The sequence below is a fragment of the Bifidobacterium sp. WK012_4_13 genome, from assembly GCF_041080835.1.
Classification (GTDB): Bacteria; Actinomycetota; Actinomycetes; order Actinomycetales; family Bifidobacteriaceae; genus Bombiscardovia; species Bombiscardovia fermentum.
Map to the genome: position 1 here is coordinate 1,268,771 of NZ_CP129683.1, position 57,671 is coordinate 1,326,441.

Here is a 57,671-nt window from a genome sequence, read left to right on the forward strand (position 1 = left end):
CTTCGCCGGCTTGGTATAGCGGTCGCGAATCTCAGACTCGACCTGAGAGGCGATCTCCTCGATGATCTTATGTTCCTGAGGCCCGACGGTGTCATCGACGTCCTTGAATGCCGATGCGACTGCATTGACTATATTGACCGCATCAAAATCAACGATTCTGCCATCGCGCTTCTCTACCTGAAGCGTGCCCTCCAAGCCATCGGCGGCAACCTTCAGCCCGGCATCCGCCTGATCATCCAGCAGCTGTGTTTCCATAACCTTCACCCCAAAACTACATCAGTGTTATTTATTCTTCCATGGCAACCTTACCATCAGAATCACTATATAGATGGTCTTTTTGCAAAGTAATCACTAGATATAGTGTTGACCGCTACTCTCAAAACCCTTCAGCGGAGTGTCGCGACATGTCACCGAGACAAGCCCCATCCCGGCCATAGTCCAAGGCCGTGCCTGGCACTATACTGTAGAAAGTTCGCGCGGTTGGTGGCAGCAGCCGTGCCATAGAGTGCAGATATAGATGATAGCCATAGGCGTCGCCCGGCAGACCGGTCCGATGCATGGCTCGTCATGTATGCATGTGAATCGTCGCGCGGGCTCCTCACCTTCCCACGTCACGTCTCATATGTCAGAAGAGTGCGCGCAAAGGCGCAGGAAGCAAGGTGTACCGATGAGGGGAATTTCAACTAGGGCGTTGCGAAGGGCTCTGGCCTGCATGATCGCCGTGCCGGCGGTTGCGGCGCTGACAGCCTGCGGAGCGGCGTCAGGCGATTCTTCAACCGGCTCAGAGGGCGATGCCGACATCTCGTTCATGCTCGACTGGACGCCGAACACCAACCATATAGGGCTGTATGTCGCACAGCAGCTGGGATACTACAGCGCCGAGCACGTGAGCGTCGACATCCTCCCGACCGCCCAGGCCGGAGCTGAGACCTCGGTTGAAAATGGCGTGGCCGACATAGGGTTCACCACATTGAGCAATGTCGCCGCATTCAATGCCCAGGGCAGCTCCCTGAAGTTCGTGTTCGACCTGACGCAGAAGCCGGTCGCGCGTTGGTGCTCGCTTGCCTCTCGAACCGACATCAAGACTCCCAAGGACCTCGACGGCAAGACCTTCGTAAGCTTCGGCTCTGCAGAACAGACAGCCGTGGTCAGGCAGATGATCAAGTCAGCCGGAGGCACAGGCAAGTTCCAGACCGCCACTGCCGGCACCAACACCTTCGACACGCTCACAAGTGGGAAAGGAGACTTCGGAGGCTTCTATGTCACTTGGGAGAACGTCGAAAGCGAGCTGAATGGCCCTGCCCTCAACTGCTTCGTGGCTTCGGATTGGGGGGTTCCAGGAAATCCCGACCAGCTCGGCTTCGCCGTCAAACGAAGCTGGCTTGCGAAGAAGGGCAACGCCAAGGCCCTGCAGCGCTTCCTCGATGCCACGATGAAAGGCTACGACTATGCACTCAAGCACCCCGACAAGGCTGCGGACATGCTCGTAAGTGGCGCGAAGGAGGCCAATCTCAGTTCAAAGCTGGTGCATCGTTCAATGGAGAAGATCGCATCTCAGGGGTATTGGACGACCTCGAAGGGGTCGACCACCCTTCCCGGAACCACCAACATGGCACAGGCGCAGGAATATCTCGAGTTCCAATACAAGGCCGGAACATACAAGGATTCTCAAGGCAAGATCGGCCGCACAGCACCGAAGGCGACCAAGCTGGCCAGCAACGAATATGCGAAGGCGGCGGCGAAAGTCGCCGAGCAATAGGCATCGGCATGACAGTGCACTCGGATCGGCACGGATCGAACGCCAGTAACCATCCACGCAGATGGCAGGCCCACACCTGGCGCACGCGCGCTTCTCACGGCAGGTCATCGACCGTCCGTGCAGCCCTTACTGCGAGCGCGACCGTCGCCCTGCTGCTCGGCCTATGGCAGCTTTGGGTGTCAGGCGGTTCCATATCGCCACGGGTGCTGTCGTCACCGAGCCAGATTGCCGATGCGACCGTGGAATCGTGGTCGACCCTGCTGCCGGCTACGATGCTGACGGCGTATGAAGGATTTCTTGGATTCATCATCGCCGTGGCGATCGGCATGGTTCTTGGCATCGCAATGTTCTTCTGGCGGAGCGTCCACGATGCAGCATATCCGTTGCTAGCCATCGCACAGACGATTCCGCTGATAACCATCGCGCCGCTGTTCATCATCTGGTTTGGCTTTGAACCGACGGGGAAGGTGATCATCACAGCCGCGTTCGCCCTGTTTCCGATCACAGTGCAGACCTATCGCGGACTCATGGCCGTGCCACGTTTCTATGAGGACGTGGCGCTGACATGCGGAGCAACGCCATGGTGGACGCTGTGGCATGTGACGCTGCGTGTGGCTGCACGGCAGATCTTCAGCGGTCTGCGCATCAGCGCCGCATACGTATTCTCAACCGCGGCAACGGCGGAATATCTCGGCGCGCGCAATGGCCTTGGGATATGGCTGCAGGCTGCGTTCAACTCCTTCCGTACGCCGCTGATCTTTGCCGCGACCTTTGTCATCGCCCTGCTCACCGCTCTGCTTCTCGGCCTGATCAGCATGACAGAGCGTCTGTGCATCGGTTCGAGCGACGAATGACGACTGACAGCGTCATCCTGACACTCCGCCTTGCTGTACTTAGCCGTGCGAAGCTGGGAGAATGGGTGCGTAGGGACAAGCTGGGCATATCGAACATAATGTGAGGAGAACATATGAGCAACCCGTATGACAATCTGGATTCCGATGGTGGTTCCTCACCGCAGGAACGTCCCGGACATCAGGAATCGACACCGGATCAGACCGGTGCATCTCAACCGGCAGAAGGCGCTCAGCAGACGCCAGGCCAGCCAGCGCATGGTCTTCCCCCTGAGGGCGGCTACCGATACGGTCAGCCACAGAACCCGCAGAACGGTCAGCCACAGTACGGCGCATCTCAGCAAGGCCAGCAGCCGCAGTATGGAGAACAACCACAGTACGGGGAACAGCCACAGTACGGTCAGGCCTCGCCGAACTATGCAAATGTCAACTACGACAATCCCGGATTCCAGAACAACGGCTATGAAGGCAGCAATCAGTGGGCTCCGAATCCGCAGTTCCCGCAGACTCCCCCACAATTCGATGCGCAGGGGAACAGGCTTGGCTTCAATCCACCGCTCGACCGCCCTTGGTATGGCATCAGCCTAAAGGATGCCATCGTAAGATTCTTCAAGAAATATGCCACTTTCACAGGCAGGGCGTCGCGCAGCGAATATTGGTGGGCCTACCTCTTCACCGTTCTGGTGTCGTTCGCAATCTCGTTGATATTCGCGGCGGCAGGAGACCGCCTTTCCACTGGCTTGAATCTTGTCTGGTCACTTGCCACCCTCGTGCCGTCGATCTCCATAGTGGTGCGGAGGCTCCATGATGCGAATCTGAACGGCTGGTGGTTCTTCCTGCCATTCGCCCTATCCGTCATAGGTGGGATCATCATGTTCGTTGCGATCATCGGTGGCGTGATGTCATTGGGAAGCATGTCCGAGGCTTCGATGGGGTCCGAGATGATTGGCCGCGTTCTTGCCGGAGTCGCTCTTCCCGTCCTGGTGAGTCTGCTTATACTTCTTGCCGCAACCGTCAGTGGCATCGTTCTGATGTGTCTTCCAAGCAAGCCCCAGGGCGCACGCTTCGACCCCATGCAGAATCGGGACATTCCTTTCTCGTCTGATCAGCAGTACCCTCAGGACGGCCAATACCCTGCATATCCTCAATATCCCCAGGCTTCACAGCCTCAGCAGGGTCAGCAGTCCGCACAGTATCCACAGAACACACAGAACTGGCAGAACTGAATGAGTCCAGTCTCTGGACGCGTCTGATTCAGGTCGCATGCCTTGCGACACCAGATTCCGCGTCGATTCCGAAGCATCCTCGAATGGAATCGACGCATTCCCATGGGCTGGTGCGGCATATCAGCGAGAATGGGTCACCGGATGCTTCACATGCCTCACATACTTCACATGTCTCATATGCCTAGCGACTGCGGCGAACTTGTGTTGCCACAGCGCTATAGCTCGGGCGCTATAGCTCGACGGATTCCTTGCCCTCGTCATCCTTGACATGGGCGAATTTTGCGGCCAGTGCCTCCCTGTTCTTCCGCTCATCCTCTGCCTTGGCATCTTTCTTCGCCTGATCGGGGTCCCAAAGCACCTTGTCGCGATGACGCTCCCATTCACCTGCGATGAGAGGGGCAAGATACTGTGCGGCGTCGACGGCCTTCTGCTTTGAATTCCCAAGCACATCAAGGAACTCGTGCAATTGCTCTCCGCTCAGGAAGATCTGTGGCAGTCCGAGGCGCTCATCGAGCTCATTCAGGAACAGGACGCATGGCAGAACCTTTGTGCATTGCCTTTCGTCCGAAATGTCGAGCAGCTGGACCATTGCGCTGAAAGCCACAAGGGAACTTGCCAGCCGTTGGGATACAGCCTCGACGCTTGCGACCGCATCCAATGCATTTCCATCCGGCGTCAGATATGCGCCGATGACCTCGATGGCCTCGGCGATCTTCCTGATCTCGTCCTGAGACCACTCGACGCCCAGCTCTCCCGCAGAAGCCATGACCAACTGTGTGTCTGCGGTCGAGGAATACTCAGACATCCTTTCGTATGCCTCGTTCGCCGCCAGAGTCGCGTCAACGATCGACTGCGGTCTGCCGGGAATGCTCGTCGCGCCTTCATAGACGAATTCCGCATCGGCAATCGTCACATCCTCACCGGTGAGCACGCGGGCGACCTCGCGGGTGATCCGCACCTGCAGATCCTCGGTGTATTTGGCATCGTTCTCCAACGGCAGCGCTGTCTGCAATGGCCAGAGTTCCAACAGACCAGCCCCCTGGGCAGCCACGTCGCGAATCGATCCAAGCAACGCAACCCTCGCGATATCGGTATCTTTAATAACGAATGTCATTTTCGCTCCCTTGCCCAGCAACCTGACGGTCATATGCCTTCAAGAGTATCGCTACATCAGGGCCATGGACAATAACGCCATGCACTTTATTGAGGTCGAAAGGATTTACCGAATCATCCCCGCCGCGGGACTCGCATACGAAACATCGATCAAAGCGCATGTGTCGCTGTCGAATCTGAGCGAAGTGATCGAAGCGAGATCCGTTTTGCGACGCAGCATATTATGCTCTGGATGACCGGTTTCCATCAAGTGCCGGAAGGTCCAGATTGGCGACTCATGGCTGACCACGATAATTTCCTGGCCCGGATGCTCACGAACCTTCTCGAAGGTGAAATCCTTGACACGCGATGCAATCTGCTGATATGTCTCTCCCCAGCTTGGCTTTCTGAGGTTGCGAAGCAGGACGATGTTCTTTCGCCGCCACAACGCTCCCTTCCCATAGCCGATGCGTGTGCCACGGAACTCGTTTCCCGCCTCGATCAAGCGTGGATCAAAGGTGATCTGAAAATCATGCATGCCCAATGACTCACGCACGGGGTCGACGGTCGCCTCGATGATTTCCGCGGTCTCGCGTGTGCGATCAAGCGGCGAAGCATAGAGCGCGGCTGCAGCGCGCATGCCTTCATCATGGGCGATGAACGTTGCGCTGGCCTGCACCATCTCCTTGCCACGATCTGAGAGATGGAAGCCTGGAAGCCTCTCATAGAGCACATGCCGGGGGTTGAAGACCTCGCCATGTCGGACGAAATTCACGGTTGTGGTTGGCACCGTTGACCTCCAATGAATATGTTCCAACTGCCTTGCTGCATGCCCTCACCACTTCCGCGGCATGCCTGGATGCCACTCGAAACGCATCATCTGCAACCTCGGAACTTCAACACGCCCAGTGGGGTCGGCGAGAGCGAACATGGTCTAAGCGTACGCGGAACATAGTATCAGACAACGAAACGGGATTCGAGACAGGAATCCCGCGGCATGCATTTCTTATAATCCATGGTTCCAGGAAGGGGCATGTAGCACCATGAGCAACAACATGAGCGCTGCGATACGAGATATCAATCATCGACTGTTCGGTGGATACGCAGAGCTGCTTCGCAAACCTCATACGGCACGGTTTGCTGTCGGTTCGGTCATAGCGTCGATGCCTTTCCCAATGGTTGGGATGACGATCACGATTTCCGTCCAACATTATTATGGAAGCTATTTCCTGGCAGGCATGCTCACGGCGATACAGGCCATCGCCCTTTCGATCGCGAGTCCACTCCTCGGAAAGCTCGTCGACAAGTTCGGACAGCGGCAGATCGCGATACCGACCGTGGTCGTCTGGGTCATCGCTGCGATGCTGCTGATCACCTCGATCACGTCGCGAGCTCCAATCTGGGTGCTCTATGCGATCACTCCCTTCCTTGCGGCGATACCGCCGTGGGGTGCCATGAGCCGCGGCCGTTGGACATATATCCTTAAGGGAAACCGCGAACAGACCGACCGTGCGCTCTCGCTTTCCGGCGTATTCGACGAATGCATGTGGGTCATCGGAAATCCCCTTGCATCCATCCTGGCCGTCGCCTCAGGAATTCTCGCCTTCTCCTTCACTGGCATGTGCGTGGTCATCGGAGCCATCATGGTGCTTTCCGAAATGACCACCGAACCGCCCTCGCAGACGCAGCACGCTCACGAGAGTGGCATATCGCGCAAGGAATACCGCGATCTGGAGGCCACCAAGGCGGCCCTGCTCCAAGGTGGCAAGAAGCAGAAGTCCATCTGGGGTCCCGGCATGATCGCCATATGCGTCACCTGGTTTGGCCTTGGTGCATTCCAGAGCGCCGCTGCCATTTCGATCATCGCGTTCACACGCGAACACAACGCAGAGCAGATGACTGGCTTCGTCTTCGCATGCTTCTCGCTGAGCTCGCTGCTGGGCGCTTTGGTCTATGGTGCGAAGAACTGGCTCATTCCATTGTGGAAGCGCTTCTACGTCTGTCTGATCGTCGTCAATCTTGGCATCGGCTGCTTCCTCTTTGCCAAGCATATCTGGGTCATCATGATCATCTATCTGCTTATCGGCGTATGCCAGGCTCCCACGTGGATCAATGGCAATCAGCTGATTCTGCACCTGGTCTCCCCCGCTCGCTTCACCGAAGGCGTGTCTTGGATGGGAGCCATGAATTCGATCGGTGCATCCGTCGGTTCGGCAATCGCTGGACAATTCATCGACATGAGCGGATCGCATGGCGGCTTCATCGTCGTGACTGTGCTCGCGCTCACCTCATTGCTGCTCGCTTTCACAGGATTCAGGCAGATCAAGGAAGGTACCGAGAAACCGGTGCTGACCCAGATATCCATCTGACGCCAGTGAAGGACTGACCAGGATAGGAATGCCATGCGCGCGTCGCACACGATGCCGTGGATTCACTATGCGACATGTTTCAATGCCTAGGCATTGAAAGTGTGAGGATTCCCCATCGCAGGCATGCTCTGGGGCATTTTGTGTTTGAATTGGGACTCGTGAAACATCTGATAGCCCAAATAACAAAGTTCGGCATCGTTGGCGTGCTTGCAGCGATCATCGACTTTGGCATATTGCTTGCCCTTGTAAGATACGCGCATATGAATAATGTCGTCGCAGGAACGATCTCGTTCCTGGTCGCCCTGGCGTTCAACTACGTGCTGAGCATGAAGATGGTATTCACCCATAGGGATGACATGGCCAAATGGATGGAAGTGAGCATCTTTGCGGTTTCTGCATTTGTGGGGCTGCTGATGAATGACGTCATTATCTGGCTCGCAACATCCGGGTTACCCGCTGGTGCCGTGCACACGATGCACGAAAAATATGCGCTATATACCAGCATCGGAAAGATCATCGCAACGATAGTCGTCGCGATATGGAACTTCATCATCCGCAAGGTGTTCCTGGACGCGCCGAGTTCGACCAAGTCCGCCGGACGTCAGCAACGCAGCATTTCGCACCGGATAGGCATGTGGTCACTGAACCATGATCCATTCAGCCCTCATGAGTGACGATCATGAGTGAACGCTTATGATTGTCTCCGCGATCGGAGGAAGGCATCCGCTCATTCATTCGATTGTGCCTCGCTCACGGTAAATTGGTCATTATCACAAGCATTACCTTTGAATCGAGGATGTCATGCCAGTTATCCACACCCATGTCAGCACTGCCCTGTCACAGGAGCAGCGGGAACATCTCAAGACGGCCTATGGCAAGGCGATCACCGCAGTGCCAGGCAAGTCGGAAGGTTGGCTGATGTGTCCCTTCGAGGACAACATGCCCATCTATTTCGGTGGAGACGATTCCACGCCCGCTGCCTATGTCGAGGTGAATGTCTTCGGAAGAACAGTTCCCAAGAGCTCTTGGGAACAACTCACGGTTGCAATCATGGAGGCGCTCAGCACAGAGCTCGGAATATCGAAGAACAGGACATACATTCGCTACACGGCGACCACGGACTGGGGCTGGAACGGTTCGAACTTCTAATCCAATGCTTTTCCCGACCGAGATCTTGAGTTTTGCGGCAAACTCAAAGTAGCATCGCCAATAATCGTTGAAATTTGACCGCCATGAAGCCAATTTCGGCACCGTATACTTTGGAATTGCCGCAAAACTCAAGATCTCGATAATGACAATGCCCATCCCGATGAATAATCACGGAATGGGCATTGTCATATGCTCAAATCAGGCAGCTATTTCAGTCAGCGACAACCTTGACGGTGAAGTTGGCGGAAATCTCTGGATGAAGCGCGACCTTGGCCGCGAATTCACCAGTTGTCTTGATCGGATCGATCTGAATGGCCTTCGCGTTGACCGCCGCCTTGGCTGCAAGGGCCTGGGCGATGCGATCATTGCCGATTCCACCGAAGAGCTTGCCAGATTCTGAAACCTTGGCGCTGATCTCGACGGTGGTTCCTTCAATCGCGTTCTTCGCTGCAACGGCATCCTCGCGGGTGGCGAGTGCCTTTGCACGACGCGCACGCTGCATGGATTCGATCTGCGCCGCGGCTCCCTTGCTCCACAGGAATGCCTGACCTTGAGGAATCAGGTAATTGCGGGCAAAACCGGACTTGACTGTTACGACATCACCGGAATGACCGAGACTGGTAACGGTTGTTGTGAGAATTACTTTGGTTTCTTTACCCATGATAGGCTCTCCCCTCAGCGACCGGTCGTTGCATAAGGCAACAGGGCCATTTCGCGGGCATTCTTGATTGCCTTTGAAAGCTCACGCTGCTCTTGGACGGACACGCCTGTGATGCGACGTGAACGAATCTTGCCACGATCAGAGATGAACTTGCGAAGCAAGGCAACATCCTTGTAATCGATGGTCGTGATTTTTGCTGCCTTCAATGGGTTTGGCTTCTTCTTGAAGGGCTTGACCGGTGGTTGCGGCCTCTTGCGTGACATATTATTACTCCTCTGAATCGAAATCTAACTGTTCCGTACGTCCATGTTCTTGATAATTCTTACAACGCCTATCTTGAATCCTCTATATTCCTTAGAACTCCGGCTCATCGCCGGAACCTCCGCCGAAATCATCCGACGAACCAAAGGAACCATAGGAATTGCCAGAGCCTTCACTGGCACTCCAAGGATCGACTCCCTGCTGTGCCGGAGCAGCACTCGCTCCACCCTGGTACCCGGCTCCTCCGCGATAGACCGCGTTGGCGTTGGCATTGCCGCCGCCATTGGAGTTGCCGCTGTTGCCAGCGAATCCTCCACGGCCGCCATCATTTGAGGTTCCGGCGCTCTTGCTGACCTGCGCGGTGTTTCGTGTCAGGCCTGGGCCGATCTCATCAACCCTCAGCTCCACAACCGTGCGGTTGTTACCCTCACGGTCCTGATATGAGCGTTGAACGAGCCTGCCCTGGGCGATGACGCGCATGCCCTTCGCAAGACTTGCCTGAATGTTGGAAGCCATCGGATTGTAATTGGAATCCCATGCGGAGCAGCGCATGAAGAGGGCATCGCCGTCTTCCCACTGCTGGGTATTGCGGTTGTATTGGCGCGGTGTGGATGCGATGGTGAAATTAGCCACCGTACCGCCGTTCGCAGTCGTGCGTATTTCCGGATCTGCGGTGAGATTGCCCACCACAGTGATAACGGTATCTCCTGCTGCCATAAGAAAGCCTTTCCAATTCACGAAAGCGCATCTCGAATGCACATTGCTGCGAGATGCTTTCTGACGAATGTAAGAATGAGCTTCGACAAGAATCGAAGATCATGAGACGTGGCGGTTTACTCGGCGTCCTTGCGAAGAATCTTCGTACGGATGATTGACTCGTTCAAGTTCAACACACGGTCGAGCTCTTTGCTGGTCGCTGGATCGGCAGTGTAGTTCACGACGGCATAGTTGCCTTCGTTCTTACCTTCGATTTCGTAAGCGAGCTTGCGACGACCCCAGAAATCGGTCTTATCGACTGAGCCGCCTTCCTTGGTGACAAGCTCGAGATACTGATCGGCCAACTTCTTCAGACCGCGTTCGTCAAGCTCAGGATCGGCAATGAACATCAATTCATATTTATGCGCAGACATCACCCACCTCCTTCGGACTTATCGGCCGCGGACTTTCCACGGCAGGAGGGTGTAGCGCGTGATTTCACAGACCTCTCCCCACCTTAGGGAGAGTCGTGAAAGCAACTTCATAAGAATACACCGAGTTCGGGACTCATGGGTCCGCATGGTCAGGCACCGGTGGGCGGCACCCTGTCCGAACTCGATTTCAGCGTGACCCTTGGAGACTCTCTGACGCACCACACGAACTACCGCACGCCGGTTCTGATCCAATAATTCCCGGAAGTCCTTGACAGGTTGGGATTATAGTAAGGGTCGTTCCTGATCAGTTCGGGATATCGCCTCCGAAGCTTCTCGCCTTCGGCATCCATCCTGGACTTCTTCTGCTTGCTCTTGGTGTCATAGCCCCTGGTCACGGATTCAAAGTGATAGAGCAGCACCTCATGCGCCCATACGTTGTTGCGTCCAAGCTGCTCTATGCGCAGGCACAAATCGACATCGTTATATGCGACTGCGAGATTCTCGTCGAACCCGCCGACCTTGGCAAAGTCACTTGCCTTGACCATGCAGCATGCGGCCGTCACCGCCGAATAGTCTACGTTCTCTATCAAACGACCGAAGTATCCCAGATCGTCTCGTTGAGCTCCGACCTGGATATGCCCGGCAACGCCGCCCAGACCGAGGACGATGCCTGCGTGCTGGATGGTTTCCGTCGGATAGATGAGCTTCGCCCCTACCACTCCGACACGATCAATCTGGCAGAACGACACCATCTTGCTCATCCAGTTCGGGCCGATCACTTCCGTGTCGTCGTTGAGGAACAAGAGAAAACGCCCGTGCACCCTGCTCGCTGCGATGTTGTTTATCCTTGAGAAGTTAAACGGTATGTCGATATGCTCAACCCTGAATCGTTCGCCCAACTGAGCGGCAAAGGTGTCGTACAGCTCGGTCATATGGGGATTCCTGCTGCCGTTGTCCACGATGACTATCTCGTAGTTCTTGTACGTCGTCTTCGCAATGATCGACTGCACGCAGCGATCGACGTTGTCATATCCGTCCTTGGTGGGAATGATCACACTTACCAGGTCCTGGTTCGAAATGGCATAGTCGATGTCGTATATGCCATTCGGCCCAGCGGATTTGACCGTGGCAGCGAGCTCTCTGCGGGCGATCATGGATTCAAGAGCATGAAGGCCTGCATCGGAAGTGTAGCTTTTGGCACTGCCAGCAGATGCCGTTGACGTGGCAAGGGTTCTCCAATGATACAGAACCTTCGGAATGTGGCAGATTCTTGCCGGAGAGGTGAGCTCGATGAAACGCAGGACGAGATCGTAATCCTGAGAGCCTTCGTAGCCGACCCGGAATCCTCCGATCTTGTCTACGATGCTCTTCCGATACACACCAAGATGACTGATGTAATTGGTGCTGAGCAATAGATCGGGAGAGAAGTCCGGCTTGAAATGCGGCTGTGACCGAGATCCCTTCTCATCGATCTTGTCTTCGTCGGAATAGATCATATCGATGTCTGGATTTGCGTTGATCCTCTTTACGACCTCGTAGAGAGCCTGTGGCGCTAACATATCATCGTTGTCCAGAAGTGCGACATAGGATCCGGTCGCTAACTCCAAAGCCGAATTCGTCGCCCGGGAGATATGCCCGTTCTCTTTTCTGAACGTGACCTTGATACGCCTGTCACTCTGCGCGAGCTGTCTGAGCAATGGAGCGACCCGTGAATCGGTCGAACAATCATCTGCAAGGCACAGTTGCCAATTTGGATAATACTGCCGTTGCACGGACTGGACGCAGAGTCGAAGCCAATGCGGATCTACGTTATATACCGGGACGACAATCGAAATCTGAGGTTTCAGCGAGAATTGGGAGATTCGCCGCTGCACCTGTCTGAGGTTATAGCGCTCGGTGCGAGCGATGAGTCGTCGGTAGTCATTCCTCTGCTTCCAAGGAGAGACATATCGAATGAGTAAGGTCTTCACCGTGCCACGCGGATGGCGGAGCAACTTTGCACGTCGAAGGAACGTGCTCATTGCGCGGGCCGGTGCCGACGTCGAAAATGATATGTTCCTATGCTGCCTGTCTGATGTCGTGACGAACTCGATACCGAAATTCACCTTCGATGTCTGTAGTTTGCCTTCATCCAGCTTCAGTATGATCTCAAAGCCAAGGGGAGATTCAGGAACGACAGGGTATTCATATGCAACGTCGGGCCGCGCAAAGCGCTTCAGACTCTTGAGCGTCATCGCCTCGGTGATCTCGACCGAAACCGTCACATCCTCGTTGTCATGCAAGTCTGCGGCCCAGCCCATGATCCGTACGGTGCCATTGCTGCGTTTCCAATCGACGCTATCGATCGCATACTTGATTCCCGCCTGCTCTTTTTCCGCATCTGGAAGGAACGCAGTCGCAAAAGGATCGGTGACATTGGCATGCAGCTTGAGATAGTTCAGAATGTCTCTGGAATCGATGGTCATATGGGATGGCTTGACGTCTGTGAAGACCGAATAGGGTTCCCAGACAGTGGTTTCCCCAGCCTGACGAGAGAGGCGAAGGCATGCGTCGATTCCTTGAAGTCCCGGAACCAGGGTTTTGTTGAATCCGCCGATGTCATTGAATTCGTGCGTTCGCACAAGCATGCATTCCTCGGTTACCGCGAAGATATCCCGGGGCAGCAGATCGCGGAAGTAGTAGCCGATGCCCTCATCCCAACTTCCGCGCATCTCAAAGGGCTGTCCGCTCTTCAATGCGCGCAGGGTCACACCCACATTGAGCACACGCCGCTGTGCATCGAAGACCTTGCCCCCGACGACGGCGACGCTCTCCTCCAAGGAATAATTCACCATCTCACGCAGCCACAGAGACTTCTCGGGCATCACACCATCAAGGAACACGGTGTAGTCAGATGTGATGGAGGAAGCATCGAATCCTGCGGAAGGAGCGCACACGAATGACACGGCATCATATTTGGTATTTCCCTTGACCGAAGCAATCTGCTCCTTCGAGTAACCAGACAGAACCACGGTAACAGAGGGCTCGACGAACTCGTAGTCGACCTTGTACGTTCCAAGATTCTCGAGCATCGTGACACGGGCCTTCCTGCCACGTCGTTGCAGAGCGCTTTCAATCGCTCTCTGACCCGCCTCATATGCGTACATCTTGCTGCGGGGATCTCCGGCCACGGAACTTGCCAACGTTCTCCAGTGATACAGCATCTGTGGAATGTGATGGACCTTGGTTGCCTGCTCGGTGGCGCGAAGAACATAATCATAGTCCTGGCTTCCATCGAATTCACTGCGAAGGCCGCCCACCCGCTCACGCAACTTCTGACTCATCACGACAAAATGAGTGATGTAATTATGGCCCAGCAACAGGTGCGGAGAATAGTCTGGCTTGAAGAAGGGATCGAAACGCCTTCCTTCCTCGGTTATCTTGTCTTCATCGGAGTAGAGAAAATCTATGGAAGCGTCAGAGTCGATCGCCTTGGCGACCTCAAGAAGGGCATGGGGAGGCAACTCGTCATCGTTATCCATGAAACCGATGAAATCGCCTGTGGCAAGTTCGAGCGCCGAATTCGTGGCTTCGGAGATCCTGCCATTGGTGCTTCGATAGACTACCTTGATTCTTGAATCCTTCTGTGCATATTCTTCAAGAACAGGCTTTATATGCCTGGCCGACGAATTATCGTCCGCTATGCACAACTCCCAGTTCGTATACCACTGAGCGCGAACGGATTCAATGCATGCGCGAAGCCAACGCTCGTCCACATTGTATACGGGTATGACGATCGAGATCAGAGGCCGATGGCCGAGCTTTTCGATCTGCTCGACGGCATCCTCATGGACGCCTTTCTCATTGTTGCGAATCCATCGTTGATACCAATCAGACTCTCCCACTATTCGTCGTTGAACGGCGTTGAAAAGAGCCCTTGCATAGCGAGGAGAACCGATGTGCGTCACCATCTGCAGCAGGTGACGAAGCTGCGATTGCCTTCTCTGCCTGTTCAGGACCCTCATCCACGAATGCAGCGCGATGCGCTTACGCTTGCGTTGACCGTTTGATTCCAAGACAAAGGTCGCCTCTTTGGTTTCAGCCGGAATCACTATGGTGAAGCCCGCAGTATCTGCAGGGTCGAGTTCATATGCCTGCACCAGATCCGGTCTGTTGGTTCGGGAGATATCCGCATGCACATCGTCGACGCTCACTCCCATGATCCTGTTTCTGAACTTATCGACCGCCCAGCCCTGAATGACCAGCACATTCCTCCCATGCTGATTCGCTGGTGCTATGGATTCGATTTCAGCATGGTAATCACGATTATTTATTAGCGCCAGCACAGGCGTCCTTCCTCTCTCTGCAATCGTCTCTCATGCATCACATTGAATCGCCATCAATGGAGACCTTGGTATGCGGCACCATCAGGGGCATGGCCGAAACGGCGTATCCTCTCATATGGAACTGGTAGGCGGCGGCCTTGATGACAAAACGCTTCGTTCCATTGTCGAATACGATATCTATGTGGAAATCGCCGAAGGCAAGGGTGTTCTTCACGGAATACACAATCGTATGGCTGCCTGGCTGAAGCACACGCGCTTCGCTATCCCTATCGGGAAGCGAGAAGGCAAGCCAACCGCGGCCATCGACGACGTCAACGCGCAATGCCGTGCTCTCGACAGGCTCGGTGTTATGAATGGTCACCGCAATGTCAAAGTCCTCGTATTTTTCGATGTATTGCTGTTCTACCCCATTGACCGTAAGCCTGATGCCATCCAGCAGCAGCGAGGATTCCTTGGCGCCTTCAGGATGTTCATTGTCCGATCTGGTCGTGCCTAGGAAGGAATTCGAATAGGCGTCGGCAATCTTCTCCGGATCTCCTATCTGAGATATCTTGCCATCCTGAATGAACATTGCACGATTGCAGTATCGACGTACGTCACCCATTGAATGGGTCACAAGAATGATGGTCTTCTTGTTTCTCTTGGCTTCGAAGAAATAGTCCTGACATTTCTTTTGGAAGGCCTCGTCTCCCACAGCAAGGACCTCATCGAGAACAAGTATGTCGCCCTGAGATTTGATGGCCACCGAGAATGCCAGGCGTACCTGCATGCCGCTCGAGTAGTTCTTCAGCTTCTGTTCCATGAAGTCCTCGAGCTCGGCGAACTCGACGATGTCATCGTACATTGCGTCGATCTCATCGTTGGTGAAGCCCAGCATTGCACCATTGAGATAGACATTTTCCCTACCCGTGAGCTCAGGATTGAATCCGACACCGAGCTCAATGAAAGGAACCAGTTTGCCCGTTTCACTCACAGTTCCTGAGTCAGGAGCATAGATTTGCGAGATGATCTTCAACAATGTTGACTTACCGGAGCCGTTCTTACCGACAATTCCGAAGAAGTCTCCCTCATACACATCGAAGGAGATGTCATTCAGCACTTGCTGAATGCGGTATCCGGTGCGCCCATGGAGCAGGTTCAGCAGGGAAACCTTGAGACTGTTCGCCCTATCCACTGGTAGCTTGAAGCTCTTAGACACATCCCGAACGCTCAGCGCGACCTTGCCCTTGCCCGTCACCGGAGTTTCCTTCGAGTTGATCGCATCTTTGGACATACTCGTCATACTCATACCAACTCCGCAAACTTATTTGATCTAGAAGAGAAATATGCGATGCCCCAGACAAAGAAGATAACGCATATGATAACAGGAATCAATTTTATCAATGGGTTGCTGAACGAGTCCCATATGATCGGATTCTCTGGAGCGATCAGGATATGTCGGGCATCTTGAACGATCTGGGCCAGCGGATTGAGAAGGATCAACCGACTCAGCAGCGGACCGTAGTGTGGGCCAAGATTCGTCGCAACCAATGACACTGGATATATGATGGGCGTCGCATAGAATCCTGCTTGAATGACGACTTCCCAGATTGGACTCAGATCTCGGAAAGTGACATAGAGGGCGCCGAGGAAGAATCCGACTCCCAGGGAAAGAACGAAGAGCTCCACGACCAACGGGAAAATCAACAAGCCCCACCAACTGGGCTGAACTCCGTTGATCAGCGCGAAGATGATCACTACGATGAAATTGATTCCGAAGTTAATCAGAGCGCTCATACCGGCTGAGATGACCACGACGAACTTGGAGAAATTGATTTTTCTCATCAAATCGCCGTGAACCACCACCGACGACATCGCGCCGGATGTCGTTTCAACGAAGAAATTCCACATCGTGATGCCAAGAAGCAAGCCGACCGAGAAGTGGGGGACATCCGCACCGAACTTCAAGAAACGGATGAACACCAGATACATTACGCTGAACAGCAGCAAGGGCTTCAGAACCGACCAAATATAGCCAAGGAACGACTGCTGATATCGTAACTTGAAGTCTGTGGCAACCATGGCCTTAAGAAGCACACGGTTCTTTTCCGAAAATATCTCAAAAATCTGCAATACGGACTCCTTGTGAATAAACGTACTTATAGTAGCTCAACACAATGAGCCGCAAGCCATGGAACTCAGTCATCTGGTCTAGAGATGATGCGGTTTTCAGCCACTTGCTTGAGATGCTGGCCGTATGGCGACTTGCCATACTTGCACGCAGCCTCCACAAGCTGGTCGCGATCGATCCACTTGTTCTCGTATGCAACCTCTTCGACGACCGAAATCGGCAGGCCTTGGGCCTTCTGCACGGTTCGAACGAACTCCCCGGCCTCATAGAGACTGTCCATCGTGCCGGTATCGAGCCAGGCATAGCCACGGCCTAGCGTCATCACGTTCAACGAGCCATCCTTGAGATACATCTCGTTCAGGTCGGTGATTTCCAACTCGCCACGAGGCGAAGGCCTGACCTGCTTGGCCATTTCGGTCACACGCGAGTCATAGAAATAGAGACCTGTCACCGCATAGTTGGATGCCGGATGCTCCGGCTTCTCTGCTATGGAGACGACTTTTCTGTCCTTGTCGAACTCCACAACGCCATATCGCTCGGGATCGTCGACATAATAACCGAATACCGTCGCACCATGCCGTTCGGCGGCAGCCTTGCGCAGCACGTTGCCGAGACCATTGCCATAGAAGATGTTGTCTCCAAGAACCAATGCGCATGGTTCGCCAGCGATGAAGTCCTCGCCGAGAATGAACGCCTGCGCCAGCCCCTCCGGCTTTGGCTGTTCGACATAGGAGAAATGCACGCCGAACTGATCGCCCGAGCCCAGAAGACGCTTGAAATTCGGAAGGTCCTGTGGTGTTGAGATCACCAGAATGTCCTTGATCCCAGCCATCATCAGCACCGAAAGCGGGTAATAGATCATCGGCTTGTCATATACCGGCAACAGCTGCTTCGAAGTGACCGTCGTCAACGGGTACAGCCTTGTTCCCGAACCGCCGGCCAGAATAATGCCCTTCATACCGATCTCCTCAGAATATTCGTTTTGCGCCTCAGGCAAGTGTACGCACAAAAACCCGTACGCCTTCATACGACTGAGAGAATTTTACCCTTTCCCTTACAAATCTAGTCATGAGCTTTCTGCTACTCTGATGCGTATTGTTCATCTCATGAGAAGGAACGATGAAGGTATTTCGACTCACTAAGACACGGTCATGCACCGTTGCGGTTCTTTTCGCTGCAATACTCATCTATTCCGGCGGCGAGCTCTGGCAGACCTTGACATGGCCTCCGTTCTTCAGTTTCGACGAAACTCTTGAGGTCGATTATGTGTACCAGCTCACACAAGGTCATTTGCCGACCTTCTTCGGCGGAGCGCAGTTCAATCCGCTCAAGCTTGCCTACCCGTACAACGTGCAGTGGAGGTATCAGCACCCGCCCCTCTTCTACCTTCTGGAGACCCCGTTCTTTAAGCTGGGAGACACGCTGAATCATCCAATTCGCGGAATCTGGCTTATGCGAGCTTTCGTGTATCTTCTGGGCATCACGCTCATTCTGGTCTCATTCTGGGTTGCGCGTTGGGCTTTCGGCCGAAGCAGCAAGGCAACATACATCGTTCCACTACTCGTCGCATCGAATCGTTGCCTTCCTTCCGTGGTCTTCAACTACACCCTTGCAACCCTCTGGGTGGCTCTTCTCTTCGGCTGCACGTGCAAGATCATACGCACGTTCCCACGAAAGCTTTCCTCGTCCACGAGATTCTTCTGGGTGGCAGTCGTGGCACTTGCACCCTTGACGCGCCTGTCAACGATTCCGATAATGATGCTGTGCTGTGGCGCAGTAGCAATCCTGATGATAATCCGGCACTCGCAAGCCACACTGAGGGACTGGCTTCACTTGGTCATCCTTCCTGTGGTCATCGCAGTGCTGTCATCATCATGGTTCTACATTCGTCTTCACAGAATGTCGGGCAACTTCACGGGATCCCAGCCAGCCTGGTCGGCGTCTCATCTTGGCCGTACGACTGATATAAGCCTTCTCAAGGCAATCCACCACGGCCTCGTTCTATAAGAATTCCCTGGCACAATATCATAATATGAGCTCGATCAATTCGACCCGCTACGGTTGGCTTGCTGTCTTCTCTCTCACGCTCATTCCCCTTCTTCTTGGGGTCATGGCATATGTCAGAAGAATCGTCTCCAACGTCAGGCAGCACGATCAACGGAACGGATCGCTGACCGAGAACGCTCTCATCATCTTGCTGTGCACGTTTGCGTTCTTCGGGACTACGGTCCAGCAGCTGCTGTTCTACAAGCAGGGTGGCAGCGATAACTCAGTATACTTCAGCCTCATCAGCATCGTCTTCGCACTGACCATCGCTGCTGGATTCTGTCAGTTCAAGAAGCTCTACAGGCTGCTCGTCCCGGCATGGCTCATCATTCATCTTGCGTTCTTCATGCTCGAAGTGCGGATCAAATGGCCGTTCTCCACAAACCAGCCTCTCCATGGTTCAGGATTCGTCACTCATGCTCTGGTTTTCATTGGACTAGCATTGGTCGGCGTTGGCACAATCATGGCTATATTGTTAGTAGCGAAAAACGCGAACGCTGCAGATACCTTGACCGAGAACAATGACAATCCCAAAATTTCAAAGGAACAGAATGAAGCTCTTCATACAAATTCCATGCCTTAATGAGGAGCAAACGCTTCCTCTGGTATTGAAGAAGATTCCCAAGGCGATTCCAGGAGTCGATGATATCGAGCTCATGATCGTAGACGATGGCTGCTCCGACAACACCGTCGAGGTGGCTCGTCGCTTGGGTGTAAGGCATGTCGTCCACCATGCGAAGCCTATGGGACTGGCCCGGGCCTTTCGCGATGGCGTTGACTACGCATTGAAGCATGGTGCTGACATCGTCGTGAACACTGACGGCGACAACCAGTACCCCAGTGAGATGATTGGCGAGCTGGCGCAGCCCGTGATCCGTGGCGAAGCCGAAATCGTGGTCGGAGATCGTCAGACTTCGAAAATCAAGGAATTCTCAATGTTCAAGCGTCTGATGCAACGCTTCGGATCCTGGGTGGTGAACAAGGCTGCCGGCACGCATATTCCCGATGCCGCAAGCGGTTTCAGGGCCTATTCCCGCACGGCGCTCATGCAGCTGAACATCGTGACCGAATTCAGCTATTGCATGGAAACGATCATCCAGGCGGGCAACAAGCGTCTGGCAATCACCAGCTATGCGATAACCACCAACCCAAAGACCCGCGAATCGCGTCTCTTCACCAACATATTCGAGCACATGGCGAAGTCGGGCGGCGCCATCGTCCGCAGCTTCCTGATGTTCAAGGCCCATGTAATATTTCTGTGGTCGACCGTGATATTCGGCATCCTCGGTCTCTTCCCCTTCGTTCGCTATCTTGCGTATCTTGTCGAGGGTGAGAGCAGAGGTCACATCCAGTCGCTCCTTGCAGGAACCACTCTGCTGACGTGCGCCCTCATCTCACTCGCGCTGCTGATCATCTCTGAGGTGCAGCGCATCCAGCGCAAGCTTGTCGAGGACGAACTCGAACGAACCAAGGAAATCATGTACTCGAAGCCTTACCAGAAAATCTGGGAGCAGGAGAGAGCGGATTCGGCACGACCCATTGACGAACCGTCTTCGTCCACGGTCTGAATCGGAATCCACACGCTAAGGAATCACACGCATAATGACACGGATACTCGCCTTCGGCACATATAACAAGCGAAAGCACCCCAGAGTCGGCATCATTATCGATGGACTTCGGCAGCATGGGTGCGAGGTCAGGGAAATCAACCATCCTCTGACGCTTTCCACCGCAGGTCGTGTGGAACTCCTCAAAAAACCGTGGAATCTCCTCGGCTTTGCCGCAGATGTCATGGGTCTATGGATTCGATTGCGCCGTGACGCCAAGCGATGGATTCGTGACAATGGCAGGCCAGATGCCGTTCTCGTGGGATACATGGGCCATTTTGACGTATTGCTGGCGCATCATCTGTTCCATGGCATTCCCATCCTGCTGGACCACCTCATCTTTGCAGGTGACACGGCAAGGGACCGAGGTGCCTCAGGGCTGAAGGTCAAGCTGCTCAGGCATCTCGACCGCATGGCGATCGACGCATCCTCACTGGTGCTGCTCGATACGGAAGAGCATAAGGCTATGCTCCGTCCAGGAGACCATGGAATCGTCGTTCCCGTCGGGGCGAGCGAGGAATGGTACGAGGCACGTTCGAACGCCCATAAGCGCGACAAGGGCATCATATTCTATGGTCTCTATACGCCGCTGCAGGGAACTCCGGTGATTGCAGAGGCAATCCGCCTGCTTGCAAAGCGTGGCGTGACTCCTCATGTGACGCTTGTCGGTCAGGGACAGGACTATGACGCCGTGCATTCACGGCTTGAACGACTGGAAAACGTTGAATTCATCGATTGGGTCGAGCCTGAGGACCTCCCCCGCCTCGTAGCCGAATACTGCATAGCCCTTGGCATTTTTTCAACGACCCCCAAGGGCCTTCACGTGGTGCCGAACAAGGTCTATCAATCCATGGCGGCAGGCTGCGCGGTGATTACGAGCGACACGGCGCCACAGCGTCGTGAGCTGGGAGACAGCGCACTCTTCACGCAGCCAGGCAGCTCCGAAGCTCTCAGCGAGGCAATCCTGCAGCTGTTGGAGAACCCTTCGAAGCTGGAAGGATTGATGAAGGATGCCGAGCGCAGCTCACAGCGCTTCACCGCCTTTGAGATAACACGTCCGATCGTGCGATGGCTGCAAGCGAGGCATGAATTCGCGGTTATCCACACATCGCGCATCACTGACCAGCGCGAAGGTCGATAGCGACAGCAAGGGATATATGTAGCGAACCTGAAATCCGCCGAGCCTGTCGGCATTCAGCGCCTGGAGATTATTCCACGTCAGCGCGAGCGCCCCATACATCATGAAGATCGAAATGAAGCACAGAACCAGCATTCCGGCAAAGTATCGATTCTCACTCAGCCACTGCCACGGACCTCGACGATATGCCGCGACCGATTGATTCCGAGACAGAACGCAGATAAGCGAAAAGAGCCAGGCCGCCAGAAGCACGATGAACTGTGGCAGGAACCATATGGGCTGATGTACGAACATATGTGGCAGATTGGTCATGGATCGCAATATCACCATCGCCGTGTGCAAGGGATGGGCAATCATCTGATGCGTGTTGCGGGCGATGTTGCCTATGGCGAGCATGCCGCCAAAATGCATCGACCACGGCATGTAGGTCGCGGCGAAGACCGCCATGGGGACAAGCAAGATACCCGCCTTTACCTTTGCCGTCATGAGCCTGTGCGGCAGCAGCAGAAGTACGAGAACCGGAACGGCATACAGAATCTTCGAATAGAGCAGCAACAGAAACAGCAGCCCCACGATGAAGCGCCCTGATCGGGCGAGAGGCCTGTTCGTCTCGATGCATTTCAGAACGATCGCAGCGAATATCCCACACAGTGCGATGATATTGCCGTCCGACATCAGGCTTGAGGCCAGGAAGACGATCGAAGGCATGCCGCCGATCACTGCCAGGACCCATTTGCCTCGTGGAATCATACATATCGCAGTCCCCCACAGGAGCATGAACACGATCACATTCGTGATTCTGGCCATCTGCCAGCTTGAATACGGTGTCATGCCTGACCACATCGCAGTCCTCAAACCGATCGCCTGTGGCAGATACAGCAGAGGAAAATACTGGTTCGACCTGTTGGCATGGTGTCTGTCGGGTATGCTGACCTGCTGCCTTGGCTGATTGTTTGAAAGCCGCTGCTGCCATGTTCCGGGATCGCCTTTGAGAGACAGCTGAATCGCATCCATATCGAGTATGTTGCGCTTGCCTCCCAGAAACAGGAACTGGGAGTCACCGCTCAGACTCTGCCGCTTCACTGGGTTGCCGAAAGCGTCGACTTCCCTATGCACGGGTGAGAAGATCCTGCCCGTCGCCAGAGAATAGATCGTGGGGCCATGCATATCAGGATCCGGCGATGTCAATGGACCGAGCCTGGCCATGAACCATGCCGATTCGCTCAGACAGAGCATGACGAAAACAAGCACGGGAATGGCTCGCATAAGCCTGCGATGCCTGTCACGAAAGGACTGCGAACGGTCGTGGGACCGGGCTGGCTTGATTGCCAACCCTGGACCTGCCCCGGAAGGCATCGTCCGCTCGCTCCCCTGAGTATCCGCTCCCACGTCGTGTCAGTCTTCCAGAGAGTTCACATACTTCTTCAGAGCCTCTTCCCAATCCTCGGGATGGAAGCCTGTGGATTCAATCTTTGCAAGGTCAAGTGCGCTGTTGACCGGACGCGGTGAGACCGGTCCCTTCGCATTGGCCATGTACTCATCGGTGCTCACTGGCTTCGCGCGCTCGGGGTCTGCGCCCGACAGTGCGAACACGTCTTTCGCTATGTCGCACCATGTTGCGATCCTGCCTGAACCGGTGAGATCATAGGTGCCATATTCCGCGTTGCTGTCCAAGAGATGGAAGATGCCTGCTGCCATGTCCTGCGTGAAGGTCAGGCGGCCATGCTGATCGTCGACGACGGTGATCGACGAATCGTTTTCGGTAACCTTCCTGGCGAGCATGTTCATGGTCTTCACGAAGTTGTGTCCTTCGCCAATGACCCAGCTTGAACGAACGATGTAATGCCGTGGAACGTTCGCGACGGCAGTGTCTCCCGCAGCCTTTGCCTGACCATATACGCCCAGGGGCGCGAAGGGCTCTTCTTCCGTATGCTGTTCGGCGACGCCATCAAAGACGTAGTCACTGGAAATGTGCACGAGCGTGATCTTATGCTCAGCGGCGACCCTGGCAAGCAGCGCCGGCCCCTTGGCATTGGCCTTCCAAGCGGTGACGCGCCCCTCTGGGGTCTCTGCCTTGTCCACTGCAGTATATGCGCCCGCATTGATGATGGTTCCGTAGAGGGCCCAGTTGATCTTGTCGTAGCTGGCCGGATCCGAGAAGTCGAAGGTGTCAATATCGGTATATTCGAAGCCTTCGAGATCATGGGATTCCGCATATGCGCGAATTGCATGGCCGAGCTGACCGTTTGAACCGGTGACCAGGGTTCCGCGCGGCCCCATGGGTTTGGCATCCTTGAGCATCGGATGGTGCAGATCGGCTTCGCTGCGCTCGCTCTCTTCAAGTGGGATTGGCCATTGAATGTTAAGCTCGGGATCGGCGAGATTCACAAAGGTGTATGTCTTCTTCTGTTCCAAGCTCCAATGCGCGTTGACGAGATAGGTGTATGCGGTGCCGTCAGTGAGTGTCTGGAAGCTGTTGCCCACTCCCCTCGGCACAAAGATTGCCTTGGAAGGATCGAGCTTGGTGGTGAACACCTCTCCGAAGGTCCTGCCTGGACGCAGGTCAACCCACGCTCCGAAGATCTCACCGGTTGCGATGGAAATGAACTTGTCCCAGGGCTCGGCGTGAATGCCTCTGGTGACGCCTCGGGTGGTGTTGAAACTGATGTTGTTCTGAACCGGTCCGAAATCAGGCAGGCCGAGCTCGCTCATCTTGGCGCGCTGCCAGTTTTCCTTGAACCAGCCACGATTGTCGCCATGCACTGGCAAGTCGAAGACAACCAATCCGGGGATGTTTGTTTTTGTTGCCTTCAGTTCCTTTTCAAATTCCATTGTTGAATTGGATCCTTTCACCACACATCAGTCTTGACCTGTTGCTTCTCTGTCGAAAACAATACTCGCACAACACTGAGCATGCCCATGCAAGACTTGCCGTGTTCTGCACGAAATCGGTCGTACCCGCACAGGCGAATCGCCGTCATGCGGGTATTCACGGAAACGTCACTGGCCTTGTGCCTTGTAGCGCTTCTCAGTCGCCGCCTTGGTCTTTTCCCACCATTCCTGATGATTGGCGTACCAGTCGATTGTCTTGTCCAATCCCGATTCGAAGTTCGTATGCTCAGGCTGCCAGCCGAGCTCTGTGCGAAGCTTCGTGGAATCGATCGCATAGCGACGATCATGACCGGGACGGTCCTTGACATGGTCGAAGGCATCCTCCGGCTGGCCCATCTGCTTGAGAATCAGCCTCAGCACGTCGAGGTTGTTCTTCTCGCCGTCTGCGCCGATGAGATAGGTCTCACCCAGACGTCCCTTGGTGAGAATCGTCCATACCGCTGAGGAATGGTCGTCGGTGTGTATCCAGTCACGCACATTCAGGCCGTTGCCATAGAGCTTCGGACGGATGCCACTGAGAATGTTGGTTATTTGCCTGGGAATGAACTTCTCGACATGCTGGAACGGCCCGTAGTTGTTCGAGCAGTTGGAGATCGTCGTGTGCAGCCCATAGGTTCGCGTCCAGGCGCGCACCAGCAGGTCGGAGGATGCCTTCGTCGACGAATACGGGCTTGAGGGATGGTATGGCGTCGATTCGGTGAATCGTGCGGGATCGTCAAGTGCAAGGTCGCCATATACTTCGTCGGTGCTGATGTGATGATAGCGGATGCCGAACTTACGGACAGCCTCGAGCAGTCGGAAGGTTCCTTCGACATTGGTCCTCAGGAAAGGCTCGGGGTCTGCGATGGAATTGTCATTATGCGACTCTGCCGCATAATGCACGATGGCGTCATGCCCTGGCACGATTCTGTCGAGCAATGCAGCATCGCAGATATTGCCATGCACGAAGTCGACGCGATCCTCGGGAAGTCCCTTGATGTTGTCAAGGTTGCCGGCATAGGTAAGCGCATCGAGCACGGTCACATGGACCTCAGGATGATTGTTCACCACATAATGCACGAAATTTGAGCCAATAAAGCCACAGCCACCGGTAACGATGATGTTCTTAGGAGTAAATGCTTCAGTCATATGGCTCATCTTAGCGTTGCAAGGGGAGAATGCCCATCAACTTCAACCTACCGATTGCAATGCTGGCCGCTGCGCTGCCTTTCAGCGCTTTCACCGCGCCCAAGCCGCCAGTTCAGCAATAGCGTGGCGACACCGAGAAGCAAGGCGACATCCACAAGAGGTCCGGTCGATCCTGTGGCATAGAAATAAGTGACATAGTCATTGTCGATATATTGCGTGAACCATGTCACGGAGAAGCAGTACGCGAGCGCATACAGCATCAGAAGCACTCCGAGCGACAGAAAACGCCAATGAGCTCTCTTTCTCAGGACGAGTCGGCAGAGCGAGGAGACAAGCGCCAGGGCAAAAAGCAACAGCAGCACCGTATGCATCCATACATACAGGTGGTTCACCTTCGACGCCAATCTTATCGCTCTGTCGCGGGTCAGGAAGGAGCAATATTCCGGGTTCGGATCGGCGATGTTCACCCCCATCTTCCTGAGACCAAGCACGTTGGCTGTGGATTCTGCGGTGCTGTTGAGATTCTTCGAAAGCGTGTATTCAGGACGAGGGTCGAAGTTCCATCTGAATGCCTGTGCGGTCGGACGGACCAATTCCAATATCTGATGCTTGCTTCGCGGCACCAGACTTGGAGAGAGCGAGATTTTCTGGGTTTTCTTCAGCTTGCCCGTTGCAAAAGCTCTGTCCAGTTCCGCATTGACTCTTGCAAATAGCCGCTGAACTGAAGCCTCGTTCTTCCAGCCGTGCGAGGAATGGGTAACCGCTATCCTGATCTGCCATGTCAGGAAATCCCCCCTTATGGGCTTGAGATCCATGTTCGGAGCGGCAAAGCCGCCGTGCCAAAGCGCATCGATGAGTTTCGGATCTGATCGCAGCGTCGGCGAATTCGCGATGGCCGCTTTCAACGAAGATGGCGGCGCCCATGTCGTCGTATTCTGATCGGGACTATCAATGGCATAGATTCTATTGGTGAAACCGGCAAGCTCCCCCTCGGTTCTCGTATTCAGGAGATATACGCCAAAATAGCGCTGATTGACTGCCTTGTTTATCGAAACCGCTCCAAAGGTGACGATCGAGGGCAGCAGAGAGACCATGATGACCATGATCCTCAAACCCATTTCAAGCTCATGCCGCATGACGAGGAAAAGCTTGTAGAACAGAACGAAGACGTAAAGAGGCACCAACCATAGCGAATCCTCCTTGAGCAGCAGCAACTCCGCCATCCCAAGTCCCATCACGATCCCCGTGACCGCATACAGAACAATATGCAGACGCGTTGAGAGGCCGCTTGCCACCATCACTTCATCCGCGTGATGGGGAACCTCGGTTTCGACTTCCTTCCGCCGTCCGTCACGGGAGTCTGCCAACGGGGTGAAGGCGTTCAACCAGAGAAGAATCAGCCCCATAACGAAAAAGATCAAAGGCGGATATAGGGAATTCCTGTACATTCTCAGTCCAAGCCAATTTTCGAATGCCAACGGATTCCAAAGAATGTACCCATAGGTGAAGCTTGCGAAAATCGCGTTGTGAAAGATCTTCCAGACAGCCATTCCCATGACGATCGAAGCGGCCATCCATATGCAGAATTGTGCGATATCAGCGTTAAGGCCGATTCCTGAGAAAAAGTTCACCCAAAAGCTGTATCCCTGATTCTTCGCAAGCGTATCGCTGTTGTCATCGATGAAATGCGTGGAAAAGGATTGATTCATAAGAAGCCGGTCATCTGCCACCTGACTTGAGGGATACCACATATGCAGGGTAAGACTCATCAGCAGACGTGCAGCTGTGGCCAGTGCGATGATAATGGTGAGCAGGATATGCGTTAAAGTCGTCCACGATTTCGTGACCGGCATGATGCGTCGCACATTGAAACAACGATCGGTCAGTATTCTCAATTGCCAATTCCTATGTTCACTATGGGATTGCCAAGGCAGGGCATGCACGATGTGCGAGACTTCTCAGAATCCACCAAGCTTACTCTCATGATTCGTAACGGTAGCACCCAGCTTAAACCATGCTTCGCATCCACAAGCTTTCATCTGTGCTGCAAGGTGCCCATGTGTGCCCATAAGCAGCTCGAAGACCGTGTCATATGCCAGGGAACGACCATGCCTTGGGTATCAGGCGTCTCACACAACGGCTGCCCCATCGATCGGTCTCGCTTCTTTTGGAATTATTCTTGCGCTGTTTGTAGGCTGAGCTTGTGCAAAGAAGAATAAGCAAAGGTATGAGTTTCAAGACTGCTGCGAAGGATGGCGCTGCATGGATTTCTCACCATGCCATTGCCTCTGTCTCGATGCTGTTCATTTTTCTTTCCACCGTCGTCTGCCTGATCCAGCTTGCACCGATAAACACATACTATGTTGTCACGCTTTCGGATACTGCACAGGCAGGCGAGACGGTGACCTTCGCCTTCGATGCGAATCCCGGATACACCGAATCAGCCGTGCAAAGCGCTGACATCATATTCAAACCCCAGGCAGAGGCAAAGCTGCGAGTTGATCCCGTGAATCTGGATTCCAAGTCGCTGAGAATCTCCATTCCTGGAGACAACGTCACGATGGAGAAATTCTCGTCAGTAGTCAGCGTCAACGGCACCGTGCTATACCAGAATGCTGCGATAAACGGCAGTGACATATCCCATGTGGCCGAAGGCTCGCAGCGCACATACCAGCTCACCGAGGCACAGCTCAGTTCAATCCATTCCCAGGCAGGATTGAAGTCAGAGGTCAAACTGATGCTTCTGGCAGTGCTGATCTTCATCTATATCGCTGCCATCATGCGACTGACCGCGCTTCGCGGAATGAAAAGACTGCATTTCATCGTTACCATGCTCGCATCCGCTCTCACCCTTGGCTTCATTGCCAATGCACTGTTGGTGAAGCAGCCCATCGAGATACAGCAAAGCGTGACATCGTCCTCGCCCACGTCAATCCAGCAATCCGCGGCCTTCAGTGCAACGCAATCCTTCGATCCGGTGGACGATGTTTCACAAATAACGCTTCCCGTTTCCATCACCGGAGACGTGGATCCCAACGATTCCACGAACGCAAACTACTCGTCGGTATATGAGAGCAATCAGGAATTCCATGACTCCTACGAGATAACGGTGGTTCAGGGATCCTCGCACACGATGCTGTTCAAAGGAAGGGTGACGCCCAGCATGCTGGATTCCGAACTATCCAGCATCACGATCGCCCTGCATGCCTCGCCAAGGGATGGTCCCCTCGAAATAACGTTGTCGAAGAATGCCGAGACTACGGTTCCCACACTCCAATTCCAGACCTACCCTTCCGTGACGAATGCGAGCTACACAAGACCGGCAAGCGTCCAAGGCCTGCAATACGGATCTTCCGTCTACCTGGCGGTGAACGCAAGCTATCAAGGATTCGATTACAGGACGTTAATCGCGTTGCTCGTTCTTGGTTTCTGCGTGCTGCTTATTCTCAATCTCTGGTGCTCACGAAGAGCGAGGCTCAGACTCAGCAGGGCACTGCCCGTGACAAACTATCTTGTCTTGCTTGGCTATGCCATCATGCAACAACCCATATATGCCAAATACGTTCAAGGCTTCCCGGACGAGCTGGCACACATCTCGTATGTGGCATATCTGCAGCAGCACGGAGGGCTGATTCCGGACTTCAAGCACATGGTCGTATACGCCTTGGGAAGCTCTTCTCAAACCTTTGACCTCTCGCATTCACAGAGCTTTAACTATCTGGGTCACCCCCCTCTGTACTACCAGATCATGAAGCTGCTTGGCGGCGTGACGATCAATGGCAATGTGGCCTCGTACAATCTCAGCCTCATGCGCATGGAATCCTTCGGGATCGGGTTGCTGGGCGTCGCCCTGCTGTTCTACATCGGTCTGACAAGACTTCCCAAGATACCTTTGCTGCATCTTCTGTTCGGGCTGCTGATCATCAGCCCGCCAAACCTCATCTACGGCATGAGCGGGGTCAATAACGATTCGCTTACAATCCTGTCAGTCTCTATCTGTCTACTGGGTCTTGTGCGCTTCTACGAAAAAAGATTCGGCTGCATGACATACCTGCTTATTGCAGTCGGAATCACAACAAGCCTGCTGACCAAGCTCACTGCAGGCATGATAGTCAGCATCGCCGCCATATGCATTCTGGCCTATTCGATTGTCGTCGAGAGGCAATGGAGGAATCTATGGAATTGGAGATTCCTTGTCTCTCTCCCGGTCTATCTACCCATTCCCGCCTATTTCGCCACTATGTATATGAAATATCATGCGCTTCAGCCGAGCTTTGCCAAGCTGGCGTATCACGAATACGTTCACAGCATCTGGTACACCCCCCTCGGCCAGCGGTCTGAGATGGGAGTCTGGGGATTCATCACCACCTATCTTTCAAACTTCATGAACACATGGTTCAATCTCGCTGGAGCTACGACTACCGGCCGCGATGCTGCGTGGCCATTCTTCAGCCTCGACCGCATCGGCATCGTGCTCGTGCTCCTGATACCGTTCGCCCTGTTCTTCATCACAATCAAGAGCACTGCCAAGATGTACCTGCAGTTCGGAATGATTGCTGTCGGCATCGCCATGCTCATGCAGATGAAAGGCACCTATGCAAGCGTCATGATGAATGGGAGATTCGGGGGCTACTCAAGCAGATATTATCTATGCGCGATTGGTCTTTTCGCCCTTGCCATCATGCTGCTGATCTGCAGATACCTGGTGACGCGCGAAAGCCACGATCCGAGTCAGCTGCCGCAAGGAAACGGTGCTCGGCTGGACGATTCCACCCGAGCGGGAACCGACATCACGCAGAGACTGACATCGTCGGGCATGATGCTATGCTCGCTGTTCTGTATGCTTCTGTTCTTTGACGGCTTCATTTATTCGGTTCTGTATCAAGCCACATCGATAACAGGATTCACCTTGGGCTGACCGTCGCATTCATCGGCATTCACCGTTTGGCATGAATCAGGACATCGTACGCAAGGTTCTCAGCTCTCCGTATGCTTGCCAGAACCCAGCCGACAAGCCGCTGGGGCGCCGTCATCTTTCCCAGCATCCTTCTCATGCCTAGCCTATCGGCCTGAACGAGGGATCTGTCATCATCACGCGCATGCGAGTTCCCGGCCAATCCCCGCAGCTCATCTCTGACACTCGCCGTCAGCCCGAAATAGTTTCGATATGGCACGACGCCCCGCTTCAGCGTGAACTCGAAGTTTTCCGCGGCTGCGATGACGTTATCGTGCCAGAAGGCCGGCGTGCGCTTTGAATGGGTCACCGAGTCCGGTTCCTGAAGCCAGTAGTAGAGTACTTCGTTCACGTCGACCACGCGTTTCATGCGCGCATAGAGCGGCCCTGCCATGCGAATGTCCTGCGCAAAATGACCTTCCTTGAATCGAAGGCCGTCCCATAATTCACGTTTGTAGAGCCTGCACCAATTGGCCTCATTGAAGTATCTTGCCTCGGTTCTTGCCCCTCCAAGAATGCGCAGGGTCTTGCAGAACACGCTTTGATACGCATTGAGAGGATCGTCGATCAGTGTAAGCGCTCCCATCTTCTGGGCTGCGGATGCTGACTTGATGGTCGAGGGCAGCTCGGACACGCCGATCTGGTTCCACCTGCCCTTGGCCATGTCGGAGCGGGTTCGCTGCAAGGCCATCAGTAGATGCTCGATGTTGCTGCTGTGCATGATGTCATCATTGTCACAGAATGCTATGCAGTCGCCCGTGGCAACATCCAGTCCTGCGTTCTGCGCGCTGGCGATGCCCCCGTTGGGCTTGTGAATGACCGTCACCCGGGCATCCTGTGATGCGTATTCGTCGCATATGCGTCCCGACGCATCCGTCGCACCATCATCGATGAGCAGTATCTGTAGATTGCGGTAGCTCTGGCCAAGAATTGAATCGACGCAGTGTCTCAGATATCGTTGCGCGTTGTAAACGGGCACGATGATCGAAACGAGCGGCTTGTTTGCAGGCATGGTACTCAGTGTACTTCCTCGGAATTCCTATGCCCTCCGCGCTTGCGAATCGCCTTCAGCAGATCCTTGGGAATGACGACGACGTGTGTCACGAGCATGACAGATATGAACACGCCATATATGACGGCATATATCAGTGCCATGATTCCCAGGCCTTGGATATCGAAGAAGTGGAAGAGCAGCTTGACCACGATCCAGAGGACTGCATTCGCGCCGATTGCGAGGATTGCGTTTCTCGTGATCACGTTACCGGTTTTTCGGGCCAGCATCAGGTAGGAAATCACCATGGTGATGCCCGTGCAGATCATGCTGGCCAATGCGATATGCGTGATCCCGCCAAACTTGGCAGCGAGGATGAAGATTGGAATGACGATGACCAGCGAACAGATAGACAGCACATCCGAGAACCTGTTTGAACTGAACGAAGTGTGCACCATGTTCAGCATGACCGTCATGCCCATGAAGAAGCTGGAAAGCGACAGGAAACTGAGGGTCGTGCCCGCTATGGCATAGGCCGGATGATAGAACGAGACCAGCAACGAGGCGCTCGACGCCGAGATCACGACGGGAATCGGCAGAATGAATGCGAGTACGAGAAGGATGAACTGCTTGACCTGCTTGACGGCTCCATGCACGTCGTTCTGTCCTATGGCCTTGGCCACTACCGGCAAGATAACCGTGAAGAAGGCGGTCATCAGATAGTACGAAAGCTTTCCAAAGTTCACCGCACCCGTGTAGTATCCTGCCATCGAGGCGGGTTCGACGACGGATTTCACAATCAAGGTGTCAATGCTCAGCACGAGCGAAACCATGATGAAGAATATCGAAAAGCTCAGAGTGTTATGCGCTATGGTTCTGAACGGGATGACCTTGGTACTGACTGACTTCAGTTCCTTTCGATATCTGAAGAGGAATACGCAGCCCAGTGCGATTGAAAACAGCAGCGCCAGAAGATATCCGATCTCCATGCCCGCGACGGGATCCTTCTGGAAGAAGAAGATGATGAGCGGAATGACCGATAGCTTTGCGATCGGATAGATGGTGCTTAGCAATGCGCTGGTGCTGAAGCGTTGGATACCGTCACTGATTCCCAGGAGCAGAACGAACAGCCCATTGGCAGGGACGAGGAATGCTGCAATCCGGAAATATATAGCAAGAGATGGGTCGTTGAGTATTGCGCTGAACAGTGGGGCGCCAAAGAAGTTGATGCAGAAGAACACGAGGATGAGCAGCAACTGGAACAGAAGGCTCTTTCTGATGACGTCGCCGACGTCAAAGCGCCGCATCGAGATTTCCTTCGCAAGCGACTGCCTTGCACCATTGGAAAGAAACATGTATTCGAAGTCGAGAACTGTCATGATGGTTCCGACGATGCCATAGCTTGCGGCCGGCATCGTGTTTCCAAGGAAATAGTGGATGATGTACCCGGCGACGAAAAACACCACATTGCTGACAAGATTCAGAACAAGGCCTTTTCGCATCTCAACTCCTGGTGTATGGAACAGTACGGCGGTCAAATATACGCTGGTTTCGTGCAACCATTACCATGAAACTGTCGAATTCGTGGAAGTTCTACACACGGGTCAGATCCAGAGGCGCTATCAGCGACGCACCGCGAGGGTGTCGGTTCCGTTTCCGTCCCAGTCGCCGACAAGCACAGAATCGGTCGATCTGCCATATACGAGCACTTCATCGGCCTCGCCACTTCCGGTCAGCGAATTCTTGAAGTAATAGGTCCCTCCACGACGTACGGCCAGCGTATCCTTGCCATCACCATTCCAATCACCCACCAGAACGACATCCGAAGGCTTGCCATATGCGAACGACCCATCGGCGACTCCTCCGGTCAGCGAATTCTTGAAGTAATAGGTCCCTCCACGACGAACAGCCAGCGTATCCTTGCCATCACCATTCCAATCACCTACCACAACGTCATCCGTCGCCTTGCCATAGACCAGGGTCTCGTCAGCCTGACCGCCCGTCAACGAATCCTTGAAATAATAGACATTGCCACGACGAACAGCCAGCGTATCCTTGCCATCACCATTCCAATCACCAATCAGCAGGACATCCGAATCCTTGCCATAGACCAGGGTCTCGTCAGCCTGACCACCCGTCAACGAATCCTTGAAATAATAGACATTGCCACGACGGACGACCAAGGTATCCTTGCCATCACCATTCCAATCACCCGAATAGACCGCATCGGTCGCCGCACCGTATACGACGACGGAACTGGCGACGCTGCTCGTCAGGGAATTGCTGAAGTAGTAGGTTCTTCCAACCGTCGAAGGAGCAGGGGTTCCGGTCGGACTTCCAAACCAATCCGAGTAATACAGGAAGAAGTTTCGATTGCCATAGGACGAACAGCTGTTGCCCGTACCGTAGCCAGCTTCCAAAGCGGCCTTGTTGGGCTGATATGGAGTGTAGTTATACAGTCCGGCCGTCGCCTGATTTACTATCTTTACGACGGAAGACCCACAGGAAAGCGTGGGGCTCCAATAGATGGAATTATTCCCTATGCGGTATTGATAGTCGGAAGGGTTTGCCTTATACAGCTTGTATTGCCGGGCAGCGGCGTATGTCTGGTTGAAGAAACCATAATATTGGCTGTTGCATGCCGCAGTATCAGGGCATCCGAACCCCATCGCAGTCGTGTATCGCCAAGGGCTGGGGTCAACGTGCGTCACAAGACCGTTTTCCTTCTGCAGCAAGACCAGAAGCACCTTCTGACTCACCCCGCAGCTACGTGCGACCCCATCGATGATCTGCGCGGCAGTCTGCTTCACTCCCCCGGTATAGCCGTTGCAATAGGAGTCCTTAGACTTGGCAACCGTTGTCGCAGTGTAATTCTTCAAACACACTATGGAAGAAGGGTCTGAGTCGAGCTGAGGCTTGCATGTCGGGACTTTCGCGTTCAGGAATGTCTGGACCTCCGCGGCCGTCATCGAGTCCGAATCATAGAAATTCGCATCAGAGATAATCTCGCCAGCGTTGAACTGAGTGGCATCGGCAGCCTGCGCCTGAGAATTCACACCCGCCAGTCCAATGCAGAAAACGATTATGGAGACCACCAGAAACGCAAATGGCCTCAAGCTTTTACGCACTCTAGATTCACCCTGTGGACGCAATATCGTGAACCTATTCAACATAATCATCTTCCCATTGACGAAATAGCCTATTCAAACAGTATTCCATCGAACGATCAATCTGCAACATTAACTGTTTGCGAACCGGAGACTCCTTGCGACTTGGACGAGGAATAGCTTAGCCGGATCGTCCAATTGCCCACGGCAAGCTGACTGCGAGGAATGGTGATTTCGCCGCACGAGGTATTCGTCGCATTCACCGTGGCCTCACGTGAGACGCTGCGCGACACTGAACCTTTCGTCGCTGTCAGCGTACAGGTCCCTCCCGTTTCGACGACATTGTTGACGGCGCCATTTGCCTGGATACCGGCCGATTCGGCATCCCACCATGTCAGCTGTACCTGAGCGACCGTCTTCCCGTTCTTCGTTGACTGAGATGTTGTCGTTGGATCGGTTGCGACTGCGTCATCTGAGTCTGATGCTGAACTCTGGGAACTTGACGCCGTCGAATCCTGGGTCTGTGAAGTCTCATCCGAAGATGACGAAAGCGATGCGTCAGTCGACGTGGACGACGCCGTATCGCTTGATTTGGAAGAATTCTCTATCGAGGAGCTCAGCGAAGCCTCGCTCGAAGTGCTGGCCTCCATCGCGGCCTGGGTACGTTTCCAAGATCCTTCGGCCCACCAGATCAGTGCAACCACAACGACCAAAGCAACTATGGAAGCAATACCGGCAATAATCAATCCATGTTTCCTTTTCACAACTGTAAGATTACCCTGTCCTGATCATTTAGGTCGGCGATCTGCAATCAGCGTCCGTCCCAATTGCCCACGAGAACAACGTCGCTGGCCTTTCCATAAACGACTACCGTATCCGCCTGTCCACCAGAAATTGAATTCTTGAAGTAATATGTCGATGTTCTTCTGACCACCAACGAATCTATTCCGTCACCATCCCAATCACCTGCAAGAACCGTATCCGTTGCCTTGCCATATGCAATGACCCTATCCGCAACCCCACCAGAAATTGAATTCTTGAAGTAATATGCTGCGCCTCGACGGACGGCCAGGGAATCAGAGCCATCCCCATCCCAATCACCGACTAGCACTGAATCGCTCGTCCTGCCATATGTTATGACTCTGTCAGCAGTTCCCCCCGCAATGGAGTTCTTGAAATAATATGCATTGCCACGTCTGACGGCGAGAGTGTCAACCCCATCACCGTCCCAATCTCCAACAAGAACCGTGTCGGTCGGTCGGCCATAACGAATAACCTTGTCAGCCGTTCCACCTGATATCGAATTCTTGAAATAATACTCATTGCCACGTCTGACGACCAAGGTGTCCTTGCCATCACCGTCCCAATCACCGGTAAGAACAGCATCCTTGGCTTTTCCATAGGAGATTACTGAATCGGCCAATCCTCCAGATATCGAATTCTTGAAATAGTATGTGGCATTTCTTCTCGCCGCCAGAGAATCACCTGCGAAGCTCTCATATTCGGGGGGCTGATTCTGCTCTGGATCTGTGACGGTGAAGGCATAGGTGCCTGCCGCGAGCGCATTCAACGCAGTCGTGCTCACACCGTCGCTCGGCGTTCCCATGAGTATGGACGCATCCGTGTCACTGCTGAGAGAGGCTTCGCTTGACACCTTCGGTATTCTCAGCTGAGCGTTCAACCCGGATGGAATTGTGATGATTATCGTTCTGGTATCACCAGTTCTTGCAATCTTCGTGCTGATCTGGCCCTGCTTCGTGCTGATCGTCGTCGTGACTGTCTCGCCGATGATCCCATTCGCATCGATTCGATACATCTGCGAACCCTGATCAGTTGCATCTGGCATGGCAACCGTGCCGCCGACGCCTTGTATCATCGCGGAGCCCCCGCCACTCCCCCAAGGATGGGAGAAGGTCATATTGGGCTTCGAACCCGTCGACCATGCTTCGGGAGTAATCGTGGCATGAAGCTTGTTGATGACTGAATCGTACGTTCTGGGGTCATTGCTTTCCGTACTTTCCAAGATGCCGTTGGCGAGGTCGCCATTCCCGCTGTCGTATAGCCCCTGATAGAAGAAGTACGCAGAATAGATGCTTCCTGACGCCTGTCTGCCGTAGTGAGTTATCTTTTCCGCTATGGCATTGGCATCCCTCTGGGAAGGGTAGACGCCATAGGCTAGCGCGACGTATGAGTTCTGCGGAGAAGTATGTTGCACGCCCTGCTTCGCCGCATTGAGTCCATCTATGAAGGTATGGGTCTCGGAACTGTATAGCTTGGTGAGGATCGCCGATTTGATTGCTGCCGCCCGGTCACCGTATGCCTTCTGATCCTGGGGGTTGTGCAGCGCGCCTGCGAGATAGGAAAGGTTTGCGTATGCCTCGTATGCAAAGACGTTGATCGCAGTCTTGTACGTCGTATTCTCATAGTCAAAGCCCGGAGTTTCGGTTCGCGGCCAGTCAACCAGATCTTCTTTCGAAGAGGCGCCTTTCACCAGATGCAGCTTCGAATCGTAATCGATGACCTTCCCACTGCGAAGGATCTCCTGCAACTTCGAGTAGACGCTCCTTACATATTGCACATCACCAGTATGGATGTAATCCTGGTAAACGCCGAGCACCGGCATCAGTCCGTATTCCGTATACTGCGATGGGTTGTCAATGAGCCAGTTCCAGGTGTTTCGCGATTCCAATCCCTGCGAGCCCATTGAGAATTGCAGGCTCTGATAGATAAGGTTGTCGCCCTCATATGGTCGGCGTTCACGGGTTATCGAATCCGGAACCGTGTCCATGGTCGTTGCCGAATCAGTATGCTGCGTGAGGGAATAGATTGAATTCAGCAAGGAGTTCTGTGAAGTGAACGATGTCGCCTGTGCAGGGTCCGAGGGTATCGAGGTCTGCAGGCCCTGAATCTTGTCTGCGGTCAGCTTCTCAGGATAGTTGTAAAGGGTGACGTAGCGGAATGCCTTCAGACTGTATCCGGCAAAGGTCGTGCCTTGGCTTGGGAACTTCCAGGTCTCACTGTACGTGTTGCCGGTACGCATTCTATACACGGCCTTGCCGCCGGAAATCTCCTCACCCAAGGTTATCCGAACATTCGCCTTTGACGAGGAGGTGAGCTGGATGTCTCCGATGACCTCTTGAGGGAAGGTGACCGTATAGGTTCCACCTCCTAGATCCACTATCGAGGCAGGGCTGACCTTTCTTCGAATGGTGTTCGCGGTTATCGATGGAGCGAGTACGGGATTGCCAGAGATCATCTGGCCGAGAGCCTTATATATGCAGGGAGAGGTCGTGGATGCGGAACATGATGTCGTGTCGATGAAACCGTTCGATTCCCTAGGCACGCTGTACTCGCTCCCATTCAGCTTCCACCAGTCGTACGGGAAATTGCCTGTATCGGCGTTCTGAGCGAGTTCAGTGTAATATCCGGTGCCGATTGACTGTCCCGAGGTTCCGTACACGATGGAATCCATCGGCATGATCTGCTGTTTGTTGTCAAAGGTTGCAGCGGCATTGTCTGAGCCATTACCGTCAGTGGTTTCTGAAGTTGTATTTGGCCGAGCCGAGTTGTAGACCACGATGGGCGTTCCATCTGCGGAAAAATAGCTCAGCTGCACCAACACCCCGGTAGTCTTGGCCTGTGAATAGCTGTACAGTCCGACAGTATTGGGGCTAGAGGGCGACTGAGACAATTCGTTGGTCACGTCGAAAGTGTTGTAATACACGGTCGGCGTGCCTTCACCAGCTTTCGGGGAAGTTCGCCGATTGGGACCGACACCTACCTCGACTCCATTCACGTAGACATTGGAGACGTAGCGTTTGGATGCCTCTGTGTCCAAGGCGGTCACTGTCAGCAGAGCCTTACTGTATGCAATGCCACCGTTCTGCATGGCCGGCACCTGAGCTCGGAGCAATGTGGAGACGCTGGCCGGATGAAGCCACAGAAAGTTCGTGTCCGTAAAGCCAGTGTTCCCCATCGCTGTGGCAAACTCATCTGTTGACGAACGTTGAGCGCCCTGACCATAGGTAACGGTCAGCTTCCATGAGTACAGGGTGCTATCTTTCAGACTGTTCTCTAGATTCGGCAGTTCCTGCGCAGATGCAGAAGCGGAATACTTGACACCCGTATCGAAGACAGGGCTGCCTTGAGCCACCTCTCCCTGATATATAGCTATCTGGTATGCCTGCTGCGCCTGGGAATTGGAGTTCTTCCAGGAGAAGGCGATACTGGCCCTGTCGACATTCCACGCTTCTCTCAGACCATTGACCGCTAGGCTGTATGGGTTCGTGCCTTGAATGCTTTCCTGATCAGAGGCATCGTCATCGCTGATCGCCTCCGTCGCATCTGTGGAAAAGTCCTGGACTGACCTGCTGCCTGTCGACGGCGACGTAAGTTGCGGAGCGGGTGTCTCCTTGGGCTGAATCGTCTCTGGCGTCGTTTCAGCATCAAGCCGCTGCTGCTGCTGCTCGAGTTTCTGCGTCTCTTGAACCGAATCTTGAGTGTCTGAATTATCTGTGCTCGAAGCATCCGAAGAACTTGGCGATTGTGACGAAGCTGAAGAATCATCCGTCGATTCTTCAGCTGAGGCTGCCTGCGAAGGAACAAGTAAAACCAAGCTGACTATTGTGCAGCAAATGGCTGCAAATATTCTTCTTCTATCTCTTCTCACAAGCTAATACTAAATGAGACTAGGTACTCTGAACTCAATAACCACTCAGTTTTAGCTAATGCTAGTCCCGCTTGAAAAGATCCCTCGTGTAAACCTTGTCTGGCACATCCGAAAGATCGGCATTCCATCGGTTGGCGACGATGACATCGCTTTCCTGCTTGAATGCCTCCAAGTCGTGAGTGACCTTGCTGCCAAAGAAGTCAGGATCGTTCAGCGTCGGTTCATACACCACAACCGTGATGCCGCGTGCCTTGATTCGCTTCATCACGCCCTGTATCGCCGATTGCCGGAAGTTGTCGGATCCCGACTTCATCGTAAGGCGATAAATCCCCACAACCGGATTCTCGACTCCCCGCACACGTTGCTCAATCTCGGTCGCTATGAAATCCTTACGAGTCCGATTCGCGTCGACGATTGCGGAAATCAGGTTCTGTGGCACCTGATCGTAGTTGGCCAGCAGCTGCTTTGTGTCCTTGGGCAGGCAGTATCCGCCGTATCCGAAGCTCGGATTGTTGTAATCGGCACGAATGCGAGGATCAAGGCATACGCCATCGATTATTTCCTGGGTCTGCAACCCTCTGGTCTCGGCATAGGTGTCAAGCTCGTTGAAGAATGCCACGCGCAAAGCCAGATAGGTATTGGCGAACAGCTTGATGGCCTCCGCCTCGGTCGGACCGACTACGAGGCGTGGAATGCCAATGGTTCCATCGGCATTCTTGCGCCCGGTCTCGCCGTCGGCCGCACCATGAATCAGCAGGTCGGCAAAGCCTTCGGCTGCCTTGCGAGCTTCGGCGTCATCCTGCGGGGCACCAACGACAACGCGTGAGGGGTGCAGGTTGTCATACAATGCATGGCCTTCGCGTAGGAACTCAGGGGAGAACAGCAGGCGGTCATCCTGCAACTTTCCGCGCAGATCGACCGTGTATCCCACTGGAATCGTTGACTTGATGACAATCCAGGCAGTCGGGTTGACCTCACGGATCGCAGCGATCGCCGCCTCGACGCTTGAAGTATCGAAATAGTTCTTCTGAGAGTCATAGTTCGTCGGAGTGGCAACAACCGCATAATCCGCACCCGTGTATGCCTGACGAGGATCGAGCGTCGCCTGAAAATCCAGTGGGCGCCTGCCTGAGCTATTACCATCAAGAAAATCAGTGATTTCCTTATCGACAATCGGGCTCTTCCCATCATTGAGCATCTCCACCTTTTCGGGGATGATGTCCAAAGCATGCACTTCATTGTGCTGAGATAGCAATAACGCCACGGAAAGACCCACATAACCTGTTCCGGCCACTGCAATCTTCATCAATTAACCCACTTTCAGAGTAATAAAGCCTTCAAACACTGCCAATAGTAGTCCATGGAAAATCCTTGTCTCAACTACAGAATCGAGATAAGCCACGAAAATATGGAAAAGCCAGGCCGCCTGACGAATCGAGCAATCAGGCATCCTGGCTTATTTCCTTCTCACACGATTGAGTGAGCGAACAGTCATCCGGATCAGATCTCAGGCGAAATCAGAATCTTGACTTGGCTCTTATCGGTGGCAAGGGTCTTGATGCCATCTTCCAGCGCATCGTCAAGGCCGATGCGCTTGGTGATGATGGACTGGAATTCGTCACGATGTCTGTTGATGATTTCAAGGACCTTCGGGAAGCTGTTGTTGTAGCAGAGTGTGGTAATCACGTCGATGCCTTGCATGATGAGATCATCGGTGATGTTGACATTGACCGGATGCCCATAGAGAGCGACAATCTGGACGATTCCAGTTCTCTTCGTTACCTTGAGCGCGGTATCGAAGGTGGTCTGAACTCCGGCGCACTCAAAGCTGATGTCAACGCCATCGGAAACGCACTCCCGGATAGCAGCATTCACATCATCATGCGCAGGATTGAGCATGTCCTTGAAGCCAAGCTTCCTTGCCTGATCGAGACGCACTTCAGATACATCGGAGATGAACACTCGGGTCGCTCCGGCAATTCGAGCGAGCAGCGCCGTGACCAGACCGATGGGACCGGCCCCGATCACGGCAACGGTCTGGCCCGCATGCAATCCGCTCTTTTTCAAGGCTTCGAAGGCAACCGCCGCCGGCTCGCACACTGCCCCCAGCTCAGGTGACATGCCTTCCGGCAGCCTATGTGCAAAGACATCCTGAATATTGGCATATTCTGCCATGCCGCCATCCTGCGAGAAGCCGAGGAAGTTTCCCGCACCATCCTTTGCGAGCGCCTTGTTGCAGAAATTATAGTTCCCAGCTCTGCAGTTCGCGCATCTGCCACACGCAATCAATGGCTCCACGGCAACGAAATCTCCGACTGCAAGATCATCGACTCCGCTGCCGACCTTGACGACCTGACCTGAGAACTCGTGGCCGAGTGTGATGGGAACGGTTTTACCGGTAATCGGGTGAGGCTGCGTAGGCAATCCCCATCCTTCAAGGAATGCGTGAAGATCGCTGCCACATATGCCGCAGTCCTTGACCTTGATCTGAACCTCATCGTCTGCAGGATCGGCAATCGCAACATCTTCGATGCGAATGTCGCCCTTTCCATAAATACGAACAGCTTTCATAAGAAGCATTCCTCCCCGAACGTTTCCCCAGACGGACGCTATTGTCCGTTGCCATACCCATTCTATTCCTTTCTCTACCAAGTGGAAACTTTTCGCGGTGACATGCCTACTGCACACCAAGGTTGGCATTTACGCATACAGCAAGCGAGTGACGGGAAACATGCGCTCCCACCACTCGCTTGCTGGTGATTTATAAACAGAAGACACCTATCTCATGCCATGCTCTCAGCGCTTGCCCATCTTCCAAGTCAAACGCTTCAAAGCCGCACCGCAGGCAGCCATCATCATCACAGCCAGGGCGACGATCGAAACGTTAACACCTGTTTTGACAAGCTTGTCTCCCTTGTATACCGACTCGGTGGAACCGGTCTGTGTCTTGGAGTCTGGGGTGTCGTTGCCATCTGCGACGTGTGATCCACCCGGCGACCCTCCATTGCCTTCATCACCCGTGGTGTCATCTGCATGGCTGTCAGAACCCTGATTATCGGATCCCTGGCTGCCACCATCGGCTGGAGCCTTCTTCTCGACAGCCTGCACATAGCTGACTGGCGAAGTGACGGTTCCTCCATACTGATTACTCACGACCGCATACCAGCCATGCGTTCCGACAGATGCGTTCTTCCAGGAGACCTCGGCGGTCAAAGGCAGGCCATTTTCAGTATCGGCCGTTTGCTCGGAGAGGCTTTCAACCCCCGATGCGAGCCCTCGCACGAGACCGAGCTTCTCCTGGCTGACATGCCTCGTCTGCGACACGGCGTTAGCACTCGCGATCAGGGTGCTGCCCTGCAAGTCCGCAGCGAACTCATCCGTGGAGATGCGCTTTTCAGAATTCTGCGCCGTTCTCGGCTTGATTCCCAGCTCGGAGAGATCGACAGTGAATTCCTCGTCAGAGGGTTTGAAACTCGACGAAGCAACAGTCTGAGAGCCGTACTTCTGAAGCGATGGCGAATACGTCCTCACCTCCATCGTGCCGTTCTGCGTATTGACGTGCATGAGCCGAAGGAAGCCCATGCCGCCCTCATCCAACGCCTGGTAGTCGAAGAGAAGATTCAGAACATTGCGGTCAGGCTTGCCGTCGCCATCGGAATCGATGCGTGACACGGTTTTCTGAGCACTGTGATAATGACCGGAGAACACCATCTTGACGTTCTTGTTGGGAATGACCACCTGCTTGTATATCTCCTGAGGGATGAGCCCCAAGCCTCCGGACGCGAGTAGGTACTCATGGAAGTTGAGGATGGCGACCCGGTTCGGATACTGCGCGAGAATCTGATTCGTCCAATCGATCTCATCCTGTTCGACACCCCAGCCCACGGAAACGACGATGAAATCGATGCCGCCTGCAGAAATGAGATCGTAATGGCCGCGGTTGTCTTCGAAGCTTCCGCCATACCAAGGGTTGGAGTCATATCTGCTTTCTCCGAAGTTCTTCGAGAAGTTGACATAGTTCTCGTCCTTGTGATCGACGTCATGGTTTCCCGCCAGCACACCATAGGGGAAATTGGCATCGTCAAGCTTCTTGTACTGAGCATCGGCGCGATCCCATTGAGCCTGAATATCCGCATCATCTACGATATCGCCGGTATGGAACAGATACTGGATGTTCATTGCCTTGCGATTGTTGATCAGCCAGTTGTGAATGTTCTCCTGATGCTGGTAATACCCGTCATCATCGTAATTGGCGTTGTAATACTGCGTATCCGACTCCCAGGCGAAGGTGAAATCGTAATCGCTGCGGGCAGTTGCCTCCTGCGATATCGCATCATCGTTCATCGTCACCACAGGATTGCCGTCAGCTCCATCGATGGTGGAGGTCGTGGCAGATTCGGGACTCTTCAAGCCATTGGGATTGGTGTTCTCGGACGATGCGTCGTCGCTCAGATTACCAGAGGCATACCCAGCACCATTCTGAACCACCACACTCATCTGATTGTCTGCAACATGGTCCTTGTTCACCACATTCTGCGCTATGCTCACCTTCCCATCCTCGTCCGCGCAAACACGTGAAACCTTGTCCCATGCACCGGTGGCAGTGTTCTTCACGAAGGCATAGATGTCAGCGTTCGCCTCGGCAGTGCCACTCCAATGAAGCGTCGTCGTGGCATCCGCATCCTTCGCAATCGCATCGGGAATGCTCACGGTGAACGACTGGTAGGGGAAACCATTGTCGGTCGCTGTCGTCGTGACCACCTTGCCATCGGCATCGTCCAACTTCGCCGCATCGGAGGCAGATACCGCTTCGCCAACGGTTGACGTGGCAAGTCCTGACTGAGTCGTTATCCCCGCAGCTACCGACACCTGCTTCGAATTTCCAGGCTTGTACTCCTCGCCGGCATAAAACTTCACATTCAACTCATCGCCAGGATTGCCCTGAGCAGTTACGCTCAGCTTCGGATCGCTCGTGGCGCTTCCATCAACTGAATCGGTCGCGACGATGGTGGGATTCTCGGCATAGGTCATGAAGGAGACCGACTTTGTGGCCTCGTTGCCAGCCTTATCACTTACCGTGAAGGCCACCGTGTGCAATCCTGCCGCCAGACCCGCCGAAGCGGTCTTGTAGGGAAGAGTGATGCTCTTCGCCTCACCGCTGCCATCCGTCAACGTTGCGCTCAGCGCACCTGTCTCGTCTGCGGCAGGAATCCCTGACGTTGCATCGCTCGCACTCGCGTTGATGACGATATTGCCGCGAAGCGTGTTCGATGCGCTTGCGTCCGCCGAAATCTCCGGCTCGATGGAAGGCTTGGTGTTGTCAACGATGACCTGAGATTTCGCCTCGCCCGCCTGCGCATGTGCCTCTACGTCATGCTCTCCATCGGTGACCTTCGATGTATCCCATGAGTACTGGCTGGACATCACCGACGAGGGGTCAATGGTGAAATCGAGACGTATGTATTCATATTGACCCGACGAATCACCTATCTTGATCGAACTCTGCGCATTGGCGACTTCGTCGGTCACGTCCTTTTCGGTCACTGTGCCCGTCGCTCCAGGGCTCACCGCCGCGACAGCCTTGCTGACCTTGAGATGCGTGCCATCGGGCAGCACGAGTCTGATATTCGAAGCCAGATAGTTGTCTGCGTTTTCGGTGTTGACGTTGCCTTGGTCATCGAGAATGTCGGTCGCGCTCGACTTGGTTCCGGAATTCATATACAGCGAAAGAGTGTTGTCGTGGATTTGCTCCAACGGCACTGGGAAGGAGACCGTCTGGGTATCCCCATACGTGCCGTCGTCAAAGCTTCCGATGACGTTGTCCTTCCAGTCATCCTCTGTCGGAGTTCCGGTAATGACCGTTTTCGTTGTGAATGAATTGAAGAAGAAGATATCAGTCTGCGTAATCTCAGCCGCAATGTATGGTTCCGATTCCAGTGACCCGCTCACGTCGCTTGAATCGATGGCTTGAGAGTCCACCGACATCTTCGGTAGGTCGGAAGAGCTCGTCCCCGTTGCGCGAAGCGTGACTTTTCCACGAAGGAATTGCCCTTCCTGCACGTTCAGGCGCACCTTGGCATCAGAAAAGTCAGTATTGACGATGGACTTGGCCGTCTCAGTGAACACCGGATTGATGCCGTCAGAGATTTCAAGATAATAGTCGACATCCTTCACGCCGATGAGATCGATCTTATTCTCGGTGTAGCCGTAGGTATCGCTTCCCGCAGGCTTCGTCAAGTTATGAGACGTGTATGTTTTCTCTCCCGCATGTCGAATAAAAAGTGATACTCGATTGAGAGCCACTTTCGAAGTGATGTCAAAGGAGAATGCCAAATCCTCATCCGATCCGAACGAAGTTGGCGTGTTGTCTTTCACATCTGGAGCTGACGGCGCCGCAGGATATGAATATGGCGTTGCACGAATGTCGTCATCTTGCACCGATCCGGGAGTCGGGGCCTGATCGCTTCTTCCCAATTTGGTCTCATTTTGCCCTGCAGAATACACATATTGCAAGGAGTGGGTGCTTCCGGTGAGATTTGTCGAAGCGTTGTCAGGATATGACGCACTGGAGATAAGCGTCTTGGTTTTCGTTTCGATCTTAAGCATCCGGGCCGAATTGTTGGCCATGCCGGCAGAGGAGATCTCGAAGAGATTCGTTCCCAGAACAAGGGCTTTATCAGCTGCAAGGCCGAAGTTCTTGTTGAAGTCTGCAGCCGTCATCTGGTCATTCGGGCCGTTCTTGATCCAGAAGACAATCGAGGTACCAGCAGGAATGGTGATGTCATTCTGCACTGCTGGCCATTCGACGTCACCGCTGTCACCCTGCTCCGGGTAGCTGTAATACAACGAATAATTATTGGAAAAATCAATTGTCCTATTTGCTATATTCGTAACCTCGATGAATTCATACCCATCGGCACCGCCAACATTTGCAGTATCAGGGGCAATTTCAGTGATCACCAGCGGAACAGTCGCCTTGTCATACTCATTTGCAGGCTTCGCAGACAACGCAATGGTCGCTCCTTCTCCCACGGTTTGAACGCCGTCAACGTCAGTCGCGACGAATTCATAGGAGATGCTCGTCTTCCCTGTCAGCTTCCCGGCAGGAATAGTGAAGACCCATTCATCACTGCTCCGATTGCCGTCGAACGATGAATCGGCAAAGCTGGCATCAACGTTGGTTTTGGTATAGAGACGAACCGAACCTATGGAATCCAGACCATCCGATGACGATGCCTTGACTGCCAGCTTGATCGCATCCGAGTCGTTCGCAGTGGCAGGAGCATCGGAAACATCGGTGAGAACGATCTTGCGAGCGCTTGTCTGCGGCCAGGAAGCCGGAATCTGCCCCTCGACCGTCGTTCCCGGAGTAGCCGCATTGTTGATGGAAAGCGTGCCGATTCCCTGCTCATCGTATGCATAGTTGATGGTGGTGTCGGTGTCGCCGCTCGTGGAATAGCTCACCGAATTCGTCGCATGCGTGGATCTTTGAGTCAGCACAAGCGTTCGCTGACTCGTGTTTGACATACCAGCTCCCTTGGAAATGGTGAACAATGTGGAGTTCATGACAAGCTGGGGGTCGTTCTGGGTGCGATCCTTCCAGAATGCGTTGAAGTCCGCGTCTGTGCTGAGCGCGGGGCTTATGCCTTCGGCCGTCACATTCGCATAGTTATCCCACAGGACTACCGAACCCTTGGCAGGTATCTGTGGATTCTGGGCATTGCCGCCGGCTGCCGCATCGAAGGCTTCAGGCGTCCAGTCGACGCCGTTATAGGTCAGGCTCAGGTCGCTCACACTCACGGGCTTCTCGCTGACGTTCGTAAGCTCTATGAATTCACCGATATTGACCGACTGCTTCACGCCATTTGCATCGGTGAATGAACCGTTTGCGGTCTTTACCGCAAGTTCGGTCATAACCACGGGCATTGCTCCTGTGATGCTTGCCTGGCTTGATTCCGCCGCCGCCGGCTTGGCGACCAAGCCCGCAGTAAGGGCCATCACCGATGCAATCAAGACCGACACCACCTTCATGCCGCCGTATCTCATACGCTTCTCCCTCATATTCTTCCCTTTTCTCTTGCCGCTGATCTCACTATTGCGATCGCAACTCCCTGTGAACGAGCATTGCTCACGATACGGGAGCTCGATATGGCGGCATTCAGGAATCTTGAAGATTTCATCAAGTATTGTCGTAGATTCATCACGGATTCACTGTGAATTCATTGTCGCCGTGCTGTCGCTATGAGAGAGTGGCGACGTGCACGACCTGGGTGCGTGCAGTTGGAACTGGCTGCGTCCAGATTCAGCCGACAGTCAGGCACATCTTGGTATCCCATGACCATGAAACGAAAAGACTGCAGTGACACGGTGCGAGGTTTTCGAAGAAACGAACGAGTGCGAGGATGATTTCAGAAAAGCACACGCCTACGCATTGCCCATTCATCCATGACATGTGTTATCGTGTTCAGGTTGCATAAAACGGTTCATCTGGATTATGCTGGTTTTTTTGTGACACTGGAGGATTCGCCTAGTGGTCTATGGCGCACGCTTGGAAAGCGTGTTGGTGTAACAGCCTCACGAGTTCGAATCTCGTATCCTCCGCTCTCAGGGTTTCGATTGATTCACGAAGCCTATCCCTCTGCGTTTGTCTGAGAACGCGATGCTATCGCCGGCTGTTCCCCATAACTTCCCTCACCGAATTGCTCAAAGTCAGACGAGACGATTGCCAGACTGAGAACGCTCATGGTTTGATAATATACATAATGTATGAGATAGCATCGAATCGGTAAGACGGCTGCTCTGACAAAATCGGATCCGCCTGGCACGTCCTCACGAACACACCGAAACGAACATTATTTTTGTTACATATCTCATATCCATTTCGCAGGAATACTAGAGTATCCGAGTTCGAAGAATGGTATTTTGAACAGGCAGAGGACCACAGTCGCCGTGATTCCCATGTGCACGACCCTCTGCGGAGAGGGAAAATCGAATGACATTGTTGCCCGACAACCGCTGGACCCGTGCCGTTGCACCCGCACTATTGCTCCATATTTCCATAGGAACCGTCTATTGCTGGAGCGTTTTCAAACAACTCATCGCCGACGAGCTTCAGGCATCGCCGGGAGTCATCGAATGGGGATTCTCATTGGCCATCTTCTTCCTGGGAATGTCGGCTGCATTCCTTGGACCGATGGTTGAAAAGGACCTCAGAAAATCCGCCCTCATATCGACCATCTGCTTTGTCACCGGCTTTGTAGGAACTGGCGTAAGCATTGCCACGCATTTCGTTCCCGGCATTTTCATCTTCTATGGCGGAGTGATGGGCATCGGTCTGGGAATCGGCTATCTCACCCCAGTCAAGAATCTCATGCTCTGGTTCTCGAAGAACAAAGGCCTCGCAACGGGCATCGCAGTGGCAGGCTTCGGCCTCTCCAAGGCCATTGCAAGCCCGATCATGGAATATCTGATCGAGGGAGTCGGCCTTGTCAACATGTTCTACATTCTCGGCGCCGTGTATGCGGTGCTGATGCTCCTTGGATTCGCGCTGATCAAGCGTCCTGAAGGGTATGTCTATTCCGCGCCGCCAAGGGAATCACGTCGTGGGGCATTGCTTCGCAAACCACTGTTCTGGGGAATCTGGATCGCTTTCTATCTGAACATCACATGCGGTCTGGCTCTGATCTCGCAGGAAAAAGACATTCTCAAGGACATTCTGCACCAGCTGCCGCAGTATGCTCAGCTTTCACCAAACGATTTCTCGATTGCCATTGCTGGCATCATCGCAACGGTTCTTTCCGTCGACGCAATCTTCAACGCAGCCGGTCGTCTCGGCTTCGCTACACTGTCAGACCACATGAAGCGCCGCGAATCCAGCTATGTCATCATCTTCGTCATGTCCATCGCAATCTGCGCGCTGCAACTGGTGACCCACAGCATCGACAACGCACTGCTCTGGGTGGTCCTGGCAATGCTGTTCCTGATCAACGCAGGCTACGGCGGCGGATTCTCGACACTTCCGGTGCTGCTTGAGCAGCACTTCGGAATCAAAAGCGTGTCAACCACGCACGGGCTCACGCTCAGCGCATGGGGGTTTGCCGGTCTGTCCGGCAACCAGCTCGCCTCATTCGTCGTAACGCACACATCCGACCAATCACACCGCTACGCGGCAGTGATCCCTGTGATCACTGTCCTCTACGCAGTCGCGCTGATTTCCATCTGGCTCGTTTCGCGCGCCAGACCCGCACTCGCCACCGAACGAACCATATAGCGTTCGTTCACAGGGCGCGTCCGTGACGCATCAGCAAGCGTGTCACGGACGCGCCTTCTCCATCATGACCGGCAATGACTATCCTTGCCGTATGACCTTCTTGGCATTTGCAGCCTTCACACTGTTCGTCGTACACGAATTCGAAGAAATCATCCGGTGCAGACCCTGGATAGAGCGACACGAGTCCGAAGCCCGATATGCGCGTGACATGTGGATACGAAACCGCCGTGCATACCCCTCGACCGAAACGATCGCCGCGATGATTCTCGAAGAGGTCATATTGGCCGCGATAATTCTGCTGATTGCATCATCCTCCGGTTATCTCTCACTGGTATTCGCAGTGGTCTTTGGAAATTCCTTGCATCTTGTGGGTCACATCATCTCTGCAATGGCATCAAAAGCATGGAATCCTGGTAGCATCACCGCTGCCATGACGCTACCGTTCAATATTGCAATACTTATCATTGTGTGGATGCATACGATTGCACGAGTGAGATTCGGAGCCTTGCAGATCTTCACCGCATCGATTATCATCACAGCCGTCCTCGTCGCGAACCTGAGTATGCTCCACCATATTTCACCAAGGCTCGACGCGATGATTCATCGAGGATAGCCCACAGCGCGTCGAAGAGACGCATCCTTGCATGGCTGAACGGCTAGACAAATCGGGCAAGGTCTGGAATCAGATCGTCATCGATGAAGGGACGGACGGTTTCGGGGTTCAGTCGGGTATCCGGGAACACCTGCACGCCGCTGGAAGCCAGAAGCCTTGCCGTGACTCCCATTCCCTTGATCTTCGCACCAGTGAACGTGCCATCGTATATCACGTCCACCCCGCATGACGGGCTGCGGTCCTTCAGAAAGGCGACGGTGATGTTGTTGCGTTTCACCATGTTCAGCACGCGTTTCGCACCAAGCTCGTATGGAGCGGTGACATCCTTTCCCGTGCATTCCCTGACCCTACGGAACGAATGGCCATGCTCCCCATGGACGATTTCCGCCGACGGGCGCGGAATCGCGAATCCGCCAAGAATCTCGGGGCAGGCCGAAACGGCCTGGCCGCGCTCGACCAGCCATTCAGCCAAGCTGTTACGAGCGTCAGAACCGTCATATCTGACTGCAAATCCAGCCAGACAAGCGCTCACCAAGATCATCGTCCACTCCCAAACCGTGCATGCAGGGAATCATCCCCGAGGATTCCGAATAGTGCATGACCATACAATCACACTGCGTCAACTTTTCTCATCACATACCAGGTGTGTTGCATATTAGGTGTGTTGCATATTTATGATACGACCGTCCAATCGTGGATCGACCTCCCATCGTCGTCCTTGAGCACCAGCCAGCTGTTCGTCCCGCCAAAGTAAAGGAAGAGTCCGACCTCGTTGACGCTTTTGAGAAGGATGTCCGTGGTCGTCTTGAAACTCTTGAACTCCGCTGCGTGATCACGTCGCATCTGTTCAGCAAAGCGTGCCGAGAATCCAAGCGAACCGTCCTTATTCAAGGGAGCCCTATCGAGCATCGTCGCCCCTTTGAGCACGAGCATCTGGTTCCTTGCAAGCCAGCGGACCGTTGCCCTGACGCCTTTGTAGTCTACATGGAATCCAATGGTGCTCACCTCCTTCGACCAACGATGACGCGCCTTGGCAGGCGCTGCTGGCCGACGGACCCTGTTCGATGCGGATCCCGGCACCTTGATGTCAGCAGCGACATTCGTGGCAGAATCTGAATCCCCGCCGTTCCCGCAGTCTGCAAAATCAGCTTCGTCACCAAGCAGCGCATCCAAAAGACCGAGACGGCTCAGAACGGCGACGATCACTCTCCCCACATCGTCCACGGAGCCGGAATCATGTTCGTCCTCGAAAACATGCGGATACCGCGCCGAATCCCTATCGTCTCGCATCACATGTGCGATCTTGGCAATCCGCTCGCGAAGCTTCTGCGAATCAAGTCCCTGAGGTGGCTCGACAATGATGATTCTATGGTGTTGTTCGTCTCGAAACAGAAGCCGCGCAGCACTCACGCCACCATCGTCATGCACATCGTTGTCATGCACATCATCGTCATGCACATAGTCGGATACGGTCACCGTGAAGCTCGGACTGACGCACCTGACGACAGTGCTTGACTCACCCAATTCAAGCGTCAAAGAAAGCATGGCATCTTTCCTCTCCGGCTATGCGCCCTTTTCCGATTACTCGCTTCCACCGATTACTCAGACAAATATCAGAATAGCCTAGAGAAGTCAGCCCATCCACATCACATTGAAAGTCGGAAATCTTGAAGATTCACGGATACGATCCCATGCTCGCCAGGAACGCTAGATCGTCACTCCAGATTCGAGAATGATATTCGAAAATGGGGTATCTTCACCGGTACGAACGACCGCCTTGCACTGCTTCGTCATTTCCTTCAGCTCTTCATGAGAGTAATAGACGACACTCACGCCTTCTGGAAGGAGTGCCTGTATCGCTTGAAGCTGTTCAGGATTCTGGGTCCGAATCTCATCGGCGAGGAAAATCTTTTGGACCACGATATTGTCGAGATATACCTTGAGCACGTCGATGAACCTCGGCTCACCACGTTTCAAAGCCAGGTCAATTTTCTGGATTCCCTTCGGCACCGGCAATCCAAGATCGCCAATGCACACCAAGTCCGTATGGCCCAAGTCATCGGCCACTTTTGCAAGATCGCTATTGAGAATGCCTGTCTTTTTCACCATAACTCCATTGTCCAAATTGCTTTGATATATCGTTATATCGATTTCTAGGTATATCCTTCGCCTGCAGTCTTGTCAAATCTATGGTCAGAGCCACATCCCAGAAATCACTTTCTCTCTGTGTCAGGGCGGCAGATCATCGACCAATGACGTCATCGAATCAAGCGACGGTGCATGTCTCGCCGACGGATTCGCGGTCGATGAACAGAGTCGGGATCCTTATCCGACCGAAGGCATCCTCCGTCTGCTCACCGAGCGCCCGACCCTGCATCAACGACGACAGCATCCTGACGCCATAGTCGCCCATCATCCCCTGCTGCTGCGAAATGACGGAAATGCTCGGTGCCGTCAGTTCAAAGACCGGGATATCGTCAAAACTGATTATCGATACGTCCACTCCAATTTTCAGTCCTTGCAGACGAAAATATCGAATTGCCTCCAACGCATCAGGCGAGTATCCGAACATGAAGGTGTCCACCTTCCGGGACAGAGGCTCGCGTATCGCAGACAAGGCGCTCACATGTTCCGAAACGAGGGCGTTTCGGTTTCCAAGACGAGAACCTGCAATATCCACGAACATCTGCTCACGCTCCAGCAAATTCGGTGACTTGGCGGTCGGCCCGTGAATGAATCCAATCCGGGAATGACCCCGCGCCTTCACACTTTCAATGGCAGCCTTAATTCCCGGCCTCGGATCCGCGTCAATGACTGGGATTCGCCCCGCATCCGGCAGATCCCTCACCTGTCGGTCAAGGATTACGAGAGGCAGCCCAGAAGCAACGAATTTCTTGAGACCTCGCGATGCCGTTCCCTGAGGAATCAGAATCGCCCCATCGATTCTCTGCGTCAGCAGCGATCGAAGAAATCTGTCCTGCCCTTCCAAGCTTTCCGAGGACGAGCCGATCATGCAGACATATCCCTCTACCAGAAGCTCGCGGGTAATCAACGAAATTAAATATGAAAAATATGAATTACTGATATCGGGAACCAGGATTCCCACGGTCTTGGTCGAACTCGACCTCATCGAGATGGCTGCCGAATTGGGAATGTAGTCAAGTCTTCTCACGGCTTCCAGAACGCGCTGACGCGTCGCCGCCGAAATACGACCGGTGTCATTCAGCACTTGAGAAACGGTGGGAACGGACACGCCAGCCTCATGGGCAACGTCCTTTATCGTGACGTAATTCATCACATCCCTCAATCCACTCCCTCAACCAACATCCTCATGCATGAACAAGGCAATCACACGCCAACCGTACGGATTGCGAACGGTCAAGGATTTTATGCTAGATTGTCTCACAGGTACAATCCCTGTACCAACTCCATGCACATGACATTTCGTTTCTGCCATATGCTGACGCGGATGTCAAAGAATTCAAGCTGTATATACAGGTCGCATTGCTTCTCACGATGACTAGCATTCATCAGCGACTCTTGGACTGGAAGGACACCATTTATGGAGAACGAGAAATTGATAGTCGTCCATCGCCATCTTTACGGCGAGGACGCCGAAGCAAAGACCCAGGCTGCGAACGAAGTTGCCAGGAAGTTCGGCATCAGCGATGACGCACTTGCACAGGTAGAGGACTTCAAGGAAGCATTGACCTATCACAAGGCATGGGACCTGCCATTCTTTGGATATGTGAATGAGGACGGCGAAGGATTCGCCTATGTTCCGGACTACGCAATCGCAGACGATAAGTGGGACGCGCACAAGGCATTCCGGGACTTGCCTCTTGACGTTCAGACCGCATTCGCCATCCGAATGCTCTTCACTCACCGCGATGTTGACCGATATGGCGCACGCATGTTCCTCCATTACGATAGAGGCTTCATCGTTCAGCATGATTCGCTGTGAAGCAGCCGGATAGCCGCGCACACGAGCGAATGATGCGGATCCCGCAAACCCGGTGAATAAAAAACGACGGATGGGTTATTTTTGTCTGCTTTCCCGACAAAGATGGCCCATTCGCCATGTCTGAGCCCTGTTCAGCATAAGATCCGTATATTCCTGTCCTCCCAGCAGCGCAATTCGTGAAATACTTGGCACTGCGTCTCCACCGTTCCACTGTCATGCATCTCCATCATTCCTGGTTGCCATGCGTCATTGCCATTCCTCGTTGCCATGCGTCACAGCCATGCATCAGTGCCATGCTTGTCGTTGCAAGCCCCAGTCTGGATGAATGCCGAGAGAGTAATCAGGCCCGTGCCTCAGGTATTATGATTGATGTTGGATATTTGGACAGTGTCCCAATACATCGCATCGTGCGACGATTCTCAGTGGGCAGCAAGAAACGAGTAAGGCCGGTCATGATCTCACCATCCACAGACTTAGGTGGAGTTTGGCGCAAGAACAGTTATCTTTTCCTCTTCAGTCAGTTCGTCACTGGCATCACCTCAATGATCGTCCAATACGCAATCATCTGGTATCTGACTCAGAAGTCCGGTTCCGCGACCATCCTCAGCGTTGCGACGATTCTCGCGATGCTCCCCATGGTGCTGGTCAGCCCCTTCATCGGCACCTTCGTCGATCGGTGGAACAAGAAGGCCCTGCTCATCGTCCCGGATATGGTTGCCGCAGCGGTGGCAATCGTCCTGTGCATCGTGGGAACAGTCAACGAGACATTTCCACTGTGGCTTATCTTCGGTTCACTGCTCATACGCTCCATCGCGCAGGCATTCCAGATGCCGACGGTGCAATCCATCCTGCCGACCATGGTTCCGCCCGAGGAAATCACCAAGGTCAACGGCCAGCTTGGCATGGTCCAGTCCGGAACCCTGATCATCTCTCCGGCACTCGGTGCGCTGCTCTATGCGATAGTCCCGATCAACTATCTGCTGCTCATCGACGTGCTGGGCGCAGCATTCAGCTTCGGCTCCCTGATGTTCGTCCATATCATCTCGAACACCGTCGAACCTGAGAGCAAGGCCCATCCCTGGACCGACATGGTATACGGGCTCAAACGCATCGGCACCGCACCAGGCATGTGGTCCATCCTCGCAATGGCGGCCATTTCAACGCTGACCTTCATGCCTGCGGCGAGCCTGTACCCCCTGATGACCTTGGGCTATTTCAAGGGCACGATCTTCCAAGCCGGAGTGGTCGAGGTCATGTGGTCGGTCGGATCGCTTGCAGGAGGGGCTTTGATTGGCATGTTCGGCAAGTGGAAGAACCGCATACCCCTTATCATCGCGGGCCAGATAGTGCTTGGCGTTGCCTTCATGGCATGTTCGGTCCTTCCCGTTTCCATGCCTGGATTCGTGATGTTCGTAGGCCTGAACTTCATCGCAGGCTTGGCGACGGCCTTCCCATCCACGCTTTCAATGGCGTTGATCCAGCAGTCGTATCCCGCCAGTGAACTTGGAAGAATCTTCGGTGTCTGCCTTTCCATCACCGGAATCGCAGGCCCGATCGGCCTGCTGTTCGTAGGACCGGTCGGAGATGCGATAGGCGTCGAATGGATTTTCGCAATCTCAGGATTCGGAGCCGTGCTCTGTGGCCTGTTCATCTTCGCGGTTCCCGCTGCATTGCAATATGACAGACGACTGAGAGAACGCATCGAACGGGGAGACATTCCCGGCGTCTCCCTGCACTCGGATATTCCGTCAAGCGCAAACTGAGCGCATACCCCCGCCCACGAATAGACTGTATGCATGGGGAAAGCAGAGAAATCAAAGAATAGCAGGACGACACGTTCAAGCCGGGCGATGGTTCATCATTCCGGCAGAGGCTTCCGGGCATTTGCCGCAATCGTCACCACCTTGGCGATTGGCTGGGCCCTGGTCGGCTGTGGATCGAGCGAGTCCGCAGACTCGACTGCGACCTCTGGAGAAGGCAATCCATCGACGACGGCGAGTTCGTCTCCCGACAGCGACTCATCATCGGCTTCCGGCACTTCGTCGACCTCATCGCCCGCAACGACAGCGGACGGCACATGCGCGACGTCGCAGCTCACGGCCACGGTCAGCACAGGCAGTGGCGGCGGTGCTGGGAGCCTGTATCCATATATCGTGCTGACCAACCACGGCAGTGCCTGCGCGATCGGCGGATATCCCGGGGTGTCACTCGCCGCTTCCGGCAAGCAGATCGGCGCCGCGGCTGTCCGCGAGTCGGGAAGCTCGACGACATTGACCTTGCAGAGGGGGCAGTCAGCCTATTCGGCATTGCAAATCACCCAAGCTGCGAATCTCTCGGAATCTGCATGCAAGCCCACTCAGGCAGACAGCGTCGTGATATATCCACCTAATCAAAAAACCTCGATATCCGTTGCGAACAAAGACTTCACGGGTTGCGCGAACGCCGGTACGGCGATAGTCCGCGTCAAGCCGCTTCAGGCTGGAACCGGTCAGTGAACTTGCCGACATTGCTCGCTCTCAGGATTCATTCAGCTTGCAGACAGCATTATTGTAGGTAGAGACCAGATAAATCACACACCAAACGTGCATAGTGATGTGTGGGGTTCCATGCCGAAGCATTGGCATGAAGGTTGGTACAAGTAGCATGTTGGATTTTTCGGCATCTTGATATTGGAGTAGACGGTATGTTCATTCTCAAAGAGGCATGGGGTTCAATCGCACGCCATAAGGTTTTGAGCGTGGTCTCTGTGACGACAACGGTCGTTGTCACCGCGGCGACGCTGATGGGATTAGCCATTGTCCAGGCTGACACCAACGCGCAGACGACGACGTACAACGCTCAGAAAGTCAATGCGATCATCAGCCTCGACAAGGCAAAAATCGAGAAGGCGAACAAGACAAAGAACGTTGACTGGAGCAAATACGAACTCAGCTGGGAGAAATACAGCACCTATGCCGAGGCCGCAGGCGTGACGATCAACGCCTATTACTATGAGACCGCGGATGCCAAGCTGTCGGGAGACACAAAGACCGTTTCCGGCACCAGCGACACGAAGAGCAGCGCCGAGCGCGGACAGATTTCGATTGTAAGCACCTCGTCCAAGGCAGCGACCGCATCCTTGCCTGACTCAGGATTCACCCTTGTTTCGGGAAAGACGGTCGACTACACCGGAACCACGATAAGCAACAAGGCAGTGGTGTCTCAAAGCTTCGCAAAGGCCAATGATTACAAGGTCGGCAGCAAGTTCAAGCTCGTGAACCCAAGCAATGCCAAGAAGACGATAGAGATGACCGTCAGCGGCATCTACAAGGACCATGCGAGTTCATCAAAGCTTTCGACGAAATACTCAGATGCCAGCA

Annotated in this window: 44 protein-coding genes and 1 tRNA gene (2 of these 45 running past the window's edge); 18 read left to right on the top strand and 27 right to left on the bottom strand. The window is 53.9% G+C overall.

Annotated elements, in window-relative coordinates:
- A protein-coding gene (gene nrdD, locus QN062_RS05200) for an anaerobic ribonucleoside-triphosphate reductase (RefSeq protein WP_369340789.1) crosses the window boundary here: on the bottom strand, positions 1–255 show its beginning. 2,157 nt of this gene lie to the left of the window's left edge; the window shows 255 of its 2,412 coding nt (coding positions 1–255); its start codon is at positions 253–255; its stop codon lies beyond the left edge, outside the window.
- Between the two features lie 412 nt (positions 256–667).
- Here nrdD and QN062_RS05205 point away from each other — a divergent pair, with 412 nt between their 5' ends.
- The 3 genes from QN062_RS05205 (at position 668) to QN062_RS05215 (ending at position 3,836) form a co-directional block, all read left to right on the top strand.
- A complete protein-coding gene (locus QN062_RS05205; RefSeq protein ID WP_394854689.1) occupies positions 668–1,759 on the top strand; it encodes an ABC transporter substrate-binding protein in 1,092 nt (363 codons plus the stop codon).
- A gap of 8 nt (positions 1,760–1,767) precedes the next feature.
- Complete coding sequence (locus QN062_RS05210) at positions 1,768–2,613, top strand: ABC transporter permease (RefSeq protein ID WP_369340790.1); 846 nt, start codon at positions 1,768–1,770, stop codon at positions 2,611–2,613.
- A gap of 113 nt (positions 2,614–2,726) precedes the next feature.
- Positions 2,727–3,836 carry a DUF805 domain-containing protein gene (locus tag QN062_RS05215; RefSeq protein ID WP_369340791.1) on the top strand — a complete coding sequence of 370 codons (1,110 nt, stop codon included), beginning with the start codon at positions 2,727–2,729 and terminating at the stop codon, positions 3,834–3,836.
- Positions 3,837–4,065: 229 nt separating this feature from the next.
- Here QN062_RS05215 and QN062_RS05220 read toward each other — a convergent pair whose 3' ends face one another.
- Together QN062_RS05220 and QN062_RS05225 are read right to left on the bottom strand one after the other, a co-directional pair.
- Positions 4,066–4,950, bottom strand: a complete 885-nt coding sequence (locus tag QN062_RS05220; protein WP_369340792.1) for a hypothetical protein — start codon at positions 4,948–4,950, stop codon at positions 4,066–4,068.
- 105 nt (positions 4,951–5,055) lie between these two features.
- Positions 5,056–5,718 (bottom strand): histidine phosphatase family protein, encoded by a 663-nt coding sequence (locus tag QN062_RS05225; protein ID WP_369340793.1) that lies wholly within the window; start codon positions 5,716–5,718, stop codon positions 5,056–5,058.
- Positions 5,719–5,971: 253 nt separating this feature from the next.
- Between QN062_RS05225 and QN062_RS05230 the strand changes: the two genes are divergently transcribed.
- The 3 genes from QN062_RS05230 (at position 5,972) to QN062_RS05240 (ending at position 8,446) form a co-directional block, all read left to right on the top strand.
- Positions 5,972–7,297 (top strand): MFS transporter, encoded by a 1,326-nt coding sequence (locus QN062_RS05230; RefSeq protein WP_369340794.1) that lies wholly within the window; start codon positions 5,972–5,974, stop codon positions 7,295–7,297.
- A gap of 149 nt (positions 7,298–7,446) precedes the next feature.
- Positions 7,447–7,971 carry a GtrA family protein gene (locus QN062_RS05235; RefSeq protein WP_404984238.1) on the top strand — a complete coding sequence of 175 codons (525 nt, stop codon included), beginning with the start codon at positions 7,447–7,449 and terminating at the stop codon, positions 7,969–7,971.
- A gap of 127 nt (positions 7,972–8,098) precedes the next feature.
- Positions 8,099–8,446 carry a phenylpyruvate tautomerase MIF-related protein gene (locus QN062_RS05240; protein ID WP_369340796.1) on the top strand — a complete coding sequence of 116 codons (348 nt, stop codon included), beginning with the start codon at positions 8,099–8,101 and terminating at the stop codon, positions 8,444–8,446.
- Positions 8,447–8,657: 211 nt separating this feature from the next.
- Here the strand turns inward: QN062_RS05240 and rplI are convergent, their stop codons facing one another.
- The 8 genes from rplI to rfbA form a co-directional block, all read right to left on the bottom strand.
- The gene (gene rplI / locus QN062_RS05245; protein ID WP_369340797.1) at positions 8,658–9,107 is read right to left on the bottom strand and encodes a 50S ribosomal protein L9; all 450 of its coding nucleotides are present in this window, start codon (positions 9,105–9,107) and stop codon (positions 8,658–8,660) included.
- 14 nt (positions 9,108–9,121) lie between these two features.
- On the bottom strand, positions 9,122–9,370 hold the full coding sequence (rpsR, locus tag QN062_RS05250; RefSeq protein ID WP_094692422.1) for a 30S ribosomal protein S18: 249 nt from the start codon (positions 9,368–9,370) through the stop codon (positions 9,122–9,124).
- 91 nt (positions 9,371–9,461) lie between these two features.
- Positions 9,462–10,085, bottom strand: coding sequence for a single-stranded DNA-binding protein (locus tag QN062_RS05255; protein ID WP_369340798.1), 624 nt, complete (start codon positions 10,083–10,085; stop codon positions 9,462–9,464).
- 116 nt (positions 10,086–10,201) lie between these two features.
- Entirely contained in the window at positions 10,202–10,498 is a 297-nt protein-coding gene (gene rpsF, locus QN062_RS05260; RefSeq protein ID WP_369340799.1) for a 30S ribosomal protein S6, read from the bottom strand.
- Between the two features lie 227 nt (positions 10,499–10,725).
- A complete protein-coding gene (locus QN062_RS05265) occupies positions 10,726–14,823 on the bottom strand; it encodes a glycosyltransferase (protein WP_369340800.1) in 4,098 nt (1,365 codons plus the stop codon).
- 37 nt (positions 14,824–14,860) lie between these two features.
- Positions 14,861–16,096: an ABC transporter ATP-binding protein gene (locus tag QN062_RS05270; protein ID WP_394854742.1), complete on the bottom strand. Its 1,236-nt coding sequence runs from the start codon at positions 16,094–16,096 to the stop codon at positions 14,861–14,863.
- Positions 16,097–16,107: 11 nt separating this feature from the next.
- Positions 16,108–16,935, bottom strand: coding sequence for an ABC transporter permease (locus QN062_RS05275; RefSeq protein WP_369340801.1), 828 nt, complete (start codon positions 16,933–16,935; stop codon positions 16,108–16,110).
- A gap of 65 nt (positions 16,936–17,000) precedes the next feature.
- Positions 17,001–17,891, bottom strand: coding sequence for a glucose-1-phosphate thymidylyltransferase RfbA (gene rfbA / locus QN062_RS05280; RefSeq protein ID WP_369340802.1), 891 nt, complete (start codon positions 17,889–17,891; stop codon positions 17,001–17,003).
- A gap of 161 nt (positions 17,892–18,052) precedes the next feature.
- Between rfbA and QN062_RS05285 the strand changes: the two genes are divergently transcribed.
- From QN062_RS05285 to QN062_RS05300, 4 genes are read left to right on the top strand one after another with little or no spacing between them, the layout of a single operon-like run.
- Complete coding sequence (locus QN062_RS05285) at positions 18,053–18,940, top strand: hypothetical protein (protein ID WP_369340803.1); 888 nt, start codon at positions 18,053–18,055, stop codon at positions 18,938–18,940.
- A 25-nt stretch (positions 18,941–18,965) separates the two neighbouring features.
- On the top strand, positions 18,966–19,562 hold the full coding sequence (locus QN062_RS05290) for a hypothetical protein (protein ID WP_369340804.1): 597 nt from the start codon (positions 18,966–18,968) through the stop codon (positions 19,560–19,562).
- Positions 19,531–20,547 carry a glycosyltransferase family 2 protein gene (locus tag QN062_RS05295; protein WP_369340805.1) on the top strand — a complete coding sequence of 339 codons (1,017 nt, stop codon included), beginning with the start codon at positions 19,531–19,533 and terminating at the stop codon, positions 20,545–20,547. Before QN062_RS05290 ends, QN062_RS05295 begins: the two co-directional genes overlap by 32 nt.
- Positions 20,548–20,581: 34 nt before the next feature.
- Complete coding sequence (locus tag QN062_RS05300) at positions 20,582–21,727, top strand: glycosyltransferase (protein ID WP_369340806.1); 1,146 nt, start codon at positions 20,582–20,584, stop codon at positions 21,725–21,727.
- On the opposite strand, the gene QN062_RS05305 is transcribed toward QN062_RS05300, so the two are convergent.
- The 4 genes from QN062_RS05305 to QN062_RS05320 form a co-directional block, all read right to left on the bottom strand.
- On the bottom strand, positions 21,611–23,113 hold the full coding sequence (locus tag QN062_RS05305) for a DUF2142 domain-containing protein (RefSeq protein ID WP_369340807.1): 1,503 nt from the start codon (positions 23,111–23,113) through the stop codon (positions 21,611–21,613). The two genes, QN062_RS05300 and QN062_RS05305, sit on opposite strands and share 117 nt — an antisense overlap.
- Before the next feature lie 6 nt (positions 23,114–23,119).
- The gene (locus tag QN062_RS05310; RefSeq protein WP_369340808.1) at positions 23,120–24,556 is read right to left on the bottom strand and encodes a sugar nucleotide-binding protein; all 1,437 of its coding nucleotides are present in this window, start codon (positions 24,554–24,556) and stop codon (positions 23,120–23,122) included.
- 168 nt (positions 24,557–24,724) lie between these two features.
- Positions 24,725–25,744: a dTDP-glucose 4,6-dehydratase gene (rfbB, locus tag QN062_RS05315; RefSeq protein WP_369340809.1), complete on the bottom strand. Its 1,020-nt coding sequence runs from the start codon at positions 25,742–25,744 to the stop codon at positions 24,725–24,727.
- Between the two features lie 47 nt (positions 25,745–25,791).
- Positions 25,792–27,597: a hypothetical protein gene (locus QN062_RS05320; RefSeq protein WP_369340810.1), complete on the bottom strand. Its 1,806-nt coding sequence runs from the start codon at positions 27,595–27,597 to the stop codon at positions 25,792–25,794.
- Between the two features lie 374 nt (positions 27,598–27,971).
- On the opposite strand from QN062_RS05320, the gene QN062_RS05325 reads away from it, so the two are divergent.
- Positions 27,972–30,662: an ArnT family glycosyltransferase gene (locus QN062_RS05325; protein ID WP_369340811.1), complete on the top strand. Its 2,691-nt coding sequence runs from the start codon at positions 27,972–27,974 to the stop codon at positions 30,660–30,662.
- Positions 30,663–30,681: 19 nt separating this feature from the next.
- On the opposite strand, the gene QN062_RS05330 is transcribed toward QN062_RS05325, so the two are convergent.
- The 8 genes from QN062_RS05330 to QN062_RS05365 form a co-directional block, all read right to left on the bottom strand.
- Positions 30,682–31,710: a glycosyltransferase family 2 protein gene (locus QN062_RS05330; RefSeq protein ID WP_369340812.1), complete on the bottom strand. Its 1,029-nt coding sequence runs from the start codon at positions 31,708–31,710 to the stop codon at positions 30,682–30,684.
- 5 nt (positions 31,711–31,715) lie between these two features.
- Positions 31,716–33,191: a lipopolysaccharide biosynthesis protein gene (locus tag QN062_RS05335; protein ID WP_369340813.1), complete on the bottom strand. Its 1,476-nt coding sequence runs from the start codon at positions 33,189–33,191 to the stop codon at positions 31,716–31,718.
- Positions 33,192–33,311: 120 nt separating this feature from the next.
- Positions 33,312–34,817, bottom strand: coding sequence for a hypothetical protein (locus QN062_RS05340; RefSeq protein ID WP_369340814.1), 1,506 nt, complete (start codon positions 34,815–34,817; stop codon positions 33,312–33,314).
- Positions 34,818–34,915: 98 nt separating this feature from the next.
- The gene (locus QN062_RS05345) at positions 34,916–35,542 is read right to left on the bottom strand and encodes a hypothetical protein (RefSeq protein ID WP_369340815.1); all 627 of its coding nucleotides are present in this window, start codon (positions 35,540–35,542) and stop codon (positions 34,916–34,918) included.
- Positions 35,543–35,607: 65 nt separating this feature from the next.
- Positions 35,608–39,411 carry a hypothetical protein gene (locus QN062_RS05350; protein WP_369340816.1) on the bottom strand — a complete coding sequence of 1,268 codons (3,804 nt, stop codon included), beginning with the start codon at positions 39,409–39,411 and terminating at the stop codon, positions 35,608–35,610.
- Positions 39,412–39,526: 115 nt separating this feature from the next.
- Positions 39,527–40,771 (bottom strand): nucleotide sugar dehydrogenase, encoded by a 1,245-nt coding sequence (locus QN062_RS05355; RefSeq protein ID WP_369340817.1) that lies wholly within the window; start codon positions 40,769–40,771, stop codon positions 39,527–39,529.
- A 194-nt stretch (positions 40,772–40,965) separates the two neighbouring features.
- Positions 40,966–42,036 (bottom strand): 2,3-butanediol dehydrogenase, encoded by a 1,071-nt coding sequence (locus QN062_RS05360; protein ID WP_369340818.1) that lies wholly within the window; start codon positions 42,034–42,036, stop codon positions 40,966–40,968.
- Between the two features lie 225 nt (positions 42,037–42,261).
- Positions 42,262–47,526, bottom strand: coding sequence for a metallophosphoesterase (locus QN062_RS05365; RefSeq protein WP_369340819.1), 5,265 nt, complete (start codon positions 47,524–47,526; stop codon positions 42,262–42,264).
- A gap of 455 nt (positions 47,527–47,981) precedes the next feature.
- Between QN062_RS05365 and QN062_RS05370 the strand changes: the two genes are divergently transcribed.
- The 3 genes from QN062_RS05370 to QN062_RS05380 all read left to right on the top strand — a co-directional run bounded on the left by QN062_RS05370 (position 47,982) and on the right by QN062_RS05380 (position 50,348).
- A tRNA-Ser gene (locus QN062_RS05370) sits at positions 47,982–48,066 on the top strand.
- Positions 48,067–48,457: 391 nt separating this feature from the next.
- Positions 48,458–49,735, top strand: a complete 1,278-nt coding sequence (locus QN062_RS05375) for an OFA family MFS transporter (protein ID WP_369340820.1) — start codon at positions 48,458–48,460, stop codon at positions 49,733–49,735.
- A 91-nt stretch (positions 49,736–49,826) separates the two neighbouring features.
- The gene (locus QN062_RS05380; protein ID WP_369340821.1) at positions 49,827–50,348 is read left to right on the top strand and encodes an HXXEE domain-containing protein; all 522 of its coding nucleotides are present in this window, start codon (positions 49,827–49,829) and stop codon (positions 50,346–50,348) included.
- A gap of 43 nt (positions 50,349–50,391) precedes the next feature.
- Here QN062_RS05380 and QN062_RS05385 read toward each other — a convergent pair whose 3' ends face one another.
- The 4 genes from QN062_RS05385 to QN062_RS05400 all read right to left on the bottom strand — a co-directional run bounded on the left by QN062_RS05385 (position 50,392) and on the right by QN062_RS05400 (position 53,643).
- Complete coding sequence (locus QN062_RS05385; RefSeq protein ID WP_369340822.1) at positions 50,392–50,889, bottom strand: DUF523 domain-containing protein; 498 nt, start codon at positions 50,887–50,889, stop codon at positions 50,392–50,394.
- 131 nt (positions 50,890–51,020) lie between these two features.
- Positions 51,021–51,893, bottom strand: coding sequence for a hypothetical protein (locus QN062_RS05390; protein ID WP_369340823.1), 873 nt, complete (start codon positions 51,891–51,893; stop codon positions 51,021–51,023).
- 162 nt (positions 51,894–52,055) lie between these two features.
- The gene (gene rbsD / locus QN062_RS05395) at positions 52,056–52,457 is read right to left on the bottom strand and encodes a D-ribose pyranase (protein ID WP_369340824.1); all 402 of its coding nucleotides are present in this window, start codon (positions 52,455–52,457) and stop codon (positions 52,056–52,058) included.
- A gap of 157 nt (positions 52,458–52,614) precedes the next feature.
- Entirely contained in the window at positions 52,615–53,643 is a 1,029-nt protein-coding gene (locus QN062_RS05400) for a LacI family DNA-binding transcriptional regulator (RefSeq protein WP_369340825.1), read from the bottom strand.
- Between the two features lie 267 nt (positions 53,644–53,910).
- Here QN062_RS05400 and QN062_RS05405 point away from each other — a divergent pair, with 267 nt between their 5' ends.
- The 4 genes from QN062_RS05405 to QN062_RS05420 all read left to right on the top strand — a co-directional run.
- A complete protein-coding gene (locus tag QN062_RS05405; protein ID WP_369340826.1) occupies positions 53,911–54,312 on the top strand; it encodes a glycerophosphodiester phosphodiesterase in 402 nt (133 codons plus the stop codon).
- A 452-nt stretch (positions 54,313–54,764) separates the two neighbouring features.
- Positions 54,765–56,075: an MFS transporter gene (locus QN062_RS05410; RefSeq protein WP_369340827.1), complete on the top strand. Its 1,311-nt coding sequence runs from the start codon at positions 54,765–54,767 to the stop codon at positions 56,073–56,075.
- Positions 56,076–56,162: 87 nt separating this feature from the next.
- Positions 56,163–56,807 (top strand): DUF4232 domain-containing protein, encoded by a 645-nt coding sequence (locus QN062_RS05415; RefSeq protein ID WP_369340828.1) that lies wholly within the window; start codon positions 56,163–56,165, stop codon positions 56,805–56,807.
- Positions 56,808–56,995: 188 nt separating this feature from the next.
- Positions 56,996–57,671, top strand: the start of a protein-coding gene (locus QN062_RS05420) for an ABC transporter permease (protein ID WP_369340829.1). Its footprint extends 785 nt past the window's final position; 676 of the gene's 1,461 nt are visible here — the first part of the coding sequence; it begins with the start codon at positions 56,996–56,998; its stop codon lies off the right edge, out of view.

What these genes read in the sequence shown, in the direction of transcription:
- QN062_RS05205 (WP_394854689.1), top strand. Translation starts at nt 668, where the DNA reads ATGAGGGGAATTTCAACTAGGGCGTTGCGAAGGGCTCTGGCCTGCATG.
- QN062_RS05210 (WP_369340790.1), top strand. Translation starts at nt 1,768, where the DNA reads ATGACAGTGCACTCGGATCGGCACGGATCGAACGCCAGTAACCATCCA.
- QN062_RS05215 (WP_369340791.1), top strand. Translation starts at nt 2,727, where the DNA reads ATGAGCAACCCGTATGACAATCTGGATTCCGATGGTGGTTCCTCACCG.
- QN062_RS05220 (WP_369340792.1), bottom strand. Translation starts at nt 4,950, where the DNA reads ATGACATTCGTTATTAAAGATACCGATATCGCGAGGGTTGCGTTGCTT.
- QN062_RS05230 (WP_369340794.1), top strand. Translation starts at nt 5,972, where the DNA reads ATGAGCAACAACATGAGCGCTGCGATACGAGATATCAATCATCGACTG.
- QN062_RS05240 (WP_369340796.1), top strand. Translation starts at nt 8,099, where the DNA reads ATGCCAGTTATCCACACCCATGTCAGCACTGCCCTGTCACAGGAGCAG.
- rplI (WP_369340797.1), bottom strand. Translation starts at nt 9,107, where the DNA reads ATGGGTAAAGAAACCAAAGTAATTCTCACAACAACCGTTACCAGTCTC.
- rpsR (WP_094692422.1), bottom strand. Translation starts at nt 9,370, where the DNA reads ATGTCACGCAAGAGGCCGCAACCACCGGTCAAGCCCTTCAAGAAGAAG.
- QN062_RS05255 (WP_369340798.1), bottom strand. Translation starts at nt 10,085, where the DNA reads ATGGCAGCAGGAGATACCGTTATCACTGTGGTGGGCAATCTCACCGCA.
- rpsF (WP_369340799.1), bottom strand. Translation starts at nt 10,498, where the DNA reads ATGTCTGCGCATAAATATGAATTGATGTTCATTGCCGATCCTGAGCTT.
- QN062_RS05270 (WP_394854742.1), bottom strand. Translation starts at nt 16,096, where the DNA reads ATGTCCAAAGATGCGATCAACTCGAAGGAAACTCCGGTGACGGGCAAG.
- rfbA (WP_369340802.1), bottom strand. Translation starts at nt 17,891, where the DNA reads ATGAAGGGCATTATTCTGGCCGGCGGTTCGGGAACAAGGCTGTACCCG.
- QN062_RS05285 (WP_369340803.1), top strand. Translation starts at nt 18,053, where the DNA reads ATGAAGGTATTTCGACTCACTAAGACACGGTCATGCACCGTTGCGGTT.
- QN062_RS05290 (WP_369340804.1), top strand. Translation starts at nt 18,966, where the DNA reads ATGAGCTCGATCAATTCGACCCGCTACGGTTGGCTTGCTGTCTTCTCT.
- QN062_RS05295 (WP_369340805.1), top strand. Translation starts at nt 19,531, where the DNA reads ATGAAGCTCTTCATACAAATTCCATGCCTTAATGAGGAGCAAACGCTT.
- QN062_RS05300 (WP_369340806.1), top strand. Translation starts at nt 20,582, where the DNA reads ATGACACGGATACTCGCCTTCGGCACATATAACAAGCGAAAGCACCCC.
- QN062_RS05310 (WP_369340808.1), bottom strand. Translation starts at nt 24,556, where the DNA reads ATGGAATTTGAAAAGGAACTGAAGGCAACAAAAACAAACATCCCCGGA.
- rfbB (WP_369340809.1), bottom strand. Translation starts at nt 25,744, where the DNA reads ATGACTGAAGCATTTACTCCTAAGAACATCATCGTTACCGGTGGCTGT.
- QN062_RS05320 (WP_369340810.1), bottom strand. Translation starts at nt 27,597, where the DNA reads ATGCCGGTCACGAAATCGTGGACGACTTTAACGCATATCCTGCTCACC.
- QN062_RS05325 (WP_369340811.1), top strand. Translation starts at nt 27,972, where the DNA reads ATGAGTTTCAAGACTGCTGCGAAGGATGGCGCTGCATGGATTTCTCAC.
- QN062_RS05330 (WP_369340812.1), bottom strand. Translation starts at nt 31,710, where the DNA reads ATGCCTGCAAACAAGCCGCTCGTTTCGATCATCGTGCCCGTTTACAAC.
- QN062_RS05335 (WP_369340813.1), bottom strand. Translation starts at nt 33,191, where the DNA reads ATGCGAAAAGGCCTTGTTCTGAATCTTGTCAGCAATGTGGTGTTTTTC.
- QN062_RS05355 (WP_369340817.1), bottom strand. Translation starts at nt 40,771, where the DNA reads ATGAAGATTGCAGTGGCCGGAACAGGTTATGTGGGTCTTTCCGTGGCG.
- QN062_RS05360 (WP_369340818.1), bottom strand. Translation starts at nt 42,036, where the DNA reads ATGAAAGCTGTTCGTATTTATGGAAAGGGCGACATTCGCATCGAAGAT.
- QN062_RS05365 (WP_369340819.1), bottom strand. Translation starts at nt 47,526, where the DNA reads ATGAGGGAGAAGCGTATGAGATACGGCGGCATGAAGGTGGTGTCGGTC.
- QN062_RS05375 (WP_369340820.1), top strand. Translation starts at nt 48,458, where the DNA reads ATGACATTGTTGCCCGACAACCGCTGGACCCGTGCCGTTGCACCCGCA.
- QN062_RS05380 (WP_369340821.1), top strand. Translation starts at nt 49,827, where the DNA reads ATGACCTTCTTGGCATTTGCAGCCTTCACACTGTTCGTCGTACACGAA.
- QN062_RS05385 (WP_369340822.1), bottom strand. Translation starts at nt 50,889, where the DNA reads ATGATCTTGGTGAGCGCTTGTCTGGCTGGATTTGCAGTCAGATATGAC.
- QN062_RS05390 (WP_369340823.1), bottom strand. Translation starts at nt 51,893, where the DNA reads ATGCTTTCTTTGACGCTTGAATTGGGTGAGTCAAGCACTGTCGTCAGG.
- rbsD (WP_369340824.1), bottom strand. Translation starts at nt 52,457, where the DNA reads ATGGTGAAAAAGACAGGCATTCTCAATAGCGATCTTGCAAAAGTGGCC.
- QN062_RS05400 (WP_369340825.1), bottom strand. Translation starts at nt 53,643, where the DNA reads ATGAATTACGTCACGATAAAGGACGTTGCCCATGAGGCTGGCGTGTCC.
- QN062_RS05405 (WP_369340826.1), top strand. Translation starts at nt 53,911, where the DNA reads ATGGAGAACGAGAAATTGATAGTCGTCCATCGCCATCTTTACGGCGAG.
- QN062_RS05410 (WP_369340827.1), top strand. Translation starts at nt 54,765, where the DNA reads ATGATCTCACCATCCACAGACTTAGGTGGAGTTTGGCGCAAGAACAGT.
- QN062_RS05415 (WP_369340828.1), top strand. Translation starts at nt 56,163, where the DNA reads ATGGTTCATCATTCCGGCAGAGGCTTCCGGGCATTTGCCGCAATCGTC.